The 57671-nt window shown below is 41.3% G+C and carries 53 protein-coding genes and 2 tRNA genes (2 of these 55 only partly in view); 25 read left to right on the top strand and 30 right to left on the bottom strand.

The features are described from left to right. On the top strand, window positions 1-2377 hold the 3' portion of the coding sequence (locus tag OQX61_RS05080) for a carboxypeptidase-like regulatory domain-containing protein (protein ID WP_265840592.1). Its footprint begins 341 nt before the window's first position; 2377 of the gene's 2718 nt are visible here — the last part of the coding sequence; its start codon lies beyond the left edge, outside the window; it ends in the stop codon at window positions 2375-2377. Window positions 2378-2381: 4 nt separating this feature from the next. Here the strand turns inward: OQX61_RS05080 and OQX61_RS05075 are convergent, their stop codons facing one another. The 4 genes from OQX61_RS05075 to OQX61_RS05060 all read right to left on the bottom strand — a co-directional run bounded on the left by OQX61_RS05075 (window position 2382) and on the right by OQX61_RS05060 (window position 8298). Continuing rightward, window positions 2382-3935 (bottom strand): PspC domain-containing protein, encoded by a 1554-nt coding sequence (locus OQX61_RS05075; RefSeq protein ID WP_265840591.1) that lies wholly within the window; start codon window positions 3933-3935, stop codon window positions 2382-2384. Then, window positions 3932-4300, bottom strand: a complete 369-nt coding sequence (locus OQX61_RS05070) for a PadR family transcriptional regulator (RefSeq protein ID WP_265840590.1) — start codon at window positions 4298-4300, stop codon at window positions 3932-3934. The genes OQX61_RS05075 and OQX61_RS05070 overlap by 4 nt, the downstream gene beginning before the upstream one ends. Before the next feature lie 552 nt (window positions 4301-4852). Then, window positions 4853-5995 (bottom strand): putative sensor domain DACNV-containing protein, encoded by a 1143-nt coding sequence (locus tag OQX61_RS05065; RefSeq protein WP_265840589.1) that lies wholly within the window; start codon window positions 5993-5995, stop codon window positions 4853-4855. A 23-nt stretch (window positions 5996-6018) separates the two neighbouring features. Next, window positions 6019-8298: a TonB-dependent receptor gene (locus OQX61_RS05060; RefSeq protein WP_265840588.1), complete on the bottom strand. Its 2280-nt coding sequence runs from the start codon at window positions 8296-8298 to the stop codon at window positions 6019-6021. A 105-nt stretch (window positions 8299-8403) separates the two neighbouring features. Between OQX61_RS05060 and OQX61_RS05055 the strand changes: the two genes are divergently transcribed. From OQX61_RS05055 to OQX61_RS05045, 3 genes are read left to right on the top strand one after another with little or no spacing between them, the layout of a single operon-like run. Next, the gene (locus tag OQX61_RS05055) at window positions 8404-9090 is read left to right on the top strand and encodes a metal-dependent transcriptional regulator (protein WP_265840587.1); all 687 of its coding nucleotides are present in this window, start codon (window positions 8404-8406) and stop codon (window positions 9088-9090) included. Beyond that, a complete protein-coding gene (locus OQX61_RS05050; protein ID WP_265840586.1) occupies window positions 9075-10361 on the top strand; it encodes a DUF2130 domain-containing protein in 1287 nt (428 codons plus the stop codon). Before OQX61_RS05055 ends, OQX61_RS05050 begins: the two co-directional genes overlap by 16 nt. 5 nt (window positions 10362-10366) lie before the next feature. Then, window positions 10367-10672: a hypothetical protein gene (locus OQX61_RS05045; protein WP_265840585.1), complete on the top strand. Its 306-nt coding sequence runs from the start codon at window positions 10367-10369 to the stop codon at window positions 10670-10672. Window positions 10673-10745: 73 nt separating this feature from the next. Here the strand turns inward: OQX61_RS05045 and rlmF are convergent, their stop codons facing one another. Further along, entirely contained in the window at window positions 10746-11732 is a 987-nt protein-coding gene (gene rlmF / locus OQX61_RS05040; RefSeq protein WP_265840584.1) for a 23S rRNA (adenine(1618)-N(6))-methyltransferase RlmF, read from the bottom strand. Window positions 11733-12035: 303 nt separating this feature from the next. Between rlmF and OQX61_RS05035 the strand changes: the two genes are divergently transcribed. The 4 genes from OQX61_RS05035 (at window position 12036) to OQX61_RS05020 (ending at window position 13436) form a co-directional block, all read left to right on the top strand. Then, a complete protein-coding gene (locus OQX61_RS05035; protein WP_265840583.1) occupies window positions 12036-12392 on the top strand; it encodes a diacylglycerol kinase family protein in 357 nt (118 codons plus the stop codon). Next, a complete protein-coding gene (gene recO / locus OQX61_RS05030; protein ID WP_265840582.1) occupies window positions 12382-13107 on the top strand; it encodes a DNA repair protein RecO in 726 nt (241 codons plus the stop codon). The genes OQX61_RS05035 and recO overlap by 11 nt, the downstream gene beginning before the upstream one ends. Before the next feature lie 127 nt (window positions 13108-13234). Further along, a tRNA-Val gene (locus OQX61_RS05025) sits at window positions 13235-13312 on the top strand. Between the two features lie 46 nt (window positions 13313-13358). Next, window positions 13359-13436, top strand: a tRNA-Val gene (locus tag OQX61_RS05020). A gap of 602 nt (window positions 13437-14038) precedes the next feature. Here the strand turns inward: OQX61_RS05020 and OQX61_RS05015 are convergent. Both OQX61_RS05015 and OQX61_RS05010 read right to left on the bottom strand, forming a co-directional pair. Further along, window positions 14039-15139 carry a DNA alkylation repair protein gene (locus OQX61_RS05015; protein ID WP_265840581.1) on the bottom strand — a complete coding sequence of 367 codons (1101 nt, stop codon included), beginning with the start codon at window positions 15137-15139 and terminating at the stop codon, window positions 14039-14041. Between the two features lie 32 nt (window positions 15140-15171). Then, the gene (locus OQX61_RS05010; RefSeq protein WP_265840580.1) at window positions 15172-16020 is read right to left on the bottom strand and encodes an AraC family transcriptional regulator; all 849 of its coding nucleotides are present in this window, start codon (window positions 16018-16020) and stop codon (window positions 15172-15174) included. 157 nt (window positions 16021-16177) lie between these two features. Between OQX61_RS05010 and OQX61_RS05005 the strand changes: the two genes are divergently transcribed. Further along, window positions 16178-16681, top strand: coding sequence for a cupin domain-containing protein (locus OQX61_RS05005; RefSeq protein WP_265840579.1), 504 nt, complete (start codon window positions 16178-16180; stop codon window positions 16679-16681). Window positions 16682-16687: 6 nt separating this feature from the next. Here OQX61_RS05005 and OQX61_RS05000 read toward each other — a convergent pair whose 3' ends face one another. Next, complete coding sequence (locus OQX61_RS05000; RefSeq protein WP_265840578.1) at window positions 16688-17509, bottom strand: ATP-binding protein; 822 nt, start codon at window positions 17507-17509, stop codon at window positions 16688-16690. 302 nt (window positions 17510-17811) lie between these two features. Here OQX61_RS05000 and OQX61_RS04995 point away from each other — a divergent pair, with 302 nt between their 5' ends. Together OQX61_RS04995 and eboC are read left to right on the top strand one after the other, a co-directional pair. Continuing rightward, window positions 17812-18963: a glycoside hydrolase family 88 protein gene (locus tag OQX61_RS04995; protein ID WP_265840577.1), complete on the top strand. Its 1152-nt coding sequence runs from the start codon at window positions 17812-17814 to the stop codon at window positions 18961-18963. Between the two features lie 350 nt (window positions 18964-19313). Beyond that, on the top strand, window positions 19314-20207 hold the full coding sequence (gene eboC / locus OQX61_RS04990) for a UbiA-like protein EboC (RefSeq protein WP_265840576.1): 894 nt from the start codon (window positions 19314-19316) through the stop codon (window positions 20205-20207). Here eboC and OQX61_RS04985 read toward each other — a convergent pair. Next, on the bottom strand, window positions 20200-21657 hold the full coding sequence (locus tag OQX61_RS04985; protein WP_265840575.1) for a PQQ-dependent sugar dehydrogenase: 1458 nt from the start codon (window positions 21655-21657) through the stop codon (window positions 20200-20202). The genes eboC and OQX61_RS04985 overlap by 8 nt on opposite strands. A 218-nt stretch (window positions 21658-21875) precedes the next feature. Here OQX61_RS04985 and OQX61_RS04980 point away from each other — a divergent pair, with 218 nt between their 5' ends. Further along, window positions 21876-24260 carry a phospholipase C, phosphocholine-specific gene (locus tag OQX61_RS04980; RefSeq protein WP_265840574.1) on the top strand — a complete coding sequence of 795 codons (2385 nt, stop codon included), beginning with the start codon at window positions 21876-21878 and terminating at the stop codon, window positions 24258-24260. Window positions 24261-24349: 89 nt separating this feature from the next. Here OQX61_RS04980 and OQX61_RS04975 read toward each other — a convergent pair whose 3' ends face one another. Beyond that, window positions 24350-24583, bottom strand: coding sequence for an isoleucyl-tRNA synthetase (locus OQX61_RS04975; RefSeq protein ID WP_265840573.1), 234 nt, complete (start codon window positions 24581-24583; stop codon window positions 24350-24352). A 251-nt stretch (window positions 24584-24834) separates the two neighbouring features. Here OQX61_RS04975 and ileS point away from each other — a divergent pair, with 251 nt between their 5' ends. The 5 genes from ileS to OQX61_RS04950 all read left to right on the top strand — a co-directional run bounded on the left by ileS (window position 24835) and on the right by OQX61_RS04950 (window position 30646). Next, a complete protein-coding gene (gene ileS, locus OQX61_RS04970; RefSeq protein WP_265840572.1) occupies window positions 24835-28227 on the top strand; it encodes an isoleucine--tRNA ligase in 3393 nt (1130 codons plus the stop codon). A gap of 4 nt (window positions 28228-28231) precedes the next feature. Further along, complete coding sequence (locus OQX61_RS04965; protein WP_062550535.1) at window positions 28232-28615, top strand: TraR/DksA C4-type zinc finger protein; 384 nt, start codon at window positions 28232-28234, stop codon at window positions 28613-28615. After that, the gene (locus tag OQX61_RS04960; RefSeq protein WP_265840571.1) at window positions 28615-29217 is read left to right on the top strand and encodes a lipoprotein signal peptidase; all 603 of its coding nucleotides are present in this window, start codon (window positions 28615-28617) and stop codon (window positions 29215-29217) included. The genes OQX61_RS04965 and OQX61_RS04960 overlap by 1 nt, the downstream gene beginning before the upstream one ends. A 208-nt stretch (window positions 29218-29425) precedes the next feature. Beyond that, window positions 29426-30130: an SIMPL domain-containing protein gene (locus tag OQX61_RS04955; protein WP_265840570.1), complete on the top strand. Its 705-nt coding sequence runs from the start codon at window positions 29426-29428 to the stop codon at window positions 30128-30130. A gap of 201 nt (window positions 30131-30331) precedes the next feature. Beyond that, on the top strand, window positions 30332-30646 hold the full coding sequence (locus tag OQX61_RS04950) for a hypothetical protein (protein ID WP_265840569.1): 315 nt from the start codon (window positions 30332-30334) through the stop codon (window positions 30644-30646). A 104-nt stretch (window positions 30647-30750) separates the two neighbouring features. Here OQX61_RS04950 and serS read toward each other — a convergent pair whose 3' ends face one another. Further along, on the bottom strand, window positions 30751-32019 hold the full coding sequence (serS, locus tag OQX61_RS04945) for a serine--tRNA ligase (protein ID WP_265840568.1): 1269 nt from the start codon (window positions 32017-32019) through the stop codon (window positions 30751-30753). A 120-nt stretch (window positions 32020-32139) separates the two neighbouring features. Between serS and rsmI the strand changes: the two genes are divergently transcribed. From rsmI to lnt, 3 genes are all read left to right on the top strand, one after another. After that, complete coding sequence (rsmI, locus tag OQX61_RS04940) at window positions 32140-32856, top strand: 16S rRNA (cytidine(1402)-2'-O)-methyltransferase (protein WP_265840567.1); 717 nt, start codon at window positions 32140-32142, stop codon at window positions 32854-32856. Between the two features lie 62 nt (window positions 32857-32918). Continuing rightward, entirely contained in the window at window positions 32919-33581 is a 663-nt protein-coding gene (locus tag OQX61_RS04935; protein ID WP_265840566.1) for a PH domain-containing protein, read from the top strand. A gap of 108 nt (window positions 33582-33689) precedes the next feature. Next, the gene (gene lnt, locus OQX61_RS04930; RefSeq protein ID WP_265840565.1) at window positions 33690-35330 is read left to right on the top strand and encodes an apolipoprotein N-acyltransferase; all 1641 of its coding nucleotides are present in this window, start codon (window positions 33690-33692) and stop codon (window positions 35328-35330) included. Window positions 35331-35421: 91 nt separating this feature from the next. Here lnt and OQX61_RS04925 read toward each other — a convergent pair whose 3' ends face one another. Further along, the gene (locus OQX61_RS04925) at window positions 35422-37062 is read right to left on the bottom strand and encodes an NAD+ synthase (protein WP_265840564.1); all 1641 of its coding nucleotides are present in this window, start codon (window positions 37060-37062) and stop codon (window positions 35422-35424) included. Window positions 37063-37095: 33 nt separating this feature from the next. Then, window positions 37096-37767 carry a porin family protein gene (locus tag OQX61_RS04920; RefSeq protein ID WP_265840563.1) on the bottom strand — a complete coding sequence of 224 codons (672 nt, stop codon included), beginning with the start codon at window positions 37765-37767 and terminating at the stop codon, window positions 37096-37098. 146 nt (window positions 37768-37913) lie between these two features. Between OQX61_RS04920 and gldB the strand changes: the two genes are divergently transcribed. Further along, the gene (gldB, locus tag OQX61_RS04915) at window positions 37914-38894 is read left to right on the top strand and encodes a gliding motility lipoprotein GldB (RefSeq protein ID WP_265840562.1); all 981 of its coding nucleotides are present in this window, start codon (window positions 37914-37916) and stop codon (window positions 38892-38894) included. 28 nt (window positions 38895-38922) lie between these two features. Further along, window positions 38923-39726: a patatin-like phospholipase family protein gene (locus OQX61_RS04910; protein ID WP_265840561.1), complete on the top strand. Its 804-nt coding sequence runs from the start codon at window positions 38923-38925 to the stop codon at window positions 39724-39726. A gap of 3 nt (window positions 39727-39729) precedes the next feature. Here OQX61_RS04910 and OQX61_RS04905 read toward each other — a convergent pair whose 3' ends face one another. The 7 genes from OQX61_RS04905 to OQX61_RS04875 form a co-directional block, all read right to left on the bottom strand. After that, complete coding sequence (locus OQX61_RS04905) at window positions 39730-40446, bottom strand: 2-phosphosulfolactate phosphatase (RefSeq protein WP_265840560.1); 717 nt, start codon at window positions 40444-40446, stop codon at window positions 39730-39732. 56 nt (window positions 40447-40502) lie between these two features. Then, complete coding sequence (gene gcvT / locus OQX61_RS04900) at window positions 40503-41582, bottom strand: glycine cleavage system aminomethyltransferase GcvT (RefSeq protein WP_265840559.1); 1080 nt, start codon at window positions 41580-41582, stop codon at window positions 40503-40505. Window positions 41583-41790: 208 nt separating this feature from the next. Beyond that, the gene (locus tag OQX61_RS04895; protein ID WP_265840558.1) at window positions 41791-42993 is read right to left on the bottom strand and encodes a glycosyltransferase; all 1203 of its coding nucleotides are present in this window, start codon (window positions 42991-42993) and stop codon (window positions 41791-41793) included. An 18-nt stretch (window positions 42994-43011) separates the two neighbouring features. Further along, on the bottom strand, window positions 43012-43623 hold the full coding sequence (locus tag OQX61_RS04890; protein ID WP_265840557.1) for a ribonuclease HII: 612 nt from the start codon (window positions 43621-43623) through the stop codon (window positions 43012-43014). Window positions 43624-43703: 80 nt separating this feature from the next. Continuing rightward, entirely contained in the window at window positions 43704-44795 is a 1092-nt protein-coding gene (locus OQX61_RS04885) for an ABC transporter permease (RefSeq protein WP_265840556.1), read from the bottom strand. Then, on the bottom strand, window positions 44795-45931 hold the full coding sequence (locus OQX61_RS04880; RefSeq protein WP_265840555.1) for a glycosyltransferase: 1137 nt from the start codon (window positions 45929-45931) through the stop codon (window positions 44795-44797). Before OQX61_RS04880 ends, OQX61_RS04885 begins: the two co-directional genes overlap by 1 nt. Further along, a complete protein-coding gene (locus tag OQX61_RS04875; protein ID WP_265840554.1) occupies window positions 45909-46886 on the bottom strand; it encodes a lysylphosphatidylglycerol synthase domain-containing protein in 978 nt (325 codons plus the stop codon). The genes OQX61_RS04880 and OQX61_RS04875 overlap by 23 nt, the downstream gene beginning before the upstream one ends. Window positions 46887-46929: 43 nt before the next feature. Between OQX61_RS04875 and ruvC the strand changes: the two genes are divergently transcribed. Then, a complete protein-coding gene (gene ruvC, locus OQX61_RS04870) occupies window positions 46930-47493 on the top strand; it encodes a crossover junction endodeoxyribonuclease RuvC (RefSeq protein ID WP_265840553.1) in 564 nt (187 codons plus the stop codon). A 123-nt stretch (window positions 47494-47616) separates the two neighbouring features. Here the strand turns inward: ruvC and OQX61_RS04865 are convergent, their stop codons facing one another. The 10 genes from OQX61_RS04865 to OQX61_RS04820 form a co-directional block, all read right to left on the bottom strand. Continuing rightward, window positions 47617-48468 carry a DUF4349 domain-containing protein gene (locus OQX61_RS04865; protein ID WP_265840552.1) on the bottom strand — a complete coding sequence of 284 codons (852 nt, stop codon included), beginning with the start codon at window positions 48466-48468 and terminating at the stop codon, window positions 47617-47619. Between the two features lie 144 nt (window positions 48469-48612). Beyond that, window positions 48613-48828 (bottom strand): hypothetical protein, encoded by a 216-nt coding sequence (locus tag OQX61_RS04860; RefSeq protein ID WP_265840551.1) that lies wholly within the window; start codon window positions 48826-48828, stop codon window positions 48613-48615. A gap of 152 nt (window positions 48829-48980) precedes the next feature. Further along, entirely contained in the window at window positions 48981-49865 is an 885-nt protein-coding gene (gene atpG, locus OQX61_RS04855; protein ID WP_265840550.1) for an ATP synthase F1 subunit gamma, read from the bottom strand. Window positions 49866-49893: 28 nt separating this feature from the next. Then, on the bottom strand, window positions 49894-51468 hold the full coding sequence (atpA, locus tag OQX61_RS04850) for a F0F1 ATP synthase subunit alpha (RefSeq protein WP_265840549.1): 1575 nt from the start codon (window positions 51466-51468) through the stop codon (window positions 49894-49896). 51 nt (window positions 51469-51519) lie between these two features. Continuing rightward, on the bottom strand, window positions 51520-52068 hold the full coding sequence (gene atpH, locus OQX61_RS04845) for an ATP synthase F1 subunit delta (protein ID WP_265840548.1): 549 nt from the start codon (window positions 52066-52068) through the stop codon (window positions 51520-51522). 31 nt (window positions 52069-52099) lie between these two features. After that, on the bottom strand, window positions 52100-52594 hold the full coding sequence (gene atpF, locus OQX61_RS04840; RefSeq protein WP_265840547.1) for a F0F1 ATP synthase subunit B: 495 nt from the start codon (window positions 52592-52594) through the stop codon (window positions 52100-52102). 77 nt (window positions 52595-52671) lie between these two features. Beyond that, window positions 52672-52881 carry an ATP synthase F0 subunit C gene (gene atpE / locus OQX61_RS04835; RefSeq protein ID WP_062551197.1) on the bottom strand — a complete coding sequence of 70 codons (210 nt, stop codon included), beginning with the start codon at window positions 52879-52881 and terminating at the stop codon, window positions 52672-52674. Window positions 52882-52921: 40 nt separating this feature from the next. Beyond that, the gene (gene atpB / locus OQX61_RS04830) at window positions 52922-54076 is read right to left on the bottom strand and encodes a F0F1 ATP synthase subunit A (protein ID WP_265840546.1); all 1155 of its coding nucleotides are present in this window, start codon (window positions 54074-54076) and stop codon (window positions 52922-52924) included. A gap of 14 nt (window positions 54077-54090) precedes the next feature. Then, a complete protein-coding gene (locus OQX61_RS04825) occupies window positions 54091-54480 on the bottom strand; it encodes a hypothetical protein (RefSeq protein ID WP_265840545.1) in 390 nt (129 codons plus the stop codon). A 51-nt stretch (window positions 54481-54531) separates the two neighbouring features. Beyond that, window positions 54532-54753, bottom strand: coding sequence for an AtpZ/AtpI family protein (locus tag OQX61_RS04820; protein WP_265840544.1), 222 nt, complete (start codon window positions 54751-54753; stop codon window positions 54532-54534). Between the two features lie 110 nt (window positions 54754-54863). On the opposite strand from OQX61_RS04820, the gene OQX61_RS04815 reads away from it, so the two are divergent. Further along, complete coding sequence (locus tag OQX61_RS04815; RefSeq protein ID WP_265840543.1) at window positions 54864-57653, top strand: tetratricopeptide repeat protein; 2790 nt, start codon at window positions 54864-54866, stop codon at window positions 57651-57653. A 2-nt stretch (window positions 57654-57655) separates the two neighbouring features. Beyond that, on the top strand, window positions 57656-57671 hold the start of the coding sequence (locus OQX61_RS04810; RefSeq protein WP_265840542.1) for a transglycosylase domain-containing protein. 2207 nt of this gene lie beyond the right edge of the window; 16 of the gene's 2223 nt are visible here — the first part of the coding sequence; the start codon lies at window positions 57656-57658; its stop codon lies off the right edge, out of view.

Genomic DNA, 57671 nt, shown 5'->3' with positions numbered 1-57671 from the left:
AACACCGGGAAATTATAAACAAGGCAATTATTACATCAAAGCCTACACCATCTGGATGATGAACTTTGGCGAACATTACTTTTTCAAGAAAACCATTCCGGTTGGTGAAGCCATAGAAAAGCAATTGATCACACATTTCAATTATACCAATACCCAAACAGATAAAAGTCAGAGCATAAACGCGATTATTCAATTTAAAAACGCGGATAAAGTGGTGCTGGCAAATAAAGTAGTCAACTGGAAAGTCGTTTCCAATTATGAAACGGTTAGTAAAGGAAAAGGAACAACAGATCAGAACGGGATCCTGAAAATTAAAATAGAACCCCGTAAAAACGAGATCATCACCAACGGCGAACTCATCACAGACCTGAGCCTGACAGAAAAGGAAATCCTGACTTCCAATTTCAGTTTAAGACCTGTTAAATCAGATAACGACCTGCAATTTTTCCCTGAAGGGGGGGAACTGGTGAATGGACTGGCGGTAAGAATTAGCTTTAAAGCATTAAATTCGAAAGGCCTTGGCGCCGCCCTAACAGGTACTATTACGGATAACACAGGAAATACCTTATCCAATTTCAGCTCCAATGCTTTAGGAATGGGCTCTTTTTACCTGAATACCGAAGCAGAAAAAACCTATAAAGCGAACATTAAGTTCAAGGATGGCAGTACCAAAAGTTTTGACTTGCCAAAGGGGAATCCATCTGGAATCATTACCCAGATCACCAATACTGATCCGGTTAATTTCAACCTGAAAATCCTTGCTAATGATGCTTATTTCGCGCAAAATACAGGAAAGACCTATTTCATTATTGCTACACATGGAGGCATCATTTACTATGCAGCAAAAACCCGTCTGGCCACACAAGTAAACTCGGCGAAAATTCCTAAGGATAAATTCCCGGCTGGAATTGTACAGGTGACCCTGATTTCTGAAAGCGGAGATCCGCTAAATGAGCGCCTGGCCTTCAACTATCCGGCACAAGACAATCTGTCACTTAAATCAGATTTACCAACCTATAAGCCAAGACAGAAAGTAAAACTAACTGTGGCTCCTAAACTTGCGACCCAGGCTTTGGAAGGTAGTTATTCCGTATCTGTGACCGATGAAACTAAAGTTCCGGTAGATGAAGATACAGAAACCACGATTTTAAGTTCCCTTTTACTGACTTCGGACCTCCGCGGTTATGTAGAAAAACCTAATTATTATTTCACTAAACCGGACGACAAAAAACTGGCGGATCTGGATCTGCTCCTGTTGACTCAGGGTTTCCGTCGTTTCGGTATGAAAGATATGTTATCAGGCAAAACTCCCCCAATTAATTTCTTACCGGAGCAGGATATGCGCATTACAGGTACTTTGAGAGATCGTACAGGAATGCCGGTGAGAAAAGGCGCCTTACGTTTAACCGTTCCCGGAACTGGTATTTCGGCAGAAGCCATCACCAGTCCGTCAGGTCTGTTCGCCTTTGGAAACCTGAACATTCCAGATTCTTCGGAAGTATTGATCAATGCAAAATATAGCACTAACGGTTCTAACCTGATGATTATGCTGGATGGTGCTCCGCTACCTGAAGTAGGTAAAAACATGAGCCATGTTGGATCAGCAGACAATATTGACAGCACGTTATCTGCTTATCTGACCAATAGCAAGAAACAATACAATTTCCTGCGCACCCTGAAAGAAGTAAAAATTGAAGGCGCGAAAGTGAAAAGACCAAGTCATGCTGACCATTCCACTCTTGCCGGATTAAGTTCGATCAATGCCACCCTGATTGAAGGAGACCGCTTAAAAGACTGTAATTCCCTGGCGCTGTGTCTGCAAACTATGGCTATGGGCTTAACTTATTTCGAGAACAATTTCTATGTGACCCGTGATTATCAACAGGGCAGCAGAGTGCCGGTAGCAATTTTCATTAATGGAATGAACCTGGATTATATGGCCTTGCTAGGTGTTAATCCTAAGGAAGTAGAATCTGTAGAGGTCTTCACCAAAGATGATCTGGGTACGGTTAACAGAATGTATAACACCAATGGTGTGCTGGTTGTAAACACCAAAAAAGTGGTAAAAAGCAACATGAGCATTGCGGACTTAAAGAAAATCCTTCCTAAAGAAAACATGCTGAAATTCAGTCCGAAAGGCTTTAGCAAACAACGCGAATTTTATATGCCTAAATATATAAATCCGGCTAACACCTATAACTTTAATGACTTGAGATCTACTATTTACTGGAATCCTAGAGTGAATACTACTGGTACTACACCTTTAGTTTTAGAGTATTGGAATGCCGATGGCAGAGGAACGTATAAAGCAGTAATTGAAGGGGTAGACAAATACGGCAATATCAGCCGATCTGTCTACCGCTACATAGTAAAGTAAAAGTTTAATGGTCTGAGTCAGCATCTTTATGTTCACTCAGACACTTTAATCCCGTGTCGGTCATCACCCATTCAGAAAACTCCTGATCGTCATTCTCATAACAATCCCAGAAATTGTACCCATTTAAATAGCTATTGAAATCACGATTGATCTTTAAATGGGTGCCCACTGGTACGCTTAACGCCAGCGAGACTTCCTGTCCGCGGTAATTAGCCTGTTTTACCAGTTGTAAAGCAGAGCTGAAATTCAATACAGAATCTACCTGTTGAAAATCATAATGGATGTTCTGCGCATTCTTCAATGCTGTTTCGAAAGTCTTGCCTTGCGCACTATAATTTTCCGAAAGCGTCATCTTTCCATTTTCACTTTTCTCCAGTCTCAGGTACATATTTCTTGGCTGATCAAAAGGCCCTCTTCCATCGCTCAGAATTCTGCGTCCTTTGTAATTTACCGGATCAATTTTATAATTTACACTATCTTCTTTGGTAAAGAACCTGGTTTTATCAATGGCCAGAACGATCGTTTTATGTGGCACCAGCTCTGTCACCTGCGCAAATTCAGCACTTTCCTTAAACTCTGCACTTACTTTGGCAATGTAGAATACACTCACTGCTACGCCTACCAGCCAAACCATCAGTAAGCCATAAGAAAGCGTTTTATTAATGGGTTTACCATTGAAAGCAACACGGATTGAGAACAGTACCAGTGCAAGAATTGGAATCAGGAACACAATAAATGCAGCGAATACCATGGTGCTGAAATAAGCTTCATTAATAATGCTGAATGGAAAATTATTATATACATCTGCATCCCACATTCCAAATACACCCGCCAGACCAATGATCAGCATCAGGAGTATGAAAGAACCAAAGATCACTACCGTAGTCGCGACTACCTTCAGCACCATCTTTCCTGTACCATTGATGAAGTTCCCAAGAAACTCAAAAAACTCTGCTATAAAACCACGGGATTGTTTCACCAATGGATTCAGGTGGCTATTCATAAAGCCGCGCAAATTCGCTTCTTCGCCCCTCATGGCCATTTTCTCAGACTTACTTTCTGCTCTTGGGATCACGATCCACATGATCAGGTAGATCAGAATTCCGGAACCACCGATAAAAACGGAAATCAGTGCCGCCAATCGAATCCAACGTGCTTCGATATTCAGGTAATGACCTAAACCGACACATACACCGGCTACCATTGCCTGATCCGTATCACGGTATAATTTTTTAATCCCGTCATGAGGAGGCATAGCATGATAATTTCCTGCCATTTCTTCCTGCTCTTCAGAGCTTTCAAAATCTTTCACAGAACCCATTTGCGCAATCACCGATTGTACATCCTGGATATCTATCACTTGTTTCTGCTGTGCAGTCAGGATTTCTCCGAACATTTCCGCAATACGATTCTCAATATCTGTTACAATTTCAAAATCATCAGCATTCTTTGCAAAATGATGTTTTACCTCATTCAGGTAAACGGTGAGCATCTCGTAGGCATCTTCTTCCAGGTGGATGATGGAGTTGCCAATATTTATATTTAAGGTCTTCTTCATGATTTCGTTAAGTTTATTTGGGTTTCTGATTCCAGATCTGTTCCTTTTTTAGAGGTAGTAATGGCGTAAGCCAGTTCCTGCCAGGTATGGTCCAGCTGGCCAAGAATCGCGGTTCCTTCCGGGGTTAACAGGTAGTATTTTCTGGGGGGACCCGAGGTCGATTCTACCCAGTTATAACTCAACAACCCGTTGTTCTTCAGTCGGGTAAGCAAAGGGTACAAAGTACCTTCCACCACCAGCAATTTAGCTGACTTTAATTCTGCGATAATATCGGAAGCATAGATCTCACCTCTGGATATGATCAGGAGCACACAGTATTCCAGTATGCCCTTTCGCATTTGTGTTTGCGTATTTTCTGCTATCATAATTCAAAGTTATGTGTTTTATATAGTAATATGCAATACATAGTACTATATAAAACAGAAATACACACATAACACACTGATAATCAGTTGAATTATTTTTTAGCACCAAAACAGGAAGAATTTACAGGAAAGACTAAAAAAGAGTACAGTGTGGAGAAATAATTAAAGTCAAATACTTGATAATGAGTGTAAAAACCAACTAAATAATGGTAAAAACCAATAAAAACCACGAGTTGTTAACATTACGACAAATACTTTGGACTTTGGCTCGCAGTTTGCATTAAACCAGGTACATCTACTTAAAAACTGCTACCTATGTTAAGTAAATCATTTTCGATATTTCATGTTTTTGCAAGGCAAAAGAAAGAAAGCACCAAAAGGGTATTGACCAAAAGAGAATGGGTTAATGCTGATCGGGTTGTACTGATCTTTTTACTGCTGGCAACGATAGCGGGAGCGATTATATTTTCCTGAGCTCAGGTAGAAAAAACAAAACTTAATTAATTTTTAAAGCGTTCCTCTGGTACGCTTTTTTTATGCGGCAAAAAGCCCTTACAACAATAAAGTGTCGATTCTGTGGGCCTGAACCCTGGATTGTGAAACCGACCAGCTATAAATGGTAAAATGACCATCTTGTGAAGCCACCAATGCGGTAGCATCCTTTTGATCATGAACAAATTGTGCCGCAGAAAGATGTCTGGTGCCCCCTACCTTGGTCGGATGAACGACAGTTGCCTCCCCCCCTTTAATGGGTTCAGAAAAGGAAATTTCGTCAATATTATCCTTTCCTTTTGCACGTCCGATTTTTGCACCAAATGCCAAAAGCTCATAATCACTGCTGATCACCGTAGCGCCATCTACCGCTGTTAAGCCTGCTAAATGCTCCACTTCGCGTTTCAATGCGGTTTGCCAGAAAATCTGACTCGCTTCCTTACGATCTTGCTGCAGCAGTTTAGAAAGGCCGGTAAAGGCGGGTTGCACATAATATTGAATCGGTTTGATAATAGACTGCAACCAGTGGTTGGTTTCATTGGGCACGATCAGCAAGGTACCACCTCTCCCGTGACTGCGCATAGAAACAGCCAGCTGAATCATCACATTAACCGAATCGTTCCAGTAAGAAGGCGCAGTAAGATCTAATAGAGAAAGCAACATTGGCGGACAATCCCTCATATCTGTATGCTTCTCCTCCACCATTTTCACCTGATCCCCTTTCAGCACGGCAATATTGGTAAACTTCCCAAATCCATAGATCCTGCGGTGCTTGATCACCAGCAATGCTGGTTCAGAAACATCGAGTACGAAACAGAAATTAGGAATGCTTACTGTCGTTCCCCAGATAAAAAGCTCATCATCCTCCATCCAAACGCCCAGATGAATCCCTGCTCTTTCTACACCCGGAGCAATTTTGGTCAGGATTCCTGCACTTAAAGGCAAACGGTGTTTAAAAAGTAAAGGATTTCCTGCCTGATGCGGAGGAAGGTAGGCCAGAGAAATCTTTGGTGAATGTCCCTCCTCTTTGCGCAAACTTGCCCAAAAAGTGGCGTCAATAATCGCTTCAACCACATTTGCAGTGGGTAATGGCGCAAGATCATCCTCTCCACTTTCTCTGGCAGCAGCAAGATGCGCTGCAAAAATAGCTTCAACTTTTGGGGCAATCACCCTTGCTGCCTGATAGGTCGAGTAGTAGATCATGCCATAAAGTTAAACTATTCCTATTATTTTATGGTATACCTCATGCCAAAAAATCCCCTGATATTTTGATTGGGTCCGTATACATAATTCGGGTCAAATGTTAAGCCATAAGGATTACTTTCCGTGGGTTTTACTTTTCCCTGATCATCGTAAACCACGTTTTTATCAAAAGGATCATTCGCACCGGCGATGATAAATGGATTTCCGCGGTTAGGTGTCCAGTTCAACAGGTTTTTTATACCGCCATAGAGTTCAAAACGCTTGAATCCAGTGTAAGTAAACTGGATATTCTGAATACTCCATACCGGAGAAAACTCATCCCTTGGATCCAGCGGACCAACCAATGGCAGTCGCATCGGGCTGTAAATATTACCGGTATAATCAATCCCGAGATCCAGTGCCCTGATTTTGTAAGAAACCGCCCAGTTGCCGGAAAACTTCTCCGTCAGAATCTGCTGCCTTTTTATCCCATGCTCATAAGTCGCCACATCCTGATAAGTTCCACCCACTACGACTTTCAGTCCATTGTTTAAGGCCAGATCCAGATTGGCTGTAAAGCCCTTGCTCACCGCATAACCATCCAGATTATTATAGATAATCTTGTTCGGATCGGTATCGAAATCCCCAATAATCCGGTTATTGAAATAAGTATAAAATGCAGAGGTTTCAATACCGAAATAAGTACCATCGGCGGCATACATTTTCCGCAGGTAATTCAGGTTCACATTGTAAGTTTTCTCAGGTTTCAGCTTTGCGGCAATCACCACATCTCTGGCACCGGTTAAGGCGGCATGGTCTTCGGTGAAAATATTAACCACTCTAAAGCCTGTTCCTGCATTTAAACGCAGGATATTCTGGTCGTTCAGCTTCCATTTAAAAGCGGCCCTTGGGGTCAGGATATGACCATGTAAAGAATTATAATCGTATCGGAAGCCCGCGAGCACTGTGTGTTTCGGACTCAGGCGCAGTTCATCCTGTACAAATATCCCCGGCAGAAAGATGTTTTTCGCCGGATTATTCAGTGCCGTAGCCGGCGTATTGTCGTCATAGTAAGTATAACGCAATGCCGTTCCCACCAATAAATCATGGGCCTTGATCTTTTTATCCCAGGTCAGCTGTCCGAAAGCTACTTTTTGCGTAGCGATATAAGATTTATCCCCGTAGCGGCTATCCTGATCATGGTTATTCACAGAAAAAGCGAAGAACAATTTCTCCTTTACCGGCAGCTGGTAGTTTCCAATCAACTCCCATCTTTCCGTATAAATGCTTTCGCCATACACCTCGTTCCCGCCCCGGTAGGATTTATTCCAATTCGTTTCACCTCCCCATCTGTCTTCATATAAATAGCGACCTGCAACTGTAAACAACCTGTTATCCTTACGCTGGAAATTCCATTTCTGAAATACAGAAATCCGGTCTTGCAGGGTCACGTCGGTGAAATTATCATGGTTATGGTCCACCACATTCCCGAATTTATAATAGTTTACACCAGTCAGTGCAGTTGCTGTGCCGACTTTAGTTTTCAAGCCCAGGTCTACATTTAATTCCTCGTAAGTAGTCCCGAAGATATCCGCAGAAAACAAAGGCGCATGCTGAGGTTTTTTAGTGATGATATTGATTAGTCCACCAACAGCTTCACTGCCATATAAAGAAGAAGCCGGACCTTTCACAATCTCGATCTGCTCTACCAGGGAGTTCGGGATGCCGGAAAGGCCGTAAACTGTCGACAAGCTGCTCACAATCGGCATCCCATCAATCAAAATCATCGTATAAGGACCTTCCAGACCGTTAATATGAATATCACCTGTATTGCAAATGTTGCAGTTCAATTGTGGCCTTACACCGTTTACATTTTGCAGGGCATCAAAAATACTGGGTGTTGGGTTTTTCCGGAAGAAAGCGGGAGTATAGACCTCTACCGGCACCGGACTTTCCAGCCGGTTCACCTCTTTCAACGTTCCGGTAACCACTACCTCATTCAAATCATTCTGAAAATTACTCAGATCGAAGTCTAACCGCAGCGTTTCTCCGGATTTAAGGACGATGCTTTTTACCATCTTCTTAAAGCCAACTGCCGAAGCCTGAACTTTATAGCCCCCTGCATTAACCGCCGGCAATTCATAAAAACCGGCGCTGTCGGTAGTGGCTACAATAGCCAGCTGACCGATACTAATATTGACCCCCGGAACCGGATTCCCTTCCGAAATCACCCGTCCGGAGAGCACACCCTTTTGTGCAAGAGCAGATAAACTACTGACTAACAGTAGAAAAAAAACAAAGGATCGGCTAAAAACTGCTCTCATGATATATTCTTAAATAAAAGTTAGACTAACAAAACATTACAAAACTATAAAAGTTAGACTTACCTAACAAATGTTATTTGACATTTATTGTTTTATATTTGTACCATGCTATCTTACACGGAAGAAAACTATTTAAAAGCTTTATTGAAACTCAGCTTTCAAAACGAGGACAAGCCTGAGGCTGGCACCAATGAAATGGCGGCTCATTTAGGCGTAAAGCCTGCTACCGCCACGGATATGCTGAAAAAGCTGAAGGAAAAGGAGCTGGTCAATTACAAGAAATACGGAAAGATCTTACTCACTGAATCCGGAAAACAGCAAGCCCTTGAAATATTAAGAAAGCATCGTTTATGGGAAACTTTTCTTTATGACAAACTGGATTTCAGTTGGGATGAAGTTCATGAAGTAGCCGAACAACTGGAACATATCCAGTCTGCCAAGCTGGTAGATAAGCTGGAAGAGTTCCTGGGATTCCCTGAATTTGATCCACATGGTGATCCTATTCCTAAAGCCAACGGCGACCTTCCCGTATTGGAGAAAATCCTCCTTTCGGAGGTAAAAGAAGGGGAAATTTGTCAGGTAGTAGCGGTAAAAGACACTTCTACGGTATTCCTGCAATACCTGGAAAAATTACAAATCACCATTGGTACTGCTATCAAAGTATTAGAACGCATAGATTTCGACGGTTCTATGAGCATCCAGATTTCAGACGAGGAAGCCAGAAACGTGTCTATGAAGTTCGCAGAAAGTTTATTCATCACCCTCCATCATAATATATGTCAACAGAAATAAAATGCCCTAATTGCGCGCATACTTTTCCAATAGAAGAAGTAATGGCTGAGGAGTATAAAAAAGACCTCAGAGAGAAGATGCTTACTTTTACGAAGCAAAAGGATGAGGAATATCAGCAGAAACTGAGCAAATTAACACAGCAACAAAAGGAGCAGGAACAGAGCTTTGAGCAACAGCAGAAGTTACAGGTGCAAGCCTTTGAGCAAAAGCTGGCGGAGGAAAAGAAGATCCTGCAGACTGCCCTGGAAGAAACGCTGAGGAAAAGTATTGCCAGTGATTTTGAGAACAAACTGGTTATGATGGACAATGCACATAAGGAAGCAGAAGAAAAGCTGAAACTTGCCCGTGCAAAAGAGCTGGATTTCCTGATGAAGGAGAAGGCGATGATTGAAAAAGAAGAAGAGATGGAACTTCAGCTTCACCGTAAGCTACAGGAGCAGCGTACGGAAATGATCGAGCAGATCAGAAAGCAGGAGACAGAAAAGAATAACCTTAAAGATACCGAGCACCAGCTCCGCGTAAAAGAACTGGAAAAGCAACTGGACGATCAGAAAAAGCTGGCGGAAGAAATGAAGCGTAAGGCAGAACAGGGATCTATGCAATTGCAGGGAGAAGTTCAGGAGTTGATTTTAGAAGAACTATTGCGCAACGCCTTCCCTTTCGACCTTATTTCTGAGGTAGGTAAAGGCGTAAGAGGTGCAGACTGTGTCCACCATGTCAGAAATCAGTTTGGTCAGGAATGCGGAAAGATCATTTATGAAAGTAAGCGTACCAAAGATTTCTCTATGGAATGGATTGAGAAGTTGAAGAAAGACATGCGCAGCATGGGTGTAGATGTCGCGGTGATTGTAACCCAATGCTACCCGAAAGGAATGGATTGCTTTGGCGAAAAAGATGGGGTATGGATTTGTTCTTTTGATGAGGTAAAAGCGGTTTCCTACATTCTCAGGGATGGTATTGTAAAACTGTTTGGCGCTACAAAATCACAGGAGAACCGTGGTGATAAAATGCACATGTTATACGATTACCTGACCAGCAATGAGTTTTCTGAGCAATGGAAAGCCATCAGAGAAGGTTTTATGAGCATGAAATTATCCATTCAGAAGGAACGTGATGCCATGGAAAAACTATGGAAAGCAAGAGAAAAACAACTGGAAAAAGTGATGCTGAATGCCGCTCATATCCGCGGTTCCATTGAAGGAATTGCTGGTACTGACACCATTCAACTGAGCCTGACCGACGATGAAGATGACGAATTATTATTAGAATAATACCGATGATTTACGCAAAAAAGAAAGTCCTGAATACCGCTAATCTGGCGGCGCAAACCGCAAAAATCATTGCGAATGTAAAAGAACTGGAAGAGAAAAATGTAATCCGGATTCAAGGAAATGAGGTGTTTTTATACCCTGAAATATGGAAAGATAAAGCCACTGCCCTGAACTGGATCAAATGTCTTCACCTTTATTGTATGATGAAAAAGCGCTTCAAAGAAAGTGACAGTTTATTCTTTAAACATATAGAAACGGAAGCGCCACTTGGCGCTTTCAAAAACAAAAAGGCAACGGTGCTTATTTTTTAAGCCCCCGTTGCCTTCTTTATTTTATATCTTATTTACTTTCTTTATCCTCAGTTTCCGTTTCCGCAGCAGTATTTTACGCTTCAACAGCTTCATCCTGCGTTTCAGCAGTTTTCTTTTGCGACCAGCGGGTTGCCTTCCAGCTTTCCTGCTCTTCCGGCGTTAAAAATGTCCAGGCTAGAAAACGACTGATCTTCTGCCCTTGTGCCATCTCTATCGTTCTAATCTGTACCGGAGCAACCTTATCTAACGCAGCATATATAAATGGAAGGTGCATGCTTTTAGAAACCAGTGTACTGAACCAGAAACATTGTTTACCGATCGTTGCACTCTCCTGAATCATCTTTCTGATGAAACCTACTTCACCACCTTCACACCATAATTCCGCCTGCATACCACCGAAATTAAGCACAGGAGTCTTACCTCTCTGCGTACCTAAATTCCTTACTTTTCGTTGTGATCCCTCTTGTGCTTCTTCCGGCGAACCATGAAAAGGAGGGTTACACATTGTGAAATCGAATAATTCTCCGGGTTTAATCACCCCTTTAAAAATCTGATTCTTATGTGCCTGCAATCTAGGAAATACGGAAGCCGATAAAGACGGATTAATCGTTGCTATATTTTTAGCCGATTTTACCGCATACGCATCTACGTCTGAACCTACAAAAGACCATCCATATTCCTGATGTGCGATGATCGGGTATATGCAGTTGGCACCAACACCAATGTCCAGCCCTTTAATTTTCGCGCCTTCCGGCACTGCTCCTCTGTTTACCGAAGCCAGTAAATCCGCCAGGTAATGCACGTAATCTGCTCTTCCCGGAATCGGCGGACAAAGGTAACCTTCAGGAATATCCCAATGTTCTATCTGATAGAAATGTTTAAGTAACGCCTTATTCAACAACCTCACCGCCATGGGATTTGAGAAATCAATAGATTCATCACCATAAGGATTTACCGCCACAAAAGGACGCAATTCCGGCAATGTTTTAATCAGTTCCGGAAAATCATACCTGGAACGGTGCTTGTTTCTTGGATGTAACTCGTTTTTTTGCATAGACATTACCTTCGGCTAAATGATCGCCAAAGGTAATGTTATTTTAATTTTGGCTCTTGATTATTTTGAGCTTAAACACAGTCATGACTCCCTTATGATCGGTTGGCCATACCCCAGCAGGCTCGATAAAGCTATCCTTTCCATCTTCATTTACCATTTTACTCTTCACAATAGAAGTCTTTGGCGAATTTTAACAGCAAAAAAAGCTATTAATAAATATTAAAAGGGATTTCGCGTATTTAATAATTGGATATCCAGGAAAGCATGACGTACTTTGCAGGAATACAAAATAGGGTTTGTACCGCAGCTATGACTAAATTTATCAGAAGTTTTGGTTACGCGTTTTCTGGAATCGCTTACGCCGGCAAGAGCCAATTTAATTTCAGATTTCATTTATGTGCGCTGACGATTGTCGGCATTGCCGGATGGTATTTTCAGCTGAATACCTCAGAGTGGCTATGGATTGTAACAGCCTCCGGGATTGTATTACTCTCCGAATTGTTCAATACTGCAGTAGAGGTTTTGGTGGATCTTGTCTCTCCGGATATCCATCCGAAAGCAAAAATCATTAAAGATGTGGCCGCCGGAGCCGTGCTGATTGCCGCTATTACTGCAATCTTGATTGGATTGATCATTTTCTACCCAAAAATCGCTCATGCTGCATAAAACACGTGGAATTGTATTAAAAACGACATTATATAGTGAAAGTAGTGTGGTAGTGCAGATGTTTACGGAGAAATTCGGAATGCAATCTTACCTGATCAATGGGGTCAAAAAGCCCAGAGCAAAGATCAGGATGAATATGTTGCAGCCCTTACATCTGGTGGACATGGTAGTTTACCATAAAGTAAATTCCAGTATTCAACGGGTCTCAGAACTGAGACCTTCCCCTATTTTTCGCAACATTCCATATGATATCTTAAAAAGTACGATGGCCATGTTCCTGAATGAGGTGCTGTATAAAAGCATCCGTCAGCAGATGACTGATGAGTATTTGTTTGATTTTATCTTTAACGCGGTGTGCTGGTTTGACGAATCGCAGGGCTCAAATGTGAATTTCCACCTTGCTTTTCTCCTAAAATTATCGCGTTATCTCGGTTTTGCACCGAGTACAAAGACGAAAAGTGACCAAAGTTATTTCGATTTACAGGAAGGTGAGTTTAAATCTTTGCCTCCGGTGCATCCATATTTTATCGACAAGGACGATGCTGCACTGTTTATTTCACTATATATTTTGCCTTTCGAAAAAATAATTGAAATAAAGTTAGATAATAAAACGCGTCGTAGAATCCTCGATAAAATACTGATTTACTATACCTTACACACAGCTTCTTTCGGAGAAATCCGCTCACATCAGGTCTTGGAAGATATATTATCATAAAATAGTTGAAAATATTTTTGCAAAACTGATTTAAGGGTGTATATTTGCAATCCCAAAACGAAGGAAACTTTGCTAAACGGAAACGGCTTACTCAGCTGGTATTTGATACAAATAGAGTACAGCAGAAGGGAAATTAGCTCAGCTGGTTCAGAGCACCTCGTTTACACCGAGGGGGTCGGGGGTTCGAACCCCTCATTTCCCACCAAAAACAGACACTCAGCTGTTTCAAAACAAAAAGAGTACAACCAAAAGGGAAATTAGCTCAGCTGGTTCAGAGCACCTCGTTTACACCGAGGGGGTCGGGGGTTCGAACCCCTCATTTCCCACCAAAACCTTTCAGATCTTCTGGAAGGTTTTTTTATGCCCAAAAATTCCCAACGGAGGCCGGCCAGGCCAAATTCAACTCCCGCTTCCTTCGGGATGAGTTCGGAATCCCTTCGACTTCCTTCCGGATTCCCTCAAGGATTTCAAAATGGTTACATGACCTTTGCAACATGGTTGGAAGATCCGCTGAACCTACCAAGGATCATCCAACCCTCATCCAACCCTTATCCAACCATTGAGTAAACCTAGTCGCAGGTCGAATGCATATCGAAAGGAGGTCGAACAGAACGCGATAGAATCCTATAGCAGTTACCACATCCAAAGTTTTCAGGTGATTTCAGGAGTAACTAACAAAAAGCGTAATTCACAGATTTAGCAGTTATCCACAATTTCAACAAAACAACAAATAGACTAAGCACTGACAAACAATACATTAGATATTAAAAACAGCCGAGAAACCCTGTGGATAACCTGTTGACAAACTGTTAGCTTTCTGTTTATAGACTGTGTATAAACTGTGCATAAGTCCACAAACCCCCTCATGTTTACCACAATTTAGCATCGTTTCTATCCTGGCGCAGTGTTTATATCTTAATTCCCTGTCTTTTTAGGCCAATTCAAACTCCTTTATCACCTTTTCTACACCATTCACAATAATTGACAATTGTTGTACTCCCGGATAGAACTTCCTTGTGGTAATCAATTTAAAACTCTGTTTTCTGGAAACCTGCACTTTTTCCGCTGCAGCATAGTTCTTTTCACTGATTTTAAACACCTTTTTAGACCAGCTGCCATTTTGCCTTTTATAATACAGGCCGTATTCCAATCTAATCGTTTGCGCTTCCTCACGCTCATTGAAAAGATCAAAAGAAAACCGGAGATCGCCACCGATTGACGTGACCGGTGTAGAGATCTGAAAATTACTCACCTCCACCTGTTCACTTTCCAGTCCGTAGTGTTTTAATATTTCGATATGCCCCTGCTTTAATAAAGTCCGGCAGCCGTGCTTAATGATCGCGTCAGTCTCTTTATGTTTTCCTTTCCATCGCTTTGCGATTTCAATCACCAGGTCCGGATTGTCTTTAGCAATATCATTGAGGTGATTGGCTACACTTCTCCTCACCCATTCTGAGGGATCATTTTTTAGGTTTTCCAATAAGGGTAATACCGGTCCGGGGTTCTTTTTAAGTTCCGGCAAGGCCATTGCCCATGGCAGTCGCGGTCTGCTACCTTCGCTGGCAAGTCTCCTGACCCTATAACTTTCATGTAAAGACCATTCCGTCATCTGAGCGACCATCCGATCGCCATACTTCAACATAAACGGCCTTACTGCAAATTCGCAACTTACAAACTGTGTTAAGAAAGCGATAGCTCTCATTGAGTTTTCAAAATCACCGATGCCATAGGTTTCAATATAATCCGGCAGGAACATATAGGCCAGACCATCTTCCCCCTGGCGCGCGTTACGAAGCGCCTGAACGATTTCGGCAATCAGGTCTACCCTTTTCCCATAATCCTCAGGAAGGAATTGATGTAGCACTCTTGCCGTGTGCTTCATTCTTGCTTTCAATTCTTTACGCTCAAATTCTTCATCAAAGATTTCAAGGGTGAATTTCTTTTGATCAAAAGCAGGAATGGTTTTTATCAGCACTTCCGAAAGTCGCTGATAAAATGCCGGAGAATATATGTTTTTAAGAAGACTACTCATAAATGACTTGTATATTATTTAAACTGCCTGAATTAACTAATGTTAGTGACTTTGTTTCTGATTTCTCTCATTCCGACCTGGTAATACTTTTTCATCATTTTATTCAAATGACTACTATCTGTAAAACCCAGCTCATTCGCGATTTCCTTAAAAGAGCTGCTGGTTAATGTAGCCCGGGCTTCTGCGATTTTCAGTTTAGACCGCAGCACGTAGTCGCGGAAACTTTCCTTCGCATTTCTCTTAAAATATTCACTAAAATAAGTTTCCGAGACATGAAACCTCGAAGCAATTCCTTCGACGCTTACCTTTTTCTGATCCAACAGGTTATAATGGATAAAATGAAGCATGTTGACGAATCGCTTCTCAGGGAATGACTGTCCATGAAACAACTGTTTCTCAATATTTCTGGAAATGATGACGAGAATGGAAACCAATAAATTTTGCACCAGAAAAACAGAACAGCTGTTATCACTGTAATGTTCCGATACAATCAGGTTCAGCAAGGATTTTATATGTTTTTTATCGGTGGTATCAGGGATCAGTTGGCCGGCCCCCTGGTCATAATTTCCGATGATGAAGTTGAGTCGGTTAAACCAATCACTGTAATTGACAGAACCTGAGGTCTTGTCAGAGAAATAGTTGCTGGTGAAACGAATAAATAGAAAACGCGTCGGTTTTTCGATCACATAGCCATTGCAACTTGCAGAAGGCAATAGAAAGATATCTTCTGCCCTATAGTGATGCATACTCCCATTTACATACTGCTCTCCTTCGCCCTCCAGGATATATACCAATTCAAAGAAATTACTTGACTTACCACGTTTTTTCCAGTTTTCATGCTCTATAATACTTACAGAGAAGTTTTCGTGATTGATTTCCATGATGCAAGATATTTACAATTTCGGCAAGCGCCGCAACATCCAATATAAATACTGCTTTTTCCCATTACCATACTCATCATGAAGCAAGGAATATCCACACCTTTGACCCATCGTTTCTACCCAACGAACATAATATACCCTCAAAAAAGAGCAACTCATGAAAATGACCGCAATCCCCAGAAGAATTGTCACCGGCCACAAAAACGGCCGTTCTTTAATTGTAGAAGATAAAAAGGTGACGAATGTTTCAGAACATTTGCCGGGATTACTGATTTCCGACATATGGGCAACGAATACGATGCCGGTAGATTTAACACAGGAACTGATTGTGGAGAACACCTTGGTTCCGGATCCACCAAAACAAGGCAGTTATTTTAAGTATGTGAGCATCCCCCCGGATAAAGATACCGGTATTATAAACAAAGGTCCGGGCGGTTCAGGCGCTGCAGCTCCACCTCATCCCTTAATGCACAAGACTGATACGCTCGATTACATCATCATTTTATCCGGAGAGCTATACCTCATCCTTGATGAGGAAGAGACTTTATTGAAAACCGGTGATATTGTGATCCAAAAGGGAACCAACCATGCCTGGAGCAACCGGTCGGATCAGCCTTGTGTACAATTAGCAATATTACCGGATGCCAGTCGGGGGGAATAACCTCTCTTATTTTAACTGATAGGCCATCACTGTTTTTTTATAAAATGTAGGGATGAAAACGATCTTTTTTACCGGATCATAGCCAATATCAGCCGTATTTTTCTTCTCTAAATGGGTATCCAGCAATACGTCACATTTCCCGGCTGCAGTTACATAATAAACATAACCGCCCCAGCTAGAGCAGATAAAATCACCGTTTCCTACAGGCTCCAGTCCGTCACCACCAGCAGGTAACAAAGCGATCTGAGTTATCTTTTTGTTTTGATCTGCTTTCAGAAATTGCTTACCGGAAAGGATATACAGGTCATTTTTAATGGCTTTTAATCCGTTTACCCCGTTCAGACTGTCCATATACAGCGAAGGAACGTTTTTTTCGATCTTAAAGATTTTTTTCATTCTGGTATCAGATACATATACAATTCCTTTATCACTCACCGTGATGTCATTTAAGAATTTGGTGTTTTCAATGGGGATTTTACGGATCACTTTCCCTTTGGCAATATCTATTACCACTACTTCCGTCAGATCCGCAGCATATAAGAGGTTGCCAAACTTAGCAAGGCCTTTTGGCGCATTTAACCCGGTTACCCAGTCGAGGTTAATCACTTTACCGTTTGACTGCATCTTCCCTATTCCACCGATACCATCTTTTTCATCCGGTCCGTTTCCCATAATAGATACATAGAGAATATTGGCTTTAGGGTCATGTAACACCGATTCCGGCATGTTGACTACGCTATCCGTTTCCCAGATTTTCAGCAGATGATGCTGTGCTTTTAAAGAGATGGACAAAAAGACCATGGAGGTTAAGAAGAGGTATTTTTTCATGTTTATCTGTGATTTTATAAATTTAACGGGTTGTTTTAGGAGTTGAAGGTATTGCTTTAGCAATTGAACGGGCAATTAAATAATTCCGGTATTAAAATTACTATTTCAAGTTAGCAAATTAGTAAACTATATGATCATAAACAGTCAATTATCATCGTAAATAGTTAAATATAAGGCAATCAACCAAGAGCAGGCCTTTCGGGAAATCAAATAAAAGCTAACTTTAAATACCTGAACCAGTAAAAACTCAACAGATAAATTTAAACACCCTAACCAGGCAAACCGTAAACAATAGAAACATCATGAACAACAGCGCTATCATGACCCGCGTAACCGGCCTTATCTTTTCGTTACTCTTTTGTGGGTCCAATACCTCATATGCCCAATCAAAATCAGCAGATTTGAAAAACTGGCCGAAAGGTGCTTCTCCTAAAGAGATCGGTGGCAGGGTTGCAGCGCGTTTTGTGGCTACTCCCCATACCAATTTCAATAAACCAGGACCGCCAAGGGTGATTACTTATCCGGAATCTGTTGCCTGGTATGGCGCATTAACTTTTGCAAAATCCACGGAAAACAAAGCCCTCGTTAAGCAACTGTCAGATCGCTTTGAACCATTTTTTGGCGCAGAAGCGAAAATGATTCCGACACCGGATCATGTGGATTACAGTGTTTTTGGCGCTGTTCCTTTAGAGTTGTTCAAGCAGACAAAAGACAAGAAATACCTCGATATGGGCCTCGCTATTGCGGATAAACAATGGGGACCGCCTGAAGGACCCAGGGTAAAAGAAGAATCCCACGATTTTTACAATAAAGGATATACCTGGCAAACCAGGCTATGGATCGACGATATGTATATGATCACAGCCTTGCAGGCTCAGGCTTATCGCGTTACCGGAGAAAAGAAATACATCGACCGTGCCGCCAAAGAAATGGTGTTTTATCTGGACGAACTTCAAAAACCTAATGGCTTATTTTACCATGCACCGGACGTACCCTATTACTGGGCAAGAGGCGATGGCTGGATGGCGGCAGGCATGGCCGAGCTACTCAGTTCTATGCCTAAAGACCAGCCCAACAGAGCTAGAATCATGAAAGGATACACCGATATGATGGCTTCCTTACTTAAATATCAGGGTAAAAACGGAATGTGGAACCAACTGATAGATGATCCGGAAGCATGGCCGGAGACTTCGGCAACAGGCATGTTCACTTTCGCCATGATTAAAGGTGTTAAAAACGGCTGGCTGGATAAGGAAATTTATGGACAAGCGGCCAGAAATGGCTGGCTGGGATTGATTAGCTATATCAATCAGGATGCCGATGTTTCTGATGTATGTGAAGGAACCAACAAAAAGAATGACCGTCAGTATTATCTGGACAGGAAACGTAATACCGGAGATCTTCATGGGCAGGCCCCTATTTTATGGTGCGCTACAGCATTGCTCAGCAAATAAAAATGGCTCCGGTCAACAAGAAATACATGCGCTAAAATTTGTTTTAAGTTTTAGCGCATGCTTATTCCTACAAATCTTAGCCTACCCTTCTTAACATGTGCTAATCCCAATAAAGCAACCCTTAAAGTCCGGATCGGCGCATTTACCTGAAAAAAAGGACCGTTTTTAATAAAACTGCTCCTTAAGACCTCTTTTCAGTAGAAAAACCGTTACCAAAAGAATAAATTAGGGTTAAATAGGGTTTTTTATATGTTTATTTGCATTAATAAACCAACCTAAACTTAATTTACTTTGTTATACGGCAGGAAGCTGGCTTTTCAGCAGTATCGTATAATTTAAACTGAAATCCTGTGAAGAACCAAATCGCCTATGTTACCATCATTCGTCCGGCCAATCTGGTCACGTCTGTTGCAGATGTGCTTGCCGGCGTGGCTATTTCAGGGTACTTTTTAACGACTGCTTTCGACTTCGAACACCTTGCTCCTATTCTGCTGCTTTGTATTTCTACGCTGGGACTTTATAGTGGTGGTGTGATCTTCAATGATGTATTTGATGCAGAAAAAGACAAGAAAGAACGTCCGGGGCGCCCAATTCCGAGTGGGGCAATCAGCCAGAAAGATGCGGCAGTATTTGGGGGAATTTGCTTTACGGTGGGTATTGTTGCAGCAGCAGCAGTAAACCTGACTTCTCTGGTGCTGGCCCTGCTGATTTTGACTGCAGCTTTAACTTATGATAAATGGTCGAAACACCTGACTGTGATGGGGCCTGTTAATATGGGCTTATGCAGAGGCTTAAACCTGCTGTTGGGTGTAAGTATTTTTTCCAGATCTCCGGAAATCTGGTGGCTGGTGATCGCCATTATTCCTATTGTTTACATCGCTGCTCTTACCATCATCAATAGAAGGAAAGGAGATGACAAAAGTAAAACCACCTTATATCTTGCGGCCTTTTTATACGCTTTTGTGATCGCCTGTATCCTGTTCATTGCCAATAGCAAGGGTTATTTCCTATTGACTATCCTATTTGTGATTCCCTTTTACCTGATGATTTTCACACCTTTATTTAAAGCGCTGGATAATCCTACCGGGGAGAACATCAACAAATCAGTTAAGGCGGGAGTAATTGCCCTTATCCTGCTCAATGCAGCATGGGCCAGCGCTTTTGGCATCTGGTATATTGCATTGATCATCCTGCTATTACTCCCTTTATCCTTATGGCTGAGTAAAAAATTTACCGTTAATTAACCGGTACCAGTTTGTAAATGATACCCGGAGATTCTACTGCGATGTAGATATAACCGTCCGGTGCCATTCTTACGTCTCTTAATCTCCCGATGTTTTTGAAAAGTATCTCTTCCTTAGTCACCTTATTATCTTTTAGCACACTTCTGTTGAGGTACTGAAAACGTAAAGAACCAGTCAGCAGGTTTCCTTCCCATCCTTTATAGCGGTTTCCGGTTACGAAAGCCATTCCACTTGGTCCGATAGAAGGAATCCAGTAATGTATTGGTGCGGTGATCCCTTCTTTTTCAGAGAGCTCACTAATCACTTTTCCATTGTAGTTGATGCCGTAGGTTACTAATGGCCAGCCATAGTTTTTACCTGGTTGTACGATATTGATCTCATCACCTCCTCTTGGTCCATGTTCATTTTCCCAGATTTCTCCTGTTTTCGGATGAATCGTCATGCCTTGTGGGTTTCTGTTTCCATAGGTATAGATGGAAGCTTCCGCGCCTTGAGTTTTCACAAAGGGATTGTCGGATGGAATAGTACCATCAATTTTAATTCTGTGGATCTTACCCAGGTCATTTCCTTTGATTTCCTGAGGATTTTCTTTTTCATTTCCACGCTCTCCAACGGAGATATATAGATATCCATCTTTACCGAAAGCTAGTCGGGAGCCATAATGGTGCTGGGTGCGCGACCATGGTTTAGCCACAAAAATATCTTTTTGATTTGTTAGCTGATTGCCTTCCAGCTTTGCTTTTAACACCGCTGTAGTCGCCAACACCACACCATCTTCTGTTTTAGGCTTAGCATAAGAAAGGTATATGGTTTTGTTTTGAGCAAAGTCAGGGTCCAATACTACATCCATCAATCCGCCTTGACCTTTATTTAAAAGTGCAGGTACGCCGCTGATAGTTTGTAGTGATTTATCTTTTCCTATGCGATAAAATTTGCCGGTACGATCTGTTACCAATAGCTCCTGGTTAGGCAGGAAGGCCATTCCCCATGGCACATCCATTCCTTTTGCTACAGTGTCCAGTCGGATGGTCATGGTTTCAGTTTTAAAAACGTTGCCCGTTGGTTTACCTGAGCCCGTATAACGGTCTACATTTTTAATGCCTTTTAAAATATAATCTGCAAGTTCTTTGATCTCGTTATCGTTAAATGCAGAGTCAAAAGAAGGCATTCCTTCATTGGCATAACCATGTTTAATGGCTTTCACAAGGTCTTCTTTTTTGTTTCCATGTTTCCATTGTCGGTCTACAAAAGCATCCATCTTTTCTCCATGACATCCGCCACAGAAATTACGATAGTTTAGGGCCGCTTTTTCTTCCGGGAAACGAGGGTCGGTAAGGCTATTTTTTTTCAATGCTTTTACCGGAGTTTTGATCTGAGGCTTATCATCAAAGCTCAGCAAAGTTGTCAACACGCCCCCAAGAACGAGTGCGCTGCCAAGATACTTTATCATATTAAAATTCAGTTTAGGGTGTTTGAACACGTAAAATACACATAAATCCAGAGAAACCGGCAGCCCTAATGTGAAGCTTTTCTATAAAAATTGTTACGTTAAGGTGATCATTTCCGGCTTTGTAACATCTTTAGCTTCATAGTCGCCATTTCTGATTCAGAAAATTACTTTTTATGGTCAATCTTATTACATTTGAATAGACACACCTACAAACCAACATGAATTCAAGAAGATCATTTTTAAAGAACGCAGCCCTGTTATCCGGGGCTGCCGGACTCCCAAACGTTATTCCCATGTCTATCCAAAAGGCCATGGCGATTAGTGCCGACCCTGGTTCTACATTTTATGATGCGGAACATGTGGTTTTCCTGATGCAGGAAAACCGATCATTTGATCATATGTTTGGAAAGCTCAAAGGGGTTCGCGGATTCAATGATCCAAGAACGTTTACCCTCCCTAACCAGGATAAGGTATGGTTACAGAAAGATGCCGCCGGAAAAACATACGCTCCTTTCCATGTAGACATCAACAAGACTAAAATCACCTGGCAAGGTGGATTACCGCATTCCTGGTCAGACCAGCTTGCAGCTCGTAATCATGGGAAATATGATAAATGGGTACCGGTAAAATCACATATGTGCCTCGGTTATTACGACCGTACCGACGTTCCTTTTTATTATGCGATGGCTGATGCTTTCACCATTTGCGACCACAACTTTTGCTCTTCCTTAACCGGTACCACTCCGAACAGATTATTTTTCTGGACGGGGACTATTCGTCCTGAACAAAACGGGACTTCCATAGCGGCGGTTAACAATTCTCAGGCAGAATCCCGTGAAAATGCTTTTGTAGACTGGGATACTTTCCCGGAATTACTGGAAGATAATGATGTCAGCTGGAAAATCTACCAGAATGAGATCTGGACAGCAGATATCCAGGGGGACACGGTAGACGATTGGTTGGGTAATTATGGCGATAATGCCATTGAATATGTGAAGCGCTACAATGTAAAACTTGCCGCTTACTTCCGGAAAAACGGTGATAAAACGGCTAAACCACCACTTACAGCGGCTGAGGTGACCGAAAAATACAATAAACTGAGCGACAGGGAGAAAAACCTGATCGACAAAGCTTTCGCCAGTAACATCAATGCGCCGGAAAATTACATGGAGCTTGCGCCTTTTTCATTTACTGATGATCAGGGAAATGCGCAAACGGTAAACATTCCGAAAAATGATATATTTCATCAGTTCCGTTCGGATGTAGACCATGGGAAGCTACCTACTGTTTCCTGGCTGGTGGCTCCGCAAAGATTTTCTGACCATACCAGTTCTCCGCTCTATGGTACCTGGTATGTTTCTGAGGCTATCGACATCCTGACGAAAAACCCTGAGGTTTGGAAAAAGACGATTTTCATCCTGACTTATGATGAGAACGATGGCTATTTCGACCATATCCCGCCTTATGTGGTTCCGAAACCAGGCGATGCCGGTTCTGGAAAAGTTTCTGAGCAGATAGATATTGCACCGGATTATGAATTGAAAAAAGACAGTCCGATTGGATTGGGATATCGGGTACCCATGCTGGTTGCTTCTCCATGGAGCAAAGGCGGTTATGTGAATTCGCAGGTATTCGACCATACTTCCTGTCTGATGTTTTTAGAAAACTTCCTTGGTCAGAAAACAGGGAAAAAGATAAAAAGCAAAAACATCAGCAGTTGGAGAAGAGCAATTTGCGGGGATTTAACTTCTGTTTTCAGACCTGCAAAAGCTGATTTACCGAACACTTTAACCGCTTTGAAAAAAGAAGCGGTGATTACCGGAATTCAGAATGCGAAGAATAAACCGGCACAGGTAAAACCGGATGCCTTAACCCCAGCTGAAATCTCCAAAATAAATACACACGAAGCTTTTGATTCCGCTGCTCCATCGGCCATGCCACAGCAGGAAAAAGGAACAAAACCAGCTTGCGCTTTACCATACCAGCTTTTTGCGGATGCACATCTCGATCCGGTAAAAAAAACCATTCAGGTAGATTTTGAGTCTGGAAAAGGTAATTTCGGACAGAAATTAGTTCCGGTGGGTGCGCCGTTTTTAATGTACAGCAACGTAAACTATCAGCAGGCTCCGGGGAAAACCTGGTCTTATGCTGTGGTTGCCGGTGATCACATTACTGATCAATTGAAACTCTCCCATTTTGAGAAAGACCATTATCATTTATGCATCAGTGGTCCGAATGGATTTTTCCGTCAGTTTAAAGGAAACCAGCATGACCCTGCTTTGAAAACCAGTTGCGGTTATGAAGTTTCCGGTTTACTGAGCAAAAAAGGCACAGGAAATATCCAGTTATTATTGGAAAATGAGGGTTCATCACCTTTAAAAGTAACCATCAAGGATCTGACTTATCAAAAGAACAAGACACAGGAGATTGCTTTACCGGCAAAAGGAAAGGCTAAAGTGATTGTTGATTTACAGAAAAGCGGGGCATGGTACGACTTCTCCATTGAGGTTGCCGGCCATGGTCATTTTAGCAAACAATATGCGGGTCATGTGGAAACCGGCGAAGCAGGAATTACTGATCCATTTATGGGAGCTACGCTTTAAATAAAAATCCAGCTAAAGAAGCAATAAAAACACTGCCCCCAAATTGAACGGTTTGGGGGCATTTTTATGGGGGGCAAAAAAACAGTCCCCTACTTTATTTCCTTGTCTTCCTGTTTCTCCGGGTCGAGTTCTACATTACCGCGTTCATCTTCCTTGGCTGTCCATAAAGGATACAGGAAAAGAATGGCACCAATCATAAAAAACAAGCCTGCAATTTCAAGTGCATATATGCCCGCAGGCTGATCGTTTGTCGCCAAGATGATGTAGACAACCAATGCGATTACCCCCAGGATAATGGCAAATACAGCTTTCTGAAGTTTCATGATTTTGATCATAATAAGAGGTCATTAGTTTGTCGGTTAGTGTTAACAAAAACCAATCCAATTGTTTAAAAAGAAATCGGCTTGTACCCCCTTAAGGAATAGATAAATCTATTTTTTTTCCTAATTTACGAGCTGAATAATAATAACCTTCGGTTTGCGGGGGTTCCCGGCGTATTGCTGAGGATAAAACTGCGTTTTTAAATTCTAAAAATGTAACTTTGCAACCTTAATTTTTTGGAGATACTTGATTGATGTATAGGGAATTTAAACAGCTGGAACTAGCGAAAATAGGAAAAGATATACTTGAATTTTGGAAGGCGGAAAATATCTTTGAGAAGAGTATTTCTACGCGTTCAAAATCGAACCCATTCACGTTTTATGAAGGTCCGCCTTCAGCAAACGGGATGCCCGGGATTCACCATGTAATGGCACGTGCGATTAAAGATATTTTTTGCCGTTACAAAACATTAAAAGGCTTTCAGGTAAAGCGTAAAGGCGGATGGGATACCCATGGATTGCCAATTGAGCTTGCTGTAGAGAAGAAATTAGGCATTACTAAAGAAGATATCGGAAAGAAGATTTCCGTGGAAGAATACAATACGGCTTGTAAAGAGGAGGTGATGAAATACACTGATGTATGGAATGACCTGACCGAAAAAATGGGCTACTGGGTAGATCTTGAAAACCCATATGTTACTTACGAAAGCGAATATATAGAGTCGTTATGGTCGATCTTAAAATCGTTCTACGACAAAGGCCTTTTATACAAAGGTTATACCGTACAACCTTATTCTCCTGCCGCAGGAACGGGATTAAGCTCTCATGAACTGAACCAACCGGGTACCTACAAGATGTTGAAAGACACTTCAATTACGGCCCAGTTTTTCCTTAAAAAAGACCAGAATCATCCTTTGATGGCTGAGCTTTTTGAAAATGCGGAAGAAGAAACGGCAATTATTGCCTGGACTACTACCCCATGGACTTTACCTTCCAACTGTGCTTTGGCCGTTGGTGAGAAAATCAGCTATGTGAAGGTCAAAACGTTTAACCCTTATACTTTCCTTCCGGTAAGTGTGATTCTGGCCAAAGATCTGGTAGGAAAACACTTTAAAGCGGATGCCGCAGCAATTGCGATGGAAGATTATAAAGGTGGTGATAAGCTGATTCCATGGACTATCACTAAAGAATTTACCGGTAAAGACCTGATTGGCTTACATTATCATCAATTGATGCCTTATGTGACCAATGATGATCTGGAAACAAATGCTTTCCGTGTGATTCCTGGTGATTTTGTGACTACAGAAGATGGTACAGGTATCGTACACACGGCTTCTATCTTCGGTGCGGACGATTTTCGTATTGCCAAAGAGGCCGGTGTTCCTTCAGTATTGATCAAAGACGAAAACGGTAATGATGCCCCTATCGTAAACAAACAAGGTAAGTTTGTGGATGAGGTGACTGATTTCGCCGGCCGTTATGTAAAAGAAGAATACTACTCTGACGAAGAGCGTGCTGCTGCTGATTTTAAACCTACTGACGTATTAATCGCCATCAAATTAAAAGAAGACAACAAGGCCTTTGACGTTAAGAAATACGAACACAGTTACCCACATTGCTGGAGAACTGATAAGCCGATCCTTTATTATCCTTTAGACAGCTGGTTCATCAGAACTACGTCTGTAAAAGAGAAAATGGTGGCTTTAAATAAAACCATTAACTGGAAGCCTGAGGCAACCGGAACAGGCCGTTTTGGCAACTGGCTGGAAAACCTGGTAGACTGGAACCTTTCGCGCTCGCGCTATTGGGGTACTCCGCTACCAATCTGGCGTACAGAAGATGGTAAGCAGGAAAAATGTATCGGTTCTATCGAAGAATTGAATGCAGAAATTCAGAAATCTGTTGCCGCAGGGTATATGGAGGCTGGTTTTGAGCTGAAAGACATGCACCGTCCATATGTGGATGATGTGATCCTGACGGCTGATAACGGCGAAAGAATGCTGCGTGAGTTAGACCTTATTGACGTTTGGTTTGATAGTGGCGCCATGCCTTATGCACAGTGGCATTTCCCTTTTGAAAACAAAGAAGAATTTGCAAATGCTTATCCTGCTGATTTCATCGCCGAAGGTGTGGATCAGACGCGCGGATGGTTCTTTACTCTACATGCCATTGCGGTGATGTTAAGTGAATCCAGCGAGGAGATTAAAGCGATCAATGAGAAAGTAGGAAATCCAGGGGTTGCGTTTAAAAACGTAGTTTCCAATGGTTTGGTACTGGATAAAAACGGCAACAAAATGTCCAAGCGATTGGGCAATGGTGTAGATCCTTTTGCTACAATTGATACTTATAGTGCTGATGCAACACGTTGGTACATGATCAGCAATGCTTCACCATGGGATAACCTTAAATTTAACACGGATGGTATCGATGAGGTTCGCCGTAAGTTTTTTGGCACCCTTTACAACACGTATTCTTTCTTCGCTTTATATGCGAACATTGATAAGTTTGTGATTGATGAAGAAAATCAAACGCCTATTGCTGAACGTAGTGAGTTAGACCGTTGGATTTTATCTTTATTGCAGACGCTGATTGCTGAGGTTGATGAGAATTACCAGGGTTATGAGCCGACTAAGGCTTCCAGAGCGATCCAGACTTTTGTGGATGAGCATCTGAGTAACTGGTACATCCGTTTATCCCGCCGCCGTTTCTGGAAAGGTGAGATGACTGCGGATAAAAAAGCAGCTTACGAGACTTTATATACTTGTTTAACGGGCATCGCACAGATCATGTCTCCGGTAGCACCTTTCTTCTCTGATTGGTTGTTCCAGAATCTTTCTGTGACGGCTAAGGATGCTGTGGAATCTGTTCACTTAACGTTATGGAATGAAGCAGATCGTTCCTTAATTGATACTGCACTAAACGAACGTATGGAACTGGCACAAAACATCTCTTCGATGGTGCTTTCTTTACGTAAAAAAAGCAGCATTAATGTTCGTCAGCCATTAGCCAAGATTTTAATTCCGGTATTGGACAAGAAATTTGCGGAGCAGGTAGAATTGGTAAAAGAGCTGATTTTGTCGGAAACGAACATCAAAGCGATTGAGTATATTACTGATGCTGCTGGTTTCATCAAGAAAAAGATCAAGCCTAACTTTAAAGCTTTAGGGCCTAAGGTTGGTAAGGAAATGAAGCTGGTTGCAGACCTGATCAGTAACATGAGTCAGGAAGACTTAGCTGGTTTTGAAGCTACTGGTGAGTACCAGATTCCGAACACGGCTTACGTTGTTCAATTATCTGATGTGGAGATCATTGCAGAAGACATTCCGGGATGGCAGGTGACAAATCTGGGTAACTTAACGGTTGCTTTAGATGTGACCATTACTCCGGAGTTGAAGCAGGAAGGTTTATCGCGTGAGCTAATTAACAGGATCCAGAACTTAAGAAAAGAATTAAACTTTGAGGTTACAGATCGCATTACAGTGTCTTTACAGAACGATAATCTGATTGCCAATGCTGTAGCTGAAAATAAAACATACATTTGTTCAGAAATTTTAGCAGATAAAATTAATTTAATAGATAATTTAGAAGGTGGAAACAAAATCGTCATTGATGATGTTGAACTAGATATTTCGATCGCAAAACAATAATATTATGGAAAAAGCTACAAAAACACGGTATTCAGATAGTGAACTTCAAGAGTTTAAAGAACTTATTCAAGGAAAACTACGCATGGCGAGAGAAGAATTTCTTTCACTGACCAGCTCATTAAGTAGCCCGAACTCTAACGGAACTGAAGATACTTCAGGAACTTATAAAACTTTAGAAGATGGCTCTGCAACTTTAGAGAAAGAACAACTGAATCAGCTGGCAGCACGTCAGAAGAAATTCATTGAGAATCTTGAGGCAGCATTAGTACGTATTGAGAACAAAACTTATGGCATTTGCCGCGAAACAGGTAAGCTGATTCAGAAGGAACGTCTTCGTGCGGTTCCTCATGCTACGCTAAGTATGGAAGCTAAATTGAAGCAGAGCTAATGAAGGGATATACTAAACCTTTACTGATTATCTTTTTGATTTTAATCGCTGATCAGCTGATTAAAACCTGGGTAAAGACTAATATGTACCTTGGACAGGAGTTCAAGATTATCGGAGACTGGTGTATTATCCACTTCACGGAGAACAATGGGATGGCCTTTGGCCTTGAATTTGGCGGTGAATTTGGAAAACTTTCCCTTTCTCTGTTCAGAATTGCTGCGGTAGCAGGTATTGGATACGGTTTACATTACCTGATCCAGAGAAAATACCACAGGGGTTTAATTATGAATGTAGCCCTGATCTTTTCCGGCGCATTGGGCAATATTATTGACTCGGTGTTTTATGGTAAGGTCTACGGATACGCAGGCTGGTTTCATGGAAGAGTAGTAGATATGTTCTACTTTCCGCTGGTAGAAGGCGTGTTTCCGAAATGGGTACCAATCTGGGGTGGCGAAGATTACATCTTCTTCAGACCTGTATTTAACCTTGCAGATGCAGCCATTTCTATTGGTGTGGTGTTGATCCTGATTTATCAGAAATCTTATTTTAAGGAAGATGTAAATGAAGAGATTGGCATTAACAATGAAATTGCAGAAGATTAAGATATCATAAAATCTGATGAGCCCGTGAAGCAATTGCTTTATGGGCTTTTTTGTTTTTAAGACCGGTTATCGCAAAGGATTTTAACAAAAAATACAACTCATTATGAATGAGTTAAGCGTTTTTTGGTAAATTGTATCGTAGACTGATATGGAATTGGTCCGATATTTACATCTTCTTATCAAATACACAAAAAGAAAAACATCTATTATGAAAAAGTTATTTGCCCTTGCCTTTGTTGCCTTATTCAGTTTAAGTGCCATGGCTCAACAAGTAGACCTGAGAAAAAAGATTAGTGTGAGCGGTTCTGCCGAAACAGAGGTTACTCCGGATATCATTTACATCAGCATCTCCCTGAAAGAATATTTAAAAGATAACAACAGCAAGAAAAAAGTAGAGATCACGACTTTAGAAAACCAGCTGTATACTGCAATTCAAACAGCAGGGATTCCAAAAGAGAATTTAACGATCAATAATTTATCAGGTTATACCGTTACACAGAAAAAGAAAAATCCTGATTTCTTAGTGAGCAAACAGTACCGTTTGAAAGTAAGCGACCTGAATAAATTCAATGAGATCATGGGAGATATCGATCCGAAAGGCGTTGCTTATACCAATATCGATAGCTACGATTATTCGAAAATTGAAACCTTGAAAAAAGAATTGAAAATTAAAGCTTTGCAAGCTGCGAAAGCAAAAGCAACGTACCTGGTTGAAGCGATTGGTGATAAGCTAGGTAGCATCATTGATATTCAGGAGTTGAACAATGAGTCCTTCCCTCAGCCAATGTACCGCAACGTGATGATGATGAAATCATCTGAAAGTGCTGACATGGCCGGTGCCCCTGCTCCGGAGATCGACTTCAAAAAGATTAAACTGAATTACACTATGAATACAGTGTTTGAAATTAAGTAAGCTGACCAGAGGAACACACACTTTTTGTTTGTTCCGACAGAATATGAGGTAGCCTGAAAATTAATTAATAATTGCTATATGCCTCAGGCATACTAAAATTAACAACTTTTTAAGCTCAGTGTCCTTGATAAAAGACCTACCAACATTTTTTGGTAGGTTTTTTGTTTGTCATGTATTCGTAAGAAATAAAACCTTAATCACATGAAAAAATTCATTTATTCATTAGCCTTAATTTTTATGCTGGGCGTTAGCGCAAACACTGTTGTTGCCGCTGAAAAATCTGAGAAAAACAAAACGGAAATGACCGTTGAGCAACAGGCGCAATTGAGAAGAATAACAGAACGTGTAGAGGAAATCAAGTCTATGGATAAATCTAATTTATCCAAAACAGAGAAAAAAGAATTACGTAAGGAACTTAGAGAGTTGAAAAAACAATCTAAAGCCGTAGGTGGTGGCGTTTATCTTTCTGTTGGAGCGATTATCATTATCATCCTGTTGTTAATCTTAATATTATAATAGTATCATCTACCGATGAATAAAAAAACCTTCCCCGTAATGGAGAAGGTTTTTTTTTAGGCCATGATCGTATCATGGCTTTTTTAGTATTTGATTTTTCAGGATTAATCGATGTATTCGAAACCTGTATATTTTACCAATACTTCAGGAATTTTAATTCCCTTATCAGTCTGGTTATTTTCCAGGATACAAGCTACAATACGTGGTAATGCCAATGCACTTCCATTTAAAGTATGTGCCAATTGTGTTTTACCAGCACCTTTAAATCTTAATTTCAGGCGGTTACTCTGGTAAGTTTCAAAGTTAGATACAGAAGAAACTTCTAACCAGCGTTGTTGTGCTGCACTCCATACTTCCATGTCATAAGTCATGGCTGCAGTAAAGCCCATATCGCCACCACATAAGCGTAAAACGCGGAAGTGTAAGCCAAGGTCTTTTAGTAAGTCTTGTACATAGGCACTCATCTGCTCCAATGTTTCATAAGAGTGGTCCGGGTGTACCACCTGTACCAATTCTACTTTATCAAACTGGTGTAAGCGATTTAATCCTCTTACGTGTGCACCATAAGATCCTGCCTCGCGACGGAAACATGGCGTATATGCGGTATTTTTAACCGGAAGTTCTTCTTCTTTCAAAATTACATCACGGTATAAATTCGTTACCGGTACTTCGGCAGTAGGGATCAGGTAAAGGTTGTCTACACCTGCATGGTACATTTGTCCTTCTTTATCCGGCAATTGTCCGGTTCCAAATCCTGAAGCTTCATTTACCAATAGCGGCACCTGCATTTCCCTGTATCCGGCATCTACGGCTTTATCCAGGAAATAGTTAATCAACGCTCTTTGCAGGCGCGCACCTTTTCCTTTATATACCGGAAATCCTGCTCCGGCAATCTTAGTACCCAATTCAAAATCTATAATGTCATATTTAGTGGTCAGTTCCCAGTGTGGTACTGCATTTTCGCCCAATACTGCAGGCTCACCATAAATAAATATCTCTTCATTTTCTTCCGCAGTATTTCCTGTAGCCACAGATTCATGAGGTAGGTTAGGCAATTGAACGATCAATTGAAACAACTTCTCTTCTGCGGCAGTCAATACTTCTGAAAGGTTTTTGATCTGCTCTTTATTTGCTGTAGTCTCCGACTTTAATACTTCCGCTTCCTCTTTTTTTCCATTACGCATCAGCTCGCCAATTTGTTTCGCACTGGCATTTGCAATCGCAGAAAGTGAATCTAAGGAGGTTTGAGCTTGTCTACGCTCTTCATCAATTTTAATAATTTCATCAACCAATTCTGGTTGTTTGAATTTACGTACACTCAGTCGTTCTAAAACTTTGTCTCTATTTTCGCGGATATAGTTAACTTGCAGCATTATTTTATATTTTAAACAAAGATAATAACTTAACTCGTCATTGCGAACCTCCACAGACATCTGTAGGATAATATCCTTGAACAGAGCGTCTATTTTGGCAGAGCTGATGAAAAAAATACTATGGAAGGCAAATTATTTCTTGTTCCCACGCCGATTGGCAACCTTGAGGATATGACCTTCAGGGCGATAAGGATTTTAAAAGAGGCAGATGTAATTCTGGCCGAAGATACGCGTACGAGTGCGCCGATGCTGAAACATTTCGGGATCGACAAAAAGGCGTATTCACACCACCAGCATAATGAGCATCAGGCGACTTCTGAGATCATCAGGTTTCTGAAAGAAGGAAAAAATGTGGCGCTGATCTCTGATGCAGGGACTCCGGCGATTTCTGACCCCGGTTTTTTCCTGGTTAGAGAGGCCATAAAAAATGACCTTGCCGTAGAATGTTTACCCGGTGCAACTGCTTTCGTGCCGGCATTGGTAAACTCTGGTCTTCCTGCCGATACCTTTATCTTTGAGGGCTTTTTGCCTGTTAAAAAAGGTAGACAAACCCGTTTTAAGAAATTAGCAGAAGAAGATCGTACCATCATTTTGTATGAAAGTCCGCATAGATTACTTAAAACACTGGAAGAATTTGCAGAATACTGTGGTGAAGACCGTCAGGCTTCCGTGAGCAGAGAGCTGACAAAAATGTACGAAGAGACAGTAAGGGGTACTTTGCTGGAAATCAAGGAGCATTTTGAGAACAATATTCTGAAAGGCGAATTCGTGATCTGCATCGCAGGTAAAGAACAAGTGAAGAAATCTAAATATAATAAGGACGATTCAGAGGACTAATCCGCAGATGCCGGAAGCACATTTCAGGTTCAATTTTTGATAGTATTATAAAAAGCATTTATATGATATTAATTGATAGATTTTTAAGTGACGAACAAGATCCAAAAGCTGTTGAAAAGGTTTTAGGAAAATTAAATGATATGCTCAGCGCAAATGAGGAGCTGATTTACATGGCGGTTCAAAAAAGACCTGCTGTGAATATACTTCCTACCTGCATTGTGGTAAGTAACAAGCGTATCTTTTATTGTGAGCCGGGGAATTTCGGCATCACTATGAATTTCAAAGATATCTCCTGGAAGACCATTAAAGAAGTGTCTTTTAAAGAGGAAATCTTCGGTTCTAAATTTATTTGTGTGCCTACTTATGGCGAAAATATCATCACTGAGTATATTCCAAAAGTTCAGGCCCGTAAATTATACCAGGCTGCACATGAGCAACTGGAAGGTTTTAAAGAGCATCAAAGACAAATAGAACTGGAGGAAAGACGTTCTGCCACCTCTCCGGTAACGGTAAACACGGTTCCTGCTCCTGTAGTAGAGGAAGAGCCTATGGCTTTTATCCCCCCTGCTCCTGTTGCAGCGCCATATGTAGCACCTGTTCCGGTAGAAGAGCCTGAAGATGAAACTACGCTAAAGCTGAGAAAACTGAAAACATTGTATGATAAACAATTGATTACGCTGGAAGAATATGAAGCTAAAAAAGCAGACATTCTGGACAGCTTTTAAGGAGCTGGCTTAAAAGTATTGGCCCGATTAAAAATATTAGCTTGCTTAAAAAATAAAAGCTGCCGGCACCCACCGGCAGCTTCTTTACAACTCCCCCATTAAATCCCAATGAATTCAAAAAACATTACGCTCCTTGCCTTGCTTAGCGCATTTTTAATGTGGCTGGCCTGGCCGCCTATTCCATTTACCACGCCACTTTTATTGGTTGGTCTGGTGCCGCTACTGATCGCCATTGCGAAAATCCGCAACAGCAGTACTGATGGTACCGGTAGCAAAGCAAAAAAAGGAAAACAAGTATTTTTAACTGCGGGACTTACCTTCCTGATTTGGAATACCGCCTGTATTTATTGGGTCTACAACGCCGTTAGTGCTTATAACAGTCCATTTGTAGCCTTCCTGATTTCACTGATTCCTTTTGGTCTGGGCGCTTTACTGATGACGTTTGCTTTCTGGCTGTATTACCGTTTAAGCCAATACACCAGTAAATGGGTCGCTTATACCGGATTAATCAGTTTCTGGATCGCTATGGAATACCTGCAGCAAACCTGGGATCTGGCCTTTCCATGGATGACCCTTGGAAACGGTTTTGCCGCTAGTCACCAGTTGGTGCAATGGTATGAATTTACCGGAGTTTATGGCGGTTCTTTGTGGATTCTGCTAAGTAACATCCTTGCTTTTGAAGCTTATCAGGCCTGGAAAACTCAGAAAGGATCCCTTAAATTCAAACCGGTAATGGTATTGGCAGCGGTGATTATAATCCCTATGGCGGCATCATTGATCAGGTATTCGACTTATAAAGAGAAGCCTATGCCGGTAAATGTGGTGGTAGTTCAGCCGAATATCGACCCTTATCTAAAACTGGATGGCATTTCTCCACAAGAGCAGTTGCGCGTACTTACCCACCTTTCTGACTCTGTAGCACAGGTGAACACTGAATATTTCATCTGGCCGGAAACTGCGATTCCTAATTATAGCGATGAAGAAAGGATCCGAAGCAATCCGGATTACATCCAGCTTCAGGACTTTATTTCGAAGTATAAAAACGGCACATTGATCACCGGAATTGAAAGTATTAAGGTGTATCATGATAAACAAACGATCAGCTCAAAGCTGGACCCTAACAGTGGTTTATATTTCGACAATTTCAATGCAGCGATGCAGGTAGAAAACTCTGCCAATGTGCAGTTCTACCATAAATCGAAACTAGTACCAGGCGTAGAAAAAATGCCTTTTCCTAAAACGCTGGCTTTCCTTACCCCTGTTTTTGCAGAATTAGGTGGCACTGTTGGTGGCTGGGGATGGCAGGATAATCCGGGTGTATTCTATGCACAAAGCGGTGTGGGCGTTGCTCCCGTCATTTGTTATGAATCTTTATGGGGAGACTGGGTAGGGAAATCCGTTAAAGATGGTGCTCAGTTCATCGCTATCATCACCAATGACGGCTGGTGGGGAAACACCTCAGGAAAGGATCAACACCTCTTATACGCGAAATTACGCGCGATTGAAACGAGACGCTGGGTAGTCCGTTCTGCGAACACCGGAATCTCTGGTTTTATTGATCAGAAAGGAAACATTATCAAACAGAGTAAATGGTGGACTCGTACTGCCTTAAAAGCAGACATCAACCTGAACAGCGAGCTGACTTTCTATGTAGCAAACGGCGACCTGATTGCAAAACTGTTTGCTTTGATTGCGGTACTACTGGCATTGATTATTCCTTACCGGAAATGGGTAAAAAAAACAGTTTAAAAGCCTTCAATCATCATGCATAAAAAAGCGCCTGAATCCACAAAATGATCAGGCGCTTTTCTTTTGAAAGTATTTTCAGAACTACTCTTTGCTAAGAAAGGTATTTCCCTACAATCGGCATCCTTCTGCCCATTCCAAATGCTTTAGGCGACACCCTTAATATCGGTGGCGTTTGGTAACGTTTAAATTCTGCGTTGTTAACCATTTTCAGAATCCTTTTCACCAAAGCCTCGTCATAGCCCTGTGCGATAATTGCAGCAGAACTTTGTTTCAGCTCGATGTACTGGAAAAGTATTTTATCAAGGATATCGTAATCAGGCAGGGAATCCGAATCTTTTTGTCCGGGTCTCAGCTCTGCCGATGGCGGTTTAACGATTGAATTCTCCGGAATCACAATTCCGTCTTTATTGATGTAATTTGCTAACTGGTAAACCTGAATTTTGTACACATCGCCGATCACGCCGATTGCGCCACACATATCTCCGTATAAAGTGCCATACCCTACGGCACATTCACTTTTATTGGACGTATTCAATAAGATATAGCCAAATTTATTAGACATGGCCATCAGAATAATCCCTCTGGACCTCGCCTGAATATTCTCTTCTGTCAGGTTAAAAGGCAACCCTTGAAAAGCTGGTGCCATCATCTGATCAAAAGCATCCGCTGCTGCTGCAATGGGAATTATCTCATGCTTGCAACCGATATTTTTCACCAGGTCTATCGCATCATCAATAGAATGGTCGGAAGAATATTTTGAAGGCATCAGCACCGCCATCACATTCTCCGGTCCGAGCGCCCTGCAAGCTAAAGCACAGACAATCGCGGAATCAATTCCGCCTGAAAGTCCCAATACCGCTTTACTGAACCCTGATTTATCGAAATAATCTTTAATACCTAATACCAAAGCCTCATAAATCTGCTCAATATCAGGCGCGGCTTCATGTACAATCGGTTCATGACCTTTGAAATGGCCATCTTCCAGTTCATAAATTTTCAGCTCCTCCTTAAAATAAGGCATTTCATCAACCAGTTTTCCTTTCTTATCAAATACCATCGAACCACCATCGAAAATGATCTCTGTCTGCGCACCAATCTGGTTTACATAAAGTAATGGCAATTTGTATTTTTTAGCATTATCCGACAATACCACTACCCTTTCATCATCATGACAGTAAGAAAAAGGCGATGCGGCGATATTGATCATCAAATCTGGCTTCTGACGAATCAGCTCATCCATTGGCGAAGAAACGTATAAAGGATTGTTATTGATGTTCCATAAATCTTCACAAATAGTCAGTGCAATCTTTTGTCCTTTGAAACGGATACATTCGAAATGACTGGCCGGCTCAAAGTACCGGTATTCATCAAACACATCATAAGTAGGCAGCAAAGCCTTTTTTACAATATTTTTGATGCGACCATCTTCAATAAAATAGGCTGCATTGTAAAGGTCCTTTCCCGCCAGGATGTCGTTTTTTACCGGTAGCCCGATGATGCAGGCGATACCATGACATTTGGTTGCAATTTCCGCTGCTGCCTTTTCACACAATTCAATAAACTCATCAAACTCCAAAAAATCCCTTGCAGGGTAACCACAAACGGCCAGTTCTGCAAAGACTACCAGGTCGGCTCCTTTTGCTTTTGCCTGTTCGATATTTTCAATGATCTTTTTCGTGTTGTATTCAAAGTTCCCAATATGGTAATTGAGTTGTGCCAGTGCGATATTCATGTGTCTATACTTAAAAATCTAATTCGTAATTCCTTAAAAGAAAACGCCTACATTAAGGCCTACATAATGGTTTTTAGCTCTGCGATCGCCATCCTTTACAATATTGGTTAAGCCGTTATTGAAAGTTAAGCCGATGGCTAAACTGGTACGATCGTCCAGATCATACTCTCCGCCTGCGGCAACCACCATCCCTGCACGATAAAATCTGGTATAGTCAGAAATGTTTCTATCATTCTCCACTTTCTTCCCTGCCAGTTGTGCATTTTGTTTGGCGCCGATATTAAAATCGTTGGAAATACCGAATTGTCCGTACCACCTTAGGGGACCGATTTTATTGGTTTTTAGCTTGATCGTTAGTGGAATTTCGATATACTGTAACCTGTATCTTAAATCATAGGCAGCAGTACCGCCATCCGCAGGATTAAAATAAGGTCTTGCGTTTACCTCTGTGCTCTTACCATTAATAGTGGTGATCGTCAGTCCGGTAGCAAAGGAGTAATTCTCTGCGAAATTAAAATCTCCTAATAATCCATAAGAGAATCCCAGGGCAAGACCTTCAGATTTTCCAACTTCTGGTTTCACCCATCCTAAAGTAGGGTGTGCGGTTAAGCCTAATCTGAATCCATAATATGGAGATCCGCCATGCTGTGCGAAGAGTTGTCCTGTTAAAAGAAGTAAGAATAAAGTAAGGTATGTGTTTTTCATTATTATATCATTTATTTTTCAATGGTGATGAAGCTATCATCAGCTTATTCATTACAATTTGCCAATTTTCCTCCGGGATGTATATATATTTGCTAATAATGATATATAACGTAAAACCCAGCCAAATCTATCTATTTTTTCTCTCTATGCTTGCTTTTTTTTCATGTAAGCAGGCCAGTAAGCCCGATGTGAGCGACATCAAGCTGGATATAAAAGTGGAACGTTTCGATCAGGACCTGTATCAGGGGAAGTCAAAAGACCTGCAACAGACAGATAAAATGTTGCAAAAAAAGTACGGTGCTTTTTACCGGGATTACGTCCACAGAATGGTTGGCGACCCCGGTTACAGCAGTCCGGAAATTCTGACTACCCTCTATAAAGAACAGGCCTACACCGACCTGAATAAAGAAGCCGACAGTGTTTTCAAAAACATGGCCAATATTGAAAAAGACCTGACGCAAACCTTTAAATATGTAAAACATTACTATCCGGATGCACGGATTCCAAAGATGATTTCTTTTGTATCCGGATTTGCGGTACAAACACCTATCGGGGATGATTATATCGGGATCGGATTAGACATGTTTCTTGGCAAAAACAGCAAGTTTTATGGGGCTATCGTACAAAGCGTCCCTACTTATCTTTCCCGTCGTTTCAGTCCGGAGTATGTAGTGCCACGGGTAACGGAAACTTATGCGCGTGAAGATCTATTTCCCGCCAGAGATGAAGACCGTACTTTACTGTCGAAAATGATTCAGAATGGGAAAATTTTGTACTTTATGGATCAGGTATTGCCAGATGCCGTACCGGATTCCGTCAAGATTGGTTACACAAAACCACAAATAGATTGGTGTAAAACCTATGAAGTTGACATCTGGGCCTATTTATTGCAGAACAATTTGTTGTTCGAGACCGATTATCAAAAGATTCAGGTGTTTTTAGGGGAAGGCCCTTTTACTCCGGGATTAGGAGATAAGCAGGAATCAGCACCGAAATTAGGCGTCTGGATGGGTTGGCAAATGGTGAGAAAATATATGGAGGAGAATAAAGAAGTTACGCTTCAACAGCTGATGGCAGAAAAAGATCCTCAAAAAATATTGAACTTATCAAAATATAAACCTAAATAGCAGTAGTAATTGGGATAAAGAAAAAAGTATGGTTAAAGTAGGAATAGTATTATCAGGTGGAGGGATCAGAGGCATCGCTCATCTGGGTGTATTAAAAGCTTTAAAAAATGCAGGGATAAAGTTTAGCCACATCAGTGGAACCAGTGCAGGTTCCATTGCAGGTGCATTTTTTGCTTCGGGAATAGATCCGGAGTCCGGGTTGGATATCTTTATTAAAGCAAAACTATTCCGTTTTATCCGACCAGCATTGGGTTCCCTCGGACTGATCAATATTGAGCATGTGGAGGAGTTGTTACAAGAACACCTTCCGGTAGACCGTATGGAAAACCTGAACATTCCACTGACCATTGCCGCAACCAATTTTAGTGAAGGAAAGCTGGTTTATTTCACAGAAGGACCATTAATCAGGGCAGTACTCGCTTCCAGTTGTATTCCTGGGATTTTCAGACCGATCTTAATTGAAAACCAGATGTACGTAGATGGCGGAATTTTGAACAACTTCCCGATTGAGCCTTTAATGAGCAACTGCGACTATATTATCGGTTCTTCCTGTAATCATTTAAATAAAGTGGATACCATCACCAATATCTCTACACTCATGAAAAGAGCAGGTGTGATGTCGATAAATAAGGATACAGAGCAGAAATCAGCATTTTGCAATGCGATTATAGAGCCTACAGGCATGGGAGATATCAGCACTTTTGATATGAAAAAGGCAGAAACCATTTATTGGCTGGCTTATGAGCAGACCTTAAAAACCATTAAGACCAATGAAAGTTTGCAGGAACTGATTCTTAATTTTAAGCAGGATGCTTTCGTGCAAGAGCCCTAAAATCTAAGCCTCCAGTGCAACCAGCTTATCCCCGGTTAACACAGGAATGGCAGTACAGATATTGAGCTGAAGACAGAATTTTACATCTTCTTCAATGTTAAGTTCAGCTAACCTATGGCTGTGCGAAGATTTATGAAGGTAGCTTCTCAAATCATCTTTTGCCAGATCATACAAATCTTCTGCGGCAACACAAGAATCGTCAAAATGCGTAAAATCTTTACGCAATTCGCGCACTACAGCACCGGCAAACAGGGTATCTTCCAGATTGAATTTATCCTTCCAGCCTGCACAAAGCAACAGCACACCTTTATCTTGTACGCGAAGCCAGTTACAAAGCGCTTCCAGGTTTAAAAATGACCCGATGACCACCTGATGCGCCCTTTTTCTGGCCAGGTGTAATGCTTTGGTCCCATTGGTTGTGGTGAGTACTATTGTTTTCCCATTCACTTTTTCATGGGAATAAGAAAATGGAGAATTGCCGAAGTCATAGCCTTCAACCACTTCTCCATTTCGCTCTGCAGCCAATAGAAAACCTTCATTTGCGTAATTCAGACAATCTTCTACCTGTGCAACAGGGATGATTGCGCTGGCACCATTGTCAATTCCATAGACCATTGAAGAGGTCGCTCTCAGCACATCAATAACCACCACTATACGGTCTTCTATTGAATAAAGATCTAATAATGCCGGCGTTAAACAAACTTCTATACTTTTCTGCATGGGTAATGGAATGGAGGTGTCGCTAAGTGATCGTGTTTTCTATTGCTCTTTTGATATTATTTAGTGAAAGGGAATTTTACCACTTTCGCTTTAATTTTATTGTTACGGATATTGATAAAGATCTCAGTACCTTCTTTAGCCAAAGCTTTGTCGATATAACCCATACCGATTGCTTTTTGTAAAGATGGTGCCTGTGTACCTGAAGTTACTCTTCCGGTTACATTTCCTTCTGCATCTACAATCTCATAATCATGACGGGGAATACCTCTGTCGATCATTTCAAAACCGATCAGTTTGCGGGCAACACCAGCTTCTTTCTGTGCTTGTAAAGCCTCAGAATTGGTGAATTTTTTGCTGAATTTAGTAATCCATCCTAATCCTGCTTCAATTGGAGAAGTGGTATCATCGATGTCATTTCCGTATAAACAGAAACCCATTTCTAAACGCAAAGTATCACGTGCACCTAAACCAATTGGCTTAATACCGAATGGCGCGCCAGCTTCGAAAATAGCATCCCAGATTACATCTGCATTTGCATTGTCGAAATAGATCTCAAAACCACCGGCACCAGTGTAACCTGTAGCAGAAATGATCACATTGTCAACACCTGCAAAAGTTCCTTTTACGAAGTTGTAGTACTCCATAGAAGCAAGATCTACCTCTGTTAAGCTCTGCAATGCTTCTGCTGCTTTAGGGCCTTGAATCGCTAAAAGAGAAGTCTGGTCAGAGATATTGTGCATTTCTACACCTTTATCATTGAATTTCTGAATCCAGTTCCAGTCTTTCTCAATGTTGGAAGCATTCACTACTAACATATAAGTAGTTTCATCCATTCTGTAAACCAATAAATCGTCTACAATACCACCATCTTCATTCGGCAGACAAGAATACTGTACTTTACCGTCATATAATTTTGAAGCATCATTGCTGGTTACTCTCTGAATCAGATCCAGTGCATTTTCACCTTTTACGATGAATTCACCCATGTGACTTACGTCAAAAACGCCCACAGATCCTCTTACGGTCGCGTGTTCTGCATTGATACCTTCATACTGAACTGGCATATTGTAACCTGCGAAAGGTACCATTTTGGCACCTAATGAAATGTGTTTTTCTGTTAATGCGGTATTTTTCATTAGAATAATTTTGTTTTTTAACGGTTATGAAGTGGCAAAAAAAATGGCCTTTCCATTGGAATAATTTTATTATATGGTGATGGAATTTACCTTAAAAAGGCGGATTCTATCCGTATTGTTATCTTGCTGACTTGTTATCGTTTTTGGTTGCTTTACACACATCATTCCCCTTTAACCGGCCAAAAACGTGGGCAAAAGTACATAAAAATTAAACAGTAAGTAATTTTTGGTAGATATTCAGCATTCTTTCAGCGATGATTTTGACATCATGGTCTCTTTCCACAGTTTTCCTTGCGTTTTCCCCAATTTCCTTCCATTTTTTAGGATTGGTGATACATTGCAGGATTGCCCGGTAAAACTCATCCGCGGTATCCGCGATGAGAATATCTTTTCCATGTTCGCAGCGAATACCCTCGGCAGCCATACTGGTAGCGATGATACATTTACTCATGGCCATCCCTTCAATAATTTTCACGCGCATCCCACTTCCTGACAACAAGGGTACAATCATGATGGCTTTAGAATTGATAAATTCTACGGCATCAAAGACCTCCCCTTCTACCACGAGGTTATCGGAATCGTATTCAAAAAACTGTTTTGGCATATTTTTACCGGCGATATAAAAGCGGAGTTCGGAATTTAGCTTCTCAATATCGGGCCAGATTTCATCCAGAAACCATTCCAGTCCTTCTCTATTGGGGCGCCAGTCCATTGCACCCAAATGAAACAGGGTGGGGAAACTCGTTTTCGAAGGATCTGTTACATACTTTTCAAAGTCCAGTGCTACCGGAAAAACTTCCAGTGCTGTTGCCGAACCGAATCTTAAAATACTTTGCCGGTCTTGCTCAGAGATCGCGAAAACCTGATGAAAACGATTGATCTGTTCTGTTTCATAAACTTTCAAACGACGGGCAAGAAATTGAAGGTAACTTCTCCTTGGCGTAAATTTTTCTGTCATCGCGATGCGCTCCCAGACATCAAACTCAATATTATGGGCGCGGTAAATCACTTTCGCCTTGCTGTGTTCTTTGACTACATCCAGGTAAGGCACCACAAATAGTCCTTCAAACTGGATGATATCAAAATCATTTTCCTTCAATACCTCAGCTAGTAAACGGGCGGCATCCTCATCATAATAACGGGAAACATTATAAGATTGATTGGAAAAAATATTGAGTAAAGCCCCATAGACATTCACCCCCGTATCCAGGTCAACTGAATAAAATTTGATCTTTCCGAATAAAGGATCATCGATATCTTCTACATCTACCCGATATTTCTTAGGGTTGATACTAAACAAAGTGATCTCTACCCCCAAATTCAACAATCCTTTGATGGTATTGTAAACCACGATCGGATAGCCACTATTTGGCGGAAAGGGTATTCGGTTGGTGAGTATGAGTGTTTTCAAAGTATGTGAAAATACTAATTATCCTTCGCTTTCGGAAAACAGTGCCAGCTGAGGTCTTGAAATATTGAATGTTTTTCGATGATATGGTGATAAGCCGTGTGCTAAAGCGGCATTACGATGCACAATGGTAGGATATCCTTTATTTTGTTTCCATTGATAAACCGGATATTCTTTCGCAATTTTCTCCATATACGCATCCCGATGTGTTTTCGCAAGGATCGAAGCGGCTGCAATGTTCAGGTATTTGCCGTCCCCTTTTACGATACAGGCATGCGGGATTTCCGGATAAGTTTTAAAGCGGTTACCATCAATCACCAGATACTCCGGTTGTACAACTAACTTTTCTATCGCCCTGTGCATGGCTAAAAAAGAAGCATTTAAGATATTGATCTTATCGATTTCCACATGGTCCACTTCAGCTACTGCCCAGGCAATCGCTTCCTTTTCGATGATGATCCTTAACGCTTCACGCTGTTTATGGTTCAGTTTTTTAGAGTCGTTCAGTTCACCGGCAGGAAAATCTTTCGGCAAAATCACGGCCGCGGCAAATACAGGGCCTGCAAGACAGCCTCTACCTGCTTCATCGCAGCCGGCTTCCACTAATTCGTTCTGGTAACAGTTTAACAGCATCCTACAAAGTTAATAAATTAAAGCCCTTCCGCCATTCGAAATCACCTTCCTTTTACCCGCGCAAAACCTGCGCTTCAGGATTAAACAGAAATATTCTGAGATTTCACATCGAAAGCATCCCTCAGACCGATGGCCAGCAGATTAAAAGCATATACAGTGATCATAATGGCCAAACCAGGCAAAATAGCGAGGTATGCGGCATCCATAATGATGTAACCATAATGTTCCTTGATCATACCTCCCCAGCTGGGCATGGGCGGCTGTGCGCCAAATCCAAGAAAGCTCAATCCGGATTCCAATAAAATTGCGGCGGCAAAATTTGCAGAGGCCAGAACCAGAATCGGTCCGGCAATATTGGGCAACATATGCTTGATGATAATGCGTGGCGTGGAATAACCGAGTGCCTTTGCGGCTTCCACAAATTCTACATGTTTCATGGCCATCACCTGCCCTCTTACCAATCTGGACACATCGACCCAGGTGGATAAGCCAACGGCGATAAATATCTGCCAGAAACCTTTACCTAGTGCAAAAGAAATGGCAATCACCAGTAACAAGGAAGGCAGCGACCAGATCACATTCATGAACCAGCTAATGGATGCGTCGGTTTTTCCGCCAAAATAACCGGCTAAAGCCCCTAAACTAATCCCGATAAAAAGAGAAATGAGTACTGCCATGAGGCCTACAGATAACGAAACGCGAACGCCAATCATCAGCCTGCTCAGCAAATCCCGGCCATAGATATCTGTGCCGAGCCAAAAAGTCTGGCTGTACCGGTTTTTACCTTCCAGCAAAGGGTAAACAGACTCTTCTGCCTGTTCGTCATCCCCGATATATTCAGAGGCATAGACCTTATTTCCCGATTCCCGATAAGAAGTAACCGGAATACTTTTATAATCCGACTCTTGTCCGGATAGCATCTTTTCCAGGAAACTTACCTTTTTAACATCCGGGTTTCTGCTGATGATCAGAAAGTCAAAGCTCCGGCCAGGTTTTTTATTGCTCAGTTGCAAGTGCATGGTATTGGCAAAAGGCGTTTGATCTGGTGTGATCAGGTAGCCTAATATCCCGATCAGCATCAGGAACAAAATAAACAATAGTCCGGAGAAAGCCAGTTTGTTCTGCTTAAACCGCTTCCATACCTCCTTCGACGGGCTACTGTTGTTTTCCATTATTTAACCATTCTGCCTTTCCAATTGTATTTTCCTGAGTTCCCTGCTACCCCAATATACACGATATAAAGGATATGCATCAAATTGAGTACCGGCAATAACACCAACAACTCTCTTCTTTTTGCGAAACCAGTGACCTGATATAAAAATATAAATTCTACCAGAATTTTGATCAGCAACTGTGCTAAAGCCAGTTTGAAATAGAATCCAATGAATAAGCCAATCGCGATATTTAATAAGATGCTCACATTGAACAACCAGATGGCAACCCCGAGCACGATAATCGCCTTATTTTTATAGCGTGTACTTTTCGAGGCCCAACGTTTTCTTTGCTGAATAAATTCGCCAAGCGTCGCCTTTGCATGCGTATAAACCACCGCATCCTCATGTTTTAAGAACCCAATGTTGTTATCATAACGAGCCGCCATTTTATGTAACAGCAGTTCATCATCACCTGAAGCCAGATCATCGATCCCTTTGAAACCACCAACCTCATAGAAAGCTGCTTTTTCATAAGCCAGATTGGCACCGTTGCAGGTAGAAGGTTTTTTATTGCCAATGGTAGAAGCGCCCAAACCGATCAGGTATAGAAACTCCAGGGCCTGTGCGCGTTCAAAGAAGCTCTTCTCTTCAAAATAAGCCACGGGCGAGGAAATCATTTTATAGTCTTTCTCTTCATAAAAACCAATAATCGTTTTCAACCAGTCCTTACCCATTCTGCAATCGGCATCTGTAGTAATGATCAGGTCGCCGGTAGATTGGCCAATGGCCGTCTGAATGGCTTTTTTCTTATAAGAATTGAGTGCACGATCTTCATTTAAGCGAATCAGCTTTACGCCTTTTGAAGCATACGATTCAATGATTTCGGCGGTATTATCGGTAGAATGATCGTCGATAAATATAATTTCTGTGAGCGTCTTATCGTAAGACTGCGCGCAAAGATCGTCCAGGGTTTTACTAATGTTTTCCGCTTCATTACGGGCGGCCACCAAAATGGAGACCTTAGTCTTAAAAGCGGGCTTTTCAGGCTGATAATAGCTCAGTTTATGCCAGCCTCTGATGAAGGCAAAAACTACGAACACATATAAGACCGTTAAAATAGAAGTGATATAACTAGCTACGCTGTGAATTTCCAAAAAAGTTAAGTTTAAATACGAAATAAGTGCCTAATATAGCAGGAATAATAATATTTATCAGCCAGATACTGGCCGTACAGGCGATCACTGCGACTTCCTGATCTGTAATCGAGCTAAAGAAATAAGAAGCCGTTGCGGTCCTCACTCCAATATCAAATAAATCTAAAGAGGGAAGTGTAGACTGCACAAAGAACAGAATACTCACCATCATCAGAATTTCCATGTAATGAAGATTAGGGATCAGCCAGAAAAACAGGATGAAATACTGTGTACTAAAAACCAGGTACCTTAAAAAACAAAGGGAAAGAATTTTCAGCAGTTCTTTCTTTTGATACCTCGCCAGGATGCTATAAAACTTTTTATATTTTCGGGTGAACTTCATGGAAAGCAAAAGTCCATTCAGCCATTTGATGTTAAAATAAAATATCAGGAAGAACAAGCAAAAGATTAATGCAAAGAAGACCAATGCATAAAACAGCAAGGGATCTATTTTCACAAAGCGATATACGAAAACACAGAATGCGATGGCGCCGAATACATTGGTGAGCACCATTTGTCCGATGTTACCAACCGCCATGGCCACTACGCCAATCACCCTTCTTTTGGGCGACAGGAAAAACACCCGTCCACCATATTCGCCGATCCTGTTGGGGGTAAATACCGCCCAGGTTAAGCCGCAAAACACGGATGCTACAGCCTTCCAGAGGCTAATCCGTTCTACGCTGGAAATCAACCTCTGCCATTTTACGGCTTCCAGTCCCCAGTTCACCAACATCAGAAACAAGACAAATCCCATTACAGAGACAATTTCCCATTGTGGAAGTTTACTAAGCAGGTTTTTGAAATCCTGGAGGTTCTTGTTCTCCGTTAGTTTGCTATACACAAACCAAAATGCGAAAAGAACAATTCCGGCTTTAAGAATATAAGAAACTATTTTTTTGTACTGTGATGTCAACTTTTTTGCTTTTACTCTGTGCAAATATGCTTAATATTGTTCTATGTTGGTGGAAAAAAAGGAAAGGGTGATCATCGGGATAGATCCGGGCACTTCGATTATGGGGTATGGGGTGATATTGGAAAAGGGAAGTAAGATCGAATTGATTACCATGGGGATTGTCCGGATGGACCATTTAGATGACCATTTCTTAAAACTTCAACGCATCTTCGAAAAGACCATTGTCCTGATTGACGAGTATAAACCAGACGCGATGGCACTAGAGGCTCCCTTCTATGGTAAAAACATCCAGGTGATGCTGAAATTAGGTCGTGCGCAAGGTGTAGCGATGGCAGCAGCCTTATCCAGAGACATTCCGATCACGGAATACGCCCCGCGTAAAATCAAACAATCTATTACCGGTAGCGGAAGTGCAGGAAAAGAACAGGTAGCCGCGATGCTACAAACTTTACTTAAATTTAAAGAGACCCCACAGTTTTTAGATGCGACCGATGGTTTAGCCGTAGCCGTTTGCCATTCCTTTCAAAGGGTGAGTACTTCGGGTACAGGAAAATCTTATTCCGGATGGGAGGCTTTTGCAAAAGACAACAAAAAACGACTGAAGTAATTCAGCATAAGAAAGCATTCATCGAAATCAGATAATTCAAAAACAAACATGCCCAATCTGGATTTCCGGATTGGGCATGTTTGTTAAAAATGATGTTACCTAAACTTTTAGCGCTGTTAAAAACTAAGCAATGATCTTTCTCCTTTTGCGGTATTGCCTGTAGGCGATAAAAGCAGCCACGGCAACCAGGATCAACATCCAAAGATTTGCCAGGATCAATAAGAACTCCATAAAGATCACCCATCCATTCTGGATATTCAGGCCTAATCTTCTGAAAAATGAAGGACGGTAATCTGATAAATTATCATTGCCTACCACCAGTTTCTTCACGGTATTATCCTGATAAAAAGAAAGCGTGATGTCACTATATTTCACACGCTGATTGATCCTCATATTTTCAATTTTCTGGTCTACATAACTGTCCTTTAACTCCAGGGCAGTTTCCACATTATTGCTTTTCTTACTGGCGTGTTTATTTAACTGACCTACGGCTTCTACCCTGTTCTTGTTTTTCAATTCATTGGACAGGTAAGAAATGCTTTGATCATCCAGCTTCATAGATTGCTGGTCTACAAATACGGCCATACCTGCTACCTTATTGGTAAATTCATCCAATTTATCGGCTGGTATTTTGGCTACTACCGAACCTTCAGTACGGTAAGAAGTCAGTTCTAATAAGGAATCGGCGGAATAACGAACTTTTTCCGACTGGTACACATCGCTGTGAATAGAGAATTCGGCCAGGGTACCCCCTTCTGCTTTGATCAGATCGCCGAGTTTAACTTTAGTCTGCTGCACGTCTTTAACGCGAAAGCGCATATCGGCAGTCTTGATAATTTTTTCTGTCAGCGTGCTATCTGAAATTGCGAGGTTATTACTCACGGCATCTGAAGTATCCTCCCGATGAGCCCTGTCTCCCTGCTTGCAGGCGGCAAATAAAAGGGCTATAGCGCAATAAACAATATACTTCTTCATAGGATCAATAGTTAGGTTTCTTCTTAATACAGCGGGGCTGATAAGGTAACCTAAGAAACTAACCCGTCATGGAAATGTGACCTCAAAAAAAAATCCTCAGCAACCGGAGTTGATGAGGATTTCAGAGATGATAGTTAATTAAAACTAGGCATCCAATATCTTGAACACGCCTTTACAAGCGATGAATGCACCGACAAACAAGATCGCCCATGACACCAATGATAAGGTCATTGAATCACCTGCAAAACGCAAATAAACGCCTACAACGCTAATTACAATTCCTACAGCCATTAATTTATAGATGGATGTCTCGTTAGCTCTTTTCATGCTAGGTGTATCGTGCTTTGGTCTCTGTTCCATAGTGTTTTCTATTTATGGCACAAAAATAATATTAATTAACCAAAAAGCGATATAACAGGAGGATAAATTTCAATCTCTCGTAAAACGTTACCAATCTAAATAAAAAAAGCCCTTATCCGTGTGGATAAGGGCTTTAATACGTTGATGGAGTATTACCCGTTTAGTGCAGCTGCACCACTTACAATCTCTGTAAGCTCTGTAGTAATTGCAGCCTGACGTGCCTGATTGTAAGAAAGCTTTAACGCTTTAATCAAATCACCAGCATTTTCAGTTGCTTTATCCATTGAAGTCATACGGGCACCATGCTCAGAAGCATGAGAATCCAATACTGCTTTGTATACCTGAGTTTTGATCGACTTAGGGATCAACTGCGATACGATTTCCTCCTGAGAAGGCTCCATGATGTAATCAACTGCATGAGCAGCTGCTGCACCTTCGGCAATTTCAGTTTTAGGAAGAGGCAATAACTGTTCAGTAGTTAAGATCTGAACTGCCGCATTTTTAAACCTGTTGTATACTAACTCTACTTTATCAAATTCACCTTTTTCAAAGCCTTCCATGATCGAACTGGTGATCCTGGTTACATTTTCAAAAGTAAGCGCAGCATATACTTCATGATTATTTCCAATAACATTGTATCCACGTTTCTCGTAGAAATCATGTGCTTTCTTACCGATAGCGACGATACTCACGTTACCTTTTTTGTATTGTTCGCTATATTTTTCCGAGATTAAATTGTTGGATTCTTTAATCACGTTCATGTTAAAGGCACCAGCTAAACCACGGTTAGAAGAAACCACTACAATCAATACCTTATTTGGTTCACGTTCCTGAATATACGGAGACGATGATCCTTCTAAGCTCGCTGAAAGATTTCCTAGGATTTCTTTCAACTTTGTAGCATACGGACGTAGCTGAACAATCGCATTGGTCGCACGCTTCAACTTCGCAGCCGAAACCATTTTCATGGCCTTGGTGATCTGCTGTGTAGATTGCACCGATGTTATACGAATTCTTACTTCTTTTAAATTAGCCATTCTTTTTTATTCTTCAGTCAAGAGTAATTTAGTATTTGCTGGAAAGCTCTTTTGCTACAGTTTCCAATACTCCGGTAATTGCATCATCAAATTTACCAGCTTTTAAAGCTTTTAAAGTCTCCGGGTGACGTAATTCCAATTGTTGTAAGTACTCAGCTTCGAATTCCTTTACTTTATTGATAGGAACTGAACGCATTAAGTTTTTAGTACCAATGTAGATGATTGCTACTTGTTTCTCCACAGTAACTGGTGAGAACTGACCTTGTTTAAGGATTTCCACGTTACGTGAACCTTTATCAAGTACAGATTTAGTAGCTGCATCAAGGTCAGAACCGAATTTAGAGAACGCCTCTAACTCGCGGTATTGAGCCTGGTCTAATTTCAAAGTACCAGCAACTTTTTTCATTGATTTGATCTGCGCATTACCACCTACACGAGATACCGAGATACCAACGTTAATAGCCGGACGAATACCTGCGTTGAACAAGTTAGTTTCTAAGAAGATCTGTCCGTCAGTAATCGAAATTACGTTTGTAGGGATATAAGCAGAAACGTCACCAGCCTGAGTTTCGATAATAGGAAGTGCAGTTAATGAACCACCACCTTTAACGATACCTTTCAGAGATTCAGGAAGGTCATTCATTGCTTGTGCGATATCATCGTTAGAGTTGATCTTTGCAGCACGCTCTAACAAACGACTGTGAAGGTAGAACACGTCACCAGGATAAGCCTCACGGCCCGGTGGACGACGAAGTAATAACGACACCTCACGGTAAGCAACAGCTTGTTTAGACAAATCATCATAAACAATTAATGCTGGTCTACCTGTATCACGGAAAAATTCACCGATCGCAGCACCTGAGAAAGGAGCGTAGAACTGCAATGGAGCAGGTTCAGCAGCAGAAGCAGCAACAACAACCGTATATGGCATTGCACCGTTTTCTTCTAATGTACGTACTACGTTTGCAACAGTACTTGCTTTTTGACCACAAGCTACATATATACAGTAAACAGGGTTACCTGCTTCATAAAATTCTTTTTGGTTGATGATAGTATCGATACAAACCGCAGTTTTACCAATCTGACGGTCACCAATAACCAACTCACGTTGACCACGACCGATTGGAATCATACCATCAATCGCTTTGATACCTGTTTGTAAAGGTTCAGTAACCGGCTGACGGTAGATTACACCCGGAGCTTTACGCTCGATAGGCATTTCATACGTCTGTCCAATGATTGGTCCTTTACCATCGATTGGCTCACCCATCGTGTTAACTACACGACCTAACATACCTTCACCAACTTTAATAGAGGCAATTTTCTTAGTACGTTTAATCGTATCACCTTCTTTGATCGTGTCAGACGGGCCTAATAAAACCACACCAACATTATCTTCTTCAAGGTTCAAAACAATACCTTGTAAGCCGTTTTCAAATTCAACTAACTCACCGGATTGAACTTTAGTTAAACCATAAACACGGGCAATACCATCACCCACCTGCAATACGGTACCAACTTCTTCAAGTTCTGCTTCTGATTTAAAGCCCGCCAATTGTTGCCTGATAATTGCCGATACTTCGTCTGGTCTTACCTCTACCATAATTTTATATTATTTCTTAGTATATGTTATCTTCTATTTTAAATACTCAGGTTAAACAATGCCCTGAGCAAATTCTTTTTTAAGTTTATTCAAACCGCTGGCGATACTTGCATCAAATTGCTTGTCTCCAACTTTCAAAATAAATCCGCCAATCAGTTTGTCATTAACTTTTTCTTTAATCACAACTTCATTAGCGCCTGCTTCTTTTTTCACCAAAGCTACGATCTCTGTTCTGTTTGCATCAGTCAGCTCGATTGCCGAAGTAACTTCTGCAGTAACAATCCCTTTGATGGCATTGTATTGCTGAATAAAGGATTTTGCCATTCCAAATAAGATCGCTGAACGTCCTTTGCTAACTACCAGTTTAAAGAAGGCTTTGGTTAACACATTAACTTTGGTTCCAAATACATCTTCTAAAATTCCGGCTTTCTTATTCAAGGGAACGATAGGGTTATTAAGGATAGCTTCCAATTCTGGATTCTGATCGATCACCTGATCTAAAAGCACCATATCATTTTTGATTTCTTCTAAAGAGTTCTGCTCTTTAGCAAGGTCAATCATTGATTTGGCGTATCTCGATGCTGCTTTATTTTCTAACATTTTTATCTAATTTGGCTAAATAAACTACTGACTAGTTTAATTCAACGTCTTTTAAAAGATTAGCAACTAAATCCTGCTGAGTAGCTTTGTCCTGTAATTGATTACGCAGTACACGTTCTGCGATATCTAATGATAAAGAAGAAACCTGGTGTTTCAATTCTGCTAAAGCAGCTTTCTTTGAATTCTCAATTTCAATCTTAGCTTTCTCAATTAACTTAGCACCTTCAGTCTGAGCAGAAGTTTTTGCTTCATTAATGATACTATCTTTAAGCATTTTCGCTTCTTTCAAAATCAAGTCACGTTCTGCACGCGCAGATTTCATTAACTCTTCATTTTGAGAAGTTAAACGAGCCATCTCTTGTTTTGCTAATTCAGCTTTGCTTAATGCTTCGTCAATCGATTTTTCGCGTTCTTTAATTGCTGCAAGAATAGGTTTCCAGGCAAATTTTGCCAATAGGAACATTAGCAATAAGAAAGCAATGGATTGAAAGATAACTAGGCCGAATTCAGGTAATAATAATTCCATCTGTATATGTATAAAATATTTTGTTCTTTTTTAACAATAAATGGTACCAGATATCGCTATCTGGCACCGTTTAATTTCTAGCCATTACCCATTAGGGCAACTACTACTGCGAAAAGCGCAACAGCTTCAACGAAGGCAGCAGCGATTAACATTGCAGTTTGAATTTTAGAGGCAGCTTCTGGTTGACGAGCAATACCGTCCATAGCTGAACCACCAATACGTCCGATACCTAGACCAGCGCCAATCGCAGCTAATCCTGCACCAATTGCAGCAATACTTCCTGTAATCATGATTTTATATATTAATTGTTGTTAAAAATTATTCTAATTAATGGTGATCTTCAATTGCCATACCGATAAACAGGGCAGACAGGATCGTAAAAATAAAGGCCTGGATAAATGCCACCAGCAATTCGATTCCACCGATAAATACAGCGAAGGCGATAGAGATTGGCGCAATGTATAAACTGTTAAATACAAACACAAGGCAGATTAATGACAACACCAAAATGTGTCCTGCAGTAATGTTAGCAAACAATCGAATCATCAGGGCGATAGGCTTGGTAAAGATACCGAACAACTCTACCGGAACCATAACGATATACATCCACCATGGTACATCAGGCATAAAGATGTGTTTCCAGTAATATTTATTACCGTTAAACACCGTCAGGCAGAACGTAGCCAGTGCAAGGATCATCGTTACTGCGATGTTACCCGTTAAATTGGCACCACCAGGTAAGAATGGAACTAAGCCCAACATGTTATTAAACCAGATAAAGAAAAACACGGTTAATAAGTACGGCATAAAGCGCTCGTATTTATGACCTAAGTTTGGAATAGCGATATCATCACGTACAAACAAGATGATCGGCTCCATCCATGACTGGATTCCTTTTGGTGACTTTCCTTTGTTAGTTCTATATCCTTTAGCTACGTTTAAGAACACAACTAATAAAATGATAATAGAGATAAACAAGGTGACCACATTTTTTGTAATCGACAAATCCAGCGGGCGTGCATTTGTGGCATGATGCTTCTCATCTAAATTTACAAACTGACCGTGCTCATTAGCAACGTCAGATGCATAATAGATTTTCTCGTGCATCTTCACAAAGCGTTGTCCTTTCCGCTCTACTACTACTTTAGCTTCATCATCGCGAACAACTTTTCCGTCCTCCAGCGTGGTGAAATCAGCAGAACTGAAGTTTACAACACCAGCTTTGGTGTACAAAATTACCGGAAGGTCGATGTAGGTATGTCCGATTACATGCCAGCTATGCGAATCCGCAATGTGGTGTAGTGCAAACTTACCAATGTCAAACTTTTTCTCAGCTGCCGGCTGGGCATGAGAACCTTCTGTTACTTGTGCTGTGTCAACCTGTGCGAAAGCCGCAGGCGTAACAGAAAAAAACGCTAAAAAGAGCGTAAAAACAACAATTAACCTCTTCACTTTAAACTCAAAAACGTGGCTACAATCCATTTACTCGCAGATTTTTACTTTTTATTTTGGTGGCGCAAGTTACGTAACAAACAGTATATTTCAAAGAAGCTGAACAATAAATATAAAGAAAAAAAGTTCAGCACGAAAACAAAGCCGTTTTCCTTGCTCTTAAGGCTGTAAATCAGCACAAAAGCCATGGCGAAAATCATCTTCAGTGCAATTGACCCCATTATGGCCATTACGCCAACATCAGGATTGCGTTTTAAGCCCAAATCTGCCACGCCGTAAGCGATATAGGTGATCCCGGCTAAGAAGCCAAACACCAGCCAGAATTTAGGTACTAAGATCAACTGATCAGGAAATATAGAAGGAAGGGCATAAGCGATGCCACCGAGAAAGGCGCAAAACGCTAAATAATAAAGGGTAAACCGTGTTAAACTCAAATCAGTATCTATTTTTTTACAAAAGTAAGGATTTACAACGGCTTTAAATAATCAGTTTGAGTTTTTATTTAGTTGTTTTACAACCTGATACAGAGACACTACTACTCCTAAAAGTCCTAAAATAGCAGTGTAGATCGGTTGCTTAGTATGCTGGTATTCGTCAATTTTATAGCCTGCAAACGCAAAAACGCCAATTGTGGCCAGCATTTGAAAACTGATCGAAGAATACTTCGCGAAATTATTAACGTTTTTTTTCTCTTCGTTTGGGTCCATAGGAATAAAAATCTAATACAAATAAAACCTAAATTGTTAAGAACTTAGTGCTGAATAAAATACTTTTGTATATATTTTGTTGTTTATAAGCTTTAACTCAACCTATTTTTTTGAAAAATTACGCAATCAACTCTCTAAAGGTAATTCTGTTTATCTTCTGTTCCTGCCTTCTATATGCCTGTAGTTCCAATAAGGATACTGCCGCAAGCAGGGCCATGCAAAACCTGACTTCCAGATATAACTATATATACAATGCCAATATGATCCTGAATCAACATCAGGAAGAACTGGCAGAGGCTTATGCCGACAATTACGACGAGGTGCTACCTGTTTATATCAATCCTGAAGCCTATGACATTTTCAATGATCAGCCAGGTGGCAACATGCCGGACATGGAAGAAATCATCAAAAAGGCAAGGGTATTATTGTTGGAAAAAACCTATGGCAACTATCAGGACGACGCTTACCTCCTGCTCGGCAAAGCCAACTATTATAAAGGGAACTACTTTAATGCAGAAGAATACTTCGATTATACGGCTAAAACATACCCTAATCTTATCAAAAGCCAGGTACAGGCCTTAGATTGGAAAGCCAGAAGTTTGATGCAACTGGGTAAATACAGTGAAGCAGCAAAAGTGCTGGACACCTTATCTAACACGATTTCCAGCTTAAAAAGTAATAAAGCAGAGCCATTGGCTACCATTGCGCAAATCTATATCCACCAACGCATGGCAACAGAGGCCATCGAAATGCTGCAACAGGCCATCCGCGCCAATCCTTCCAAGTCAAATCGCATCCGTTGGAATTACATCCTCGCACAGTTGTATGAAAAACAGGAAAACTACAATGAAGCCTTACGCTACTACCGTAAAGTAGAGAAAAGTAATGCCCCGTTTGAAATGTATTTTAATGCCAATCTTAACCGCATTAAGCTGAATGCCTTTATGAGTGGCGTCAAAATAAACAAGCAGCAACAACTGCTGGCCATGCTCAAAGACGATAAAAACGAGGATTACCACGACCAGATCTATTATCAGGTGGCTGAAAGCTATGCCCGTGATGAAAATTATACGGAGGCTGATAAATACTATAAGCTATCGCTGCGCAACAGCACAAAAAACATGTACCAGAAAGGCCTCTCCTATTTAAAGATTGCTGATCTGAACTTCAAACATTTCCATAATTACCTGAATGCGAAGGCCTATTATGACAGCACCGTAAACACGCTGCCAAAAACATACCCGGGTTATGAGCTGATTGTAAAAAAGAATCAGAACCTGGAATACCTGACGGACCGTTACGAGCTGATTGCCTTACAGGACACCCTGCAATCCCTGGCTAAGCTCCCGGAAGCGGAGCGTTTGGCCAAAGTGCGCTTACTGGTTAATCCGGTGATTGCGCCGGAAAAAACGGCAAGTCAGGCCACAAACAATCCTTTAAATCCCATTCCTACCAGCAATGATCCGCGTAAGAAGGGCCCTGCGCCAAGCAATTTTTACTTTGCCAACCTGACCGCCGTCAGCACAGGCTTTAACGACTTTAAAAAGAAATGGGGCAACCGTAAACTGGAACTTAACTGGCGCCAAAGCATTAAATCTTCGGCTCAGGAAACCAATCAGGGCATTACTAAAAATTATGCGACCAATAATGCGGTTGTAAATCCAGACCAAACCGGTCAGGCACTGCCGGATTCTGCTACTAAAATGAAAGCCTTATTAGCCGAAATCCCGACCAGCCCGGCGCTATTGGCAAAATCAGATCAAAAAGTACTGGATGCCTATTATGAAATCGCCAATTTCTACCTGCAAGAGCTGAACAGCCCTAAAGAAGCAGCTGAAGTATACGGGTTAATACTCAATCGTTTCCCTGCAAACGATCGCCTTGCCTCGATCTATTACGGGCTGTTTTTAGCAAATAAGACCTTAGATCCGGCAAAATCGGAGGTTTATAAGCAAAAAGTACTGAAAGATTTCTCCAGCTCATCTTATGCAAAAACCATCCTTGACCCTTCTTTCTCACTGAAACAATCAGAAATAGAAGTAGCGGTCAATAAGCAATACAATGAGCTGTTTGAGCGATATGAGCAAAAAGACTTTGCGGCTGTGATCCTAAAAGTAGATGAGGTACTGCAAGCCAGTCCTGACAACTATTTAGCCCCACAATTTGCCTATTTAAAAGCCATTGCCATCGGTAGAACATCACATGTTGACCAGCTGATCACAGCTTTTGAAAAGATAAAAATCAACTTCCCGAACGATCAGTTGATTGTACCTTTAGTAAAAGACCATTTGAGTTATATCAACGAGCATCTGGAAGAATTCAGAAAAAGAGCGATTGCGCTTGCTGATTTCGACGCTAATGAACCGACCTTCTTTGCAAAGCAATTCCCAATGAAGATCGCTCCTAAAGCCGGCCAGGACGAGGGCCCTCCTCAGGTAATTCCCTTTATACCTCAAAATCCGGTAGCGGAGATCCCTGTAAAAGAAACACCAGCGGCTGAAAAACCAGCTATACCAGCACCGGCAGTGAAGGCAGAAGGAATTTTTAATACCGCAATCTCTAAACAATATTATTACGTGGTACACGTGGCTGACGGCTCTTTAACGCTCAGTTCTTCCCGTTTTGGCATCGGTCAATTCAACCGCGGAAACTATGCTGAAAACAATCTCCGTCATCAATTGAAGGAATTTGACAATGATCAGCTTATATTTGTAGGAAACTTTGGTACTTTCGACGACGCAAAAACGTACTCGGATGGTATAAATCCACAGTTAAAACAGATCATGAAAGTCCCTGCTAACCTGTACAACAGCTTTATCATCAGCAAAGAAAACTTTGATAAACTCAGCAGCAAGGACTTATTGAATAAGTACCTTGAATTTTATAAAAACAACTATTAACAATGAACAAACCACTTT

The sequence above is a fragment of the Pedobacter sp. PLR genome (genome assembly GCF_026239675.1).
Taxonomy (GTDB): domain Bacteria; phylum Bacteroidota; class Bacteroidia; order Sphingobacteriales; family Sphingobacteriaceae; genus Pedobacter.
Note: the sequence above shows the minus strand (reverse complement) of the source record. Positions and strands in the feature narration are given on the sequence as shown.

Coding starts and splice junctions, on each gene's coding strand:
- OQX61_RS05070 (WP_265840590.1), bottom strand. CDS start 4,300: ATGATAGCAGAAAATACGCAAACACAAATGCGAAAGGGCATACTGGAA.
- OQX61_RS04860 (WP_265840551.1), bottom strand. CDS start 48,828: ATGGAACAGAGACCAAAGCACGATACACCTAGCATGAAAAGAGCTAAC.
- OQX61_RS05050 (WP_265840586.1), top strand. CDS start 9,075: ATGTCAACAGAAATAAAATGCCCTAATTGCGCGCATACTTTTCCAATA.
- OQX61_RS04980 (WP_265840574.1), top strand. CDS start 21,876: ATGAATTCAAGAAGATCATTTTTAAAGAACGCAGCCCTGTTATCCGGG.
- OQX61_RS04985 (WP_265840575.1), bottom strand. CDS start 21,657: ATGATAAAGTATCTTGGCAGCGCACTCGTTCTTGGGGGCGTGTTGACA.
- ileS (WP_265840572.1), top strand. CDS start 24,835: ATGTATAGGGAATTTAAACAGCTGGAACTAGCGAAAATAGGAAAAGAT.
- OQX61_RS04910 (WP_265840561.1), top strand. CDS start 38,923: ATGGTTAAAGTAGGAATAGTATTATCAGGTGGAGGGATCAGAGGCATC.
- atpA (WP_265840549.1), bottom strand. CDS start 51,468: ATGGTAGAGGTAAGACCAGACGAAGTATCGGCAATTATCAGGCAACAA.
- OQX61_RS05035 (WP_265840583.1), top strand. CDS start 12,036: ATGACTAAATTTATCAGAAGTTTTGGTTACGCGTTTTCTGGAATCGCT.
- rlmF (WP_265840584.1), bottom strand. CDS start 11,732: ATGTCTATGCAAAAAAACGAGTTACATCCAAGAAACAAGCACCGTTCC.
- rsmI (WP_265840567.1), top strand. CDS start 32,140: ATGGAAGGCAAATTATTTCTTGTTCCCACGCCGATTGGCAACCTTGAG.
- atpG (WP_265840550.1), bottom strand. CDS start 49,865: ATGGCTAATTTAAAAGAAGTAAGAATTCGTATAACATCGGTGCAATCT.
- atpH (WP_265840548.1), bottom strand. CDS start 52,068: ATGTTAGAAAATAAAGCAGCATCGAGATACGCCAAATCAATGATTGAC.
- OQX61_RS05015 (WP_265840581.1), bottom strand. CDS start 15,139: ATGAGTAGTCTTCTTAAAAACATATATTCTCCGGCATTTTATCAGCGA.
- OQX61_RS04885 (WP_265840556.1), bottom strand. CDS start 44,795: ATGGAAAACAACAGTAGCCCGTCGAAGGAGGTATGGAAGCGGTTTAAG.
- atpF (WP_265840547.1), bottom strand. CDS start 52,594: ATGGAATTATTATTACCTGAATTCGGCCTAGTTATCTTTCAATCCATT.
- OQX61_RS04960 (WP_265840571.1), top strand. CDS start 28,615: ATGAAGGGATATACTAAACCTTTACTGATTATCTTTTTGATTTTAATC.
- serS (WP_265840568.1), bottom strand. CDS start 32,019: ATGCTGCAAGTTAACTATATCCGCGAAAATAGAGACAAAGTTTTAGAA.
- lnt (WP_265840565.1), top strand. CDS start 33,690: ATGAATTCAAAAAACATTACGCTCCTTGCCTTGCTTAGCGCATTTTTA.
- OQX61_RS04890 (WP_265840557.1), bottom strand. CDS start 43,623: ATGCTGTTAAACTGTTACCAGAACGAATTAGTGGAAGCCGGCTGCGAT.
- OQX61_RS04955 (WP_265840570.1), top strand. CDS start 29,426: ATGAAAAAGTTATTTGCCCTTGCCTTTGTTGCCTTATTCAGTTTAAGT.
- recO (WP_265840582.1), top strand. CDS start 12,382: ATGCTGCATAAAACACGTGGAATTGTATTAAAAACGACATTATATAGT.
- ruvC (WP_265840553.1), top strand. CDS start 46,930: ATGTTGGTGGAAAAAAAGGAAAGGGTGATCATCGGGATAGATCCGGGC.
- OQX61_RS04995 (WP_265840577.1), top strand. CDS start 17,812: ATGAACAACAGCGCTATCATGACCCGCGTAACCGGCCTTATCTTTTCG.
- OQX61_RS05075 (WP_265840591.1), bottom strand. CDS start 3,935: ATGAAGAAGACCTTAAATATAAATATTGGCAACTCCATCATCCACCTG.
- atpB (WP_265840546.1), bottom strand. CDS start 54,076: ATGGATTGTAGCCACGTTTTTGAGTTTAAAGTGAAGAGGTTAATTGTT.
- OQX61_RS04865 (WP_265840552.1), bottom strand. CDS start 48,468: ATGAAGAAGTATATTGTTTATTGCGCTATAGCCCTTTTATTTGCCGCC.
- OQX61_RS04920 (WP_265840563.1), bottom strand. CDS start 37,767: ATGAAAAACACATACCTTACTTTATTCTTACTTCTTTTAACAGGACAA.
- gldB (WP_265840562.1), top strand. CDS start 37,914: ATGCTTGCTTTTTTTTCATGTAAGCAGGCCAGTAAGCCCGATGTGAGC.
- OQX61_RS04975 (WP_265840573.1), bottom strand. CDS start 24,583: ATGAAACTTCAGAAAGCTGTATTTGCCATTATCCTGGGGGTAATCGCA.
- OQX61_RS05045 (WP_265840585.1), top strand. CDS start 10,367: ATGATTTACGCAAAAAAGAAAGTCCTGAATACCGCTAATCTGGCGGCG.
- OQX61_RS05060 (WP_265840588.1), bottom strand. CDS start 8,298: ATGAGAGCAGTTTTTAGCCGATCCTTTGTTTTTTTTCTACTGTTAGTC.
- OQX61_RS04905 (WP_265840560.1), bottom strand. CDS start 40,446: ATGCAGAAAAGTATAGAAGTTTGTTTAACGCCGGCATTATTAGATCTT.
- OQX61_RS04925 (WP_265840564.1), bottom strand. CDS start 37,062: ATGAATATCGCACTGGCACAACTCAATTACCATATTGGGAACTTTGAA.
- gcvT (WP_265840559.1), bottom strand. CDS start 41,582: ATGAAAAATACCGCATTAACAGAAAAACACATTTCATTAGGTGCCAAA.
- OQX61_RS05000 (WP_265840578.1), bottom strand. CDS start 17,509: ATGAAAAAATACCTCTTCTTAACCTCCATGGTCTTTTTGTCCATCTCT.
- OQX61_RS05065 (WP_265840589.1), bottom strand. CDS start 5,995: ATGATCTACTACTCGACCTATCAGGCAGCAAGGGTGATTGCCCCAAAA.
- OQX61_RS04950 (WP_265840569.1), top strand. CDS start 30,332: ATGAAAAAATTCATTTATTCATTAGCCTTAATTTTTATGCTGGGCGTT.
- OQX61_RS04820 (WP_265840544.1), bottom strand. CDS start 54,753: ATGGACCCAAACGAAGAGAAAAAAAACGTTAATAATTTCGCGAAGTAT.
- OQX61_RS04965 (WP_062550535.1), top strand. CDS start 28,232: ATGGAAAAAGCTACAAAAACACGGTATTCAGATAGTGAACTTCAAGAG.
- OQX61_RS05010 (WP_265840580.1), bottom strand. CDS start 16,020: ATGGAAATCAATCACGAAAACTTCTCTGTAAGTATTATAGAGCATGAA.
- OQX61_RS05005 (WP_265840579.1), top strand. CDS start 16,178: ATGAAAATGACCGCAATCCCCAGAAGAATTGTCACCGGCCACAAAAAC.
- OQX61_RS05055 (WP_265840587.1), top strand. CDS start 8,404: ATGCTATCTTACACGGAAGAAAACTATTTAAAAGCTTTATTGAAACTC.
- OQX61_RS04935 (WP_265840566.1), top strand. CDS start 32,919: ATGATATTAATTGATAGATTTTTAAGTGACGAACAAGATCCAAAAGCT.